The following is a 57,671-nucleotide window of genomic DNA, read 5'->3' on the forward strand; positions in this document are numbered from 1 at the left end:
CCCGTGTACCCGTGGCGGCGGCGCGTGTCGTCGCGCCACGCGGCGAGGCGCTCGCGCCAGGCCGGGCGGTCGGCGGGGTCGGCCGGGCCGACGAAGATCTTCGCCTCGTCGAGCGCGAGGGACTGCTCGGGCGTGAGCGGCCCGTCGAGCACGGGGACGGCGACCGGATCCGCACCGATCCGGTCGCCGACCCCGTGCTCGGCTGCGTCGTGGGCGTCTCGGTGGGCGGCTCGGTGGCTTGATCGAGGCTGGTTCACCGGTTACGCAGGTGTCCTCACGATTCCCGTAGGGTGGGCGGCGGCCGCGGCGTCGCGGCCCGCCGCCGACGAGGGGGGACCCCGTGACCGACCCGACGACCACCACCGCACCGACGACGTTCGTGGTGACCGAGCAGCAGTTCGACGCGATGTTCCCGGAGCGGAACCCGTTCTACACGTACGCCGGGCTCGTCGCGGCGACGGTCGCGTACCCCGCGTTCGCGACGTCGGGCGGCGACCGCGTGGCCCGGCGCGAGGCCGCGGCGTTCCTCGCGCAGGTGAGCCACGAGACGCACGGGCTGGAGCACGTCGTCGAGGTCAACACCGCGAACTACCCGCACTACTGCGACCCCGCGCGGCCGTACGGGTGCCCCGCCGGCCAGGACGCCTACTACGGCCGCGGCCCGCTCCAGCTCAGCTGGAACTTCAACTACCGGGCGGCCGGGGAGGCGCTGGGGATCGACCTCCTCGCCGACCCGTGGCTCGTCGAGCAGGACCCGACCGTCGCGTGGCAGACGGCCCTCTGGTACTGGAACACCCAGCCCGGCACGGCCTCGATGACGTGCCACGACGCGATCGTCGGCGAGCACGGCTTCGCCGAGACCATCCGGTCCATCAACGGCCCGCTCGAGTGCGAGGGCGGCAACCCCCGCCAGATGAACAACCGCGTTCGCCTCTTCCGCCACTACGTCGAGATCGTCGGAACGACGACGGGCGACCACCTCACCTGCTGACCCGACCCCTCCCCACCCCCACCACCGCCGCCGAGCACGGGGTCAGCGACCGAAATCCCGAGGAAACGGTCGCCGACCCCGTGCTCGACTGCGTTCGGGGGCGGCGGCAGGGTCAGGGTCAGGGGCAGGTGAGGGCGGCGTACGAGACGACGGCGGCGCGGCCGTCCACCGTCGCGGTCGCCTCGCCCGCGGGGACGGTCGTGGCGCGGACGGCGAACGACCGGTAGGCCGACGCGCCCGGGGCGACGTCCGCGACGACGTGCGTGCCGTACGGCGTCGCGAGCGCGACGTCGACGGGCGCGTCGCCGGTGCTCGTCGCGCGCACGGCGACGTAGGCCTTGCCCGCGAGGCACCGCGCCTCGGCGGTGACGTCGAGCGCCGGGCCGGCAGCCCCGCCGTCGGGCACGACGGCGTCCCACGGCGTCCGGGCCACGAACACGTCGGCGGCGCCCGCGTTCGTCGTGCCCGCGGGGGCGCCGTACGTGAGCCCGGTGAGCAGCGCCGCGCCGTCGCGGCCGTCGGCGGCGGGTGCCGGGGCCGCGAACAGGTTCGCGTCGTCCCACTCGTCGGCGCCGTCGCGCTCGCGCGACCCGGTCTGCGTCGCCTCGCCCGGGGTGCCGTCGGCCGCGACGGGGAACGTCACGACGTCGACCCCGCCGACGGCCGTGCCCAGCGCGCCGTACGTCGTGCCGACGACGAGCACCGCGTCGTCGGCACCGAGCACGCCCGTCACGCCGCGGTCGTCGGTCGACGTCCCGGCCTGCGTCGTCCACAGGACCTCGCCCGCGGTGTCGAGGGCGCGCACGACGACGTCGTTGTCCCCGAGGTTGCCGCCCTCGCCGAGCGCTCCGCGCGTGTGCCCGACGGCGACGACCGACCCGTCCGAGCGCGCCACGAGGCCGTTGACCTGGTCGTTCTCGCCCGTCGCGACGGCGCGCAGCCACTCCTGCTCGCCGTCCGCGCCGTAGCGCGCGACCCAGCCGTCGTTCGCGCCCGCACGCTCGGCCCCGGGCATCCCGCCGCCCGACACCCCGCCCACGTACACCGCGCCGTCGGGCGAGGCTGCGATCGCGAGCGCCTTGTCCTCGCCGGGCCCGCCCACCTGGCGCAGCCACAGCAGCTCGCCCGCCGCGGAGACCCGCCCGACCAGCGCGTCCTTGTCCCCGGCGCTCGGCGCGTCGCCCACGGCACCGCTCGTGTACCCGGCGACGTAGGCGCCGCCCGCGCCGTCGGGCGCGACGGCGTAGAAGCGGTCGGCCGCGGCGGGGTCGCCGGTCTGCAGCGTCCAGGCGCGCTCGCCGTCGGCGGTGACGGCCGCGACGAACCCGTCGTCGCGCGTCGTGCCCGCGTGGGCGCCGTCGAGGTCGCCCTTGGTGTACCCGGCGACGAGCACGCCGCCGTCGGCGCCCGGCACGACGCCGTACGCGCGGTCGTCCGCGGCCGTCGCAACCGGGTGCCGCCAGACCTCGGCACCGTCGGCGTCGCGCCGCACGACGACCGTGTCGAGCCCGCCCGCGGGCTCGTACCCGTCCCACGCGCCGGCGAGGTTGAGCGCGACGGCGGTGCCGCCGTCGGGCAGGGCCGCGACCCCGCCCGCGCGGTCGTCGCCCGCCGAGCCGAGGAGCTCGGCGTCCCACGACGCGGCGGGCGTGGTGCGCAGGCGCGCCGAGACGTCGACGACCCCCTCGCGGAACGCGGGCCGCCAGACGTCCCAGTCGTGGCCGCCGTCGAGCACGCGCAGCTCGGCCGTCACGCCCGGGACGCGGCGCGCCTGGTTGTAGAGGCGCGCGGACTCGAAGTCGATGTCGTGCGTGGCCTCGGCCGGGTCGGGGTTGGCCCACTCGTCGTCGCCGACGGCGACGAACAGGTGCACCGGGAGTGCCGGGTCGAGCGCCGCGAGCGCCGTCGGGTAGGACAGCTCCGTGTACCGGTCGGCGTCGAACGGCGCGGTCCCGACGCCGTAGCCGCCGTGGTCGCGGGCCGAGGAGTCCGCGGGCGGCTGCGGCACGTAGACGGCGGGGCTCAGCACGATGCCCGCGGAGAACGTGTCCTGGTGGGCGAGCGTGAACCGCAGCGCGCCCGCGCCGCCCATGGAGTAGCCGCCGACGGCGCGCGCCTCGCGGTCCTCGACCGTGCGGTACGTCGCGTCGACGTGCTCGACGAGGTCACGCGTGAACGCCGTCTCGACGGCGGTGCCGGCCCCGGCGCCCGTCGCGTCCCCGGTGTACAGCGAGTCCGTGTACCAGGAGCCGCGGTCGTTCCACGGCGCGTCGGGCATGACGACGACCATCGGCTGGATCTCGCCCGCCCCGATGAGCTCGTCGAGGTCGCCCGTGACCTGCTGCCACGCGGCCTGCGTGTCGCCGCGGCCGTGCAGCAGGTAGAGCGTCGGGTACTCCTGCGCGGCGTCGTCGTAGCCGGGCGGCAGGTAGACCGTGTAGTCGATCGGTCCGGCCGCGGAGTCCGCGACCCGCCCCGTCTCGACCGTGCCCTGCTCCGCGGCGGTCGCGGGCAGCGCGAGCGCCGACCCGCCGATCGTCGCGCTCACCGCCAGCGCGGCGAGCGCCGCCGTCCTCCCGGGCCGCCGGTGCGGCCGTCGTGCTGCGTCCATGGTCTCTCCTCGTCGAGATCCGGTGATGACTGCCCCCCTATCCCCCACCCCCCACCCGCCGACCACGGGGTTGGCGACCGTCCTCGGGGGAATCCGGTCGCAGATCCCGTGCTCGGCGGTCGTCAGTGGCGTGGGCGGCGGTCCGCCAGCGCGAGGACCGTGCGCGCGCGCTCGACCATCGCGACGTCGAGGAACGTGCCGTCGGCGAGCGCCACGACGCCCGTGCCCGACGCCGCCGCGTCGCCGACGCGCTCGACGACCTCGCGCGCGCGGTCCACCTCGTCCGGGGTCGGGAGGAACGCGGCGCGGATGGTGTCGAGCTGCGCGGGGTGGATCGCGGTGCGGCCGCAGAAGCCGAGCGCCCGCCCCGCGCGGCACGACGCCGCGAGCCCGTCGAGGTCGCGCACGTGCGTGAACGCGGACATCGCGGGCGACGGGAGCCCCGCCGCCCGGGCCGCGACGACGACCCGGCTGCGCGCCCACGCGAGCCCGGCCTCGTCGTCGACCCGCAGGTCGGAGCGGAGGTCGGCCTCGCCGAGCCCGAGGGACGCGACCTGCGGCGACGCCGTCGCGAGCTCGAACGCGCGCTCGACGCCGAGGGCCGACTCGACCAGCAGGTGCAGCGCCCGCCCGGGGAGCGCCGCCGCGAGCGCGCGCACCTCGTCGGCGGACTCGACCTTCGGCGCGCGCGCCCCGACGGCGAGCGGCATGCCCGCGAGGGCCGCGACGTCGGCGGCGTGCCACGGCGTCGCGGGGTGGTTGACCCGCACCTGGACCCCGCGCGCGGCGGCCGCGTCGTCGAGCAGCGCGACGGCGTGCGCCCGCGCCTCGTCCTTGCGCGCCGGCGCGACGGCGTCCTCGAGGTCCACGAGCACGACGTCGGCCGCGGACCCGAGCGCCTTGGCCACCCGGTCGGGCCGGTCCGCGGGCACGTACAGCAGCGTCAGCGGCGGCGCGGCGCCCGGCCGGTCGCCCCGGCCCGTCACACCGCCCCCTCGGCCCGGAGCTCCGCGACGCGCTCGGGCGAGAACCCGAGCTCGCCCAGCACGGCGTCGGTGTCGGCGCCGTGCGCCCGGCCGGTGAAGCGGATGACGCCGTCGTTCTCGGACATGCGGAACAGCGGGCCCTGCATGAGCATCGGCCCGAGCTCGGGGTCCTCGATCTCGTGGATCGTGCCGAGCGCGCGGAACTGCGGGTCGTCGACGATGTCCTGGGCGTCGTAGATCGGCGCGACGGCGGCCTGCGCCTCCTCGAACGCGGCGACGACCTCGTCGCGCGTGCGCTGCGCGATCCAGCCGCCGACGGCCTCGTCGAGCAGGTCGGCGTGCTGCGCGCGCTCGACGCCGCTAGCGAACCACGGCTCGACGACGATCTCGGGGCGACCCACGAGGCGCATGACGCGCTCGGCGATGGACTGCGCCGACGTCGACACCGCGACCCACTGCCCGTCGCGCGTGCGGTAGGTGTTGCGCGGCGCGTTGTTCGCGGACCGGTTGCCGGTGCGCGGCTGCACGGTGCGGAGCTGGTCCCAGCGCGTGATCTGCGGCCCGAGCATCGCGAGGATGGGCTCGATGATCGCCGTGTCGACGACCTGCCCGTGCCCGGTGCGCTCGCGCGTGGACAGCGCCACCATGACGGCGAACGCCGTCGCGAGCGACGCGACGCCGTCGGCGAGCCCGAACGGCGGGAGGGTCGGCGGGCCGTCGGGCTCGCCGGTCATCGCGGCGAACCCGCTCATCGCCTCGGCGAGCGTGCCGAACCCGGGGCGGGTGCGGTACGGCCCGACCTGCCCGAACCCGCTCACGCGCGCGAGCACGAGCCGCGGGTTGCGCGCGGACAGCTCGTCGTAGCCGAGGCCCCAGCGCTCGAGCGTGCCGGGCCGGAAGTTCTCGACGACGACGTCCGCCTCGGCGACGAGCGCGAGGAACACCTCGCGGCCACCGTCGCTCCCCAGGTTCGCGGTGACGGTGCGCTTGTTGCGCCCGAGCGTCTTCCACCACAGGTTCACGCCGTCCTTCGCGGCGCCGTGCGTGCGCGACGGGTCGGGCTTCGTGGGGTGCTCGACCTTGACGACGTCGGCGCCCAGGTCGCCGAGGTGCATCGCCGCCATGGGCCCGGCGAACAGCGTCGACGCGTCGACGACGCGCAGGCCCGCGAGCGCGCCGACGGCGGGGTCGCGCGAGACGCGCGGTGCGTCCGTCATGCCGTCACCCCCGTCGCGTCGTCGGCGAGGTCCCACGCGCAGCGGAACCCGACGGTCGCGCCGCGCGCGAGCCCCAGGCCGGGGACGAGGAGCTTGACCGCGTAGTCCGCCGCGTGGCGCCCGCCCTCGACGTACCAGTCGGAGCCCTCGGCGCGGTGGTCGCTGCCGCCCTTGAGCATGACGAACCGCGTGCGGCCGTCGGAGTGCTCGGAACCCGTCCAGCTCCACACGGCAGGCTCGCCGCGCGTCCAGCCGGGCTGCTCGGCCGCGAGCTGCCACTCGTCCTCGGTGGGCAGGCGCCCGCCGCGCCACGCGCAGAACGCGCGCGCGTCGTCGAGATCGACGAACGTCACGGGCTCGTCCTCCGTGCCGGGCACGGGACGGCCGTCGACCCAGTGCGCGAGGAAGCGGTGCGCGACGGCGGGCACGTAGCCCGTGGCCGCGAGGAACTCCGCGAACTCCGCGTTCGTCACGTCGCGGCCCACCGCCACCGGGGCGGCGAGCTCGCCGTCGCGCTGGAGGGTCCGCGCGTCGTGCAGGCGCGGCGGGAGCGGCTTCCACTCGTCCACGTACGGCGCGCCCTGGTACATCCCGGTCTCGCGCGCGCGGTACCGGACGGTCAGCACGTACGGTCCCGCGGGCACGACGACGGCGCCCGCCCCGGGCGCGCCCGTCGCCCGGGCGGCGTCCTGCCCGACGACGGCCCCCGGCCCGGCCGGGTCCGTCCCTCCGGTCGGAACGGACGTGGGGACGGAGGCGTCGAGGCGCCGCGCGAGCCGGTGCGGGAACCGCGCGTCGGGGTCGTGCGGCGCGGTCTCGTCGAGCGAGGCGACCACGTCGCGCAGGTGCGGCAGCCACGCGGGCAAGGCAGCGCCGTCGGCCACGTGCAGCACCGCGGCGATGCCGCGGCCGGGCACGCGCCCGGGCGTGCCGTCCGGGAGCAGCGGGCCGTCGTGGTCCGTCTCGCCGCGGTTGACGAGCGTCCACAGGGTCACGCCGTCGAGCTCCCAGCGCGACGCGTAGACCCCGGCGGCCTCGGCCTCGGGCGCGAGCTCGGCCAGCGGCGTCCACTCCCCGTCGAGCAGCAGCGGACGCGCCGCGCGCTGGACCGTGACCAGGCGCGTCACGGTCGCGGCGTCGCGCCGCGACCAGCCGACCCAGACGCCGAACACGACCTCCCACACCATGACGCCCACGCCGTTGAGCCACGCGGACTGGAGCTCCTCGGAGTGGTCGCGGTGCCAGCGGCGCACGTGGTGCTGCATGTGCCGGCGCTCGTACCAGTGCGCGCGCAGCACGCCGGGCACGGGCGAGTCTGCGAAGAACTGCGCCCACGAGGACGAGTGGTCCGCGATGCGCTCGACCGGGAGCTTGGACTCGCCCTCCAGGACGATGCCCGGGCGCGCGGCCTCGAGCCGCGCCACGAGCTCCGGCTCGGCCTTCTTCAGCGTGTCGAGGAAGACGCCGTCGGCGCCGAGGTCGCGCACGACGGCGGCGAGCTCGGTGAGGTCGTCGTCGCCGCGGCGCGTGCCGACGTCCCACGGGTTGTAGTCGACGAACACGTGCAGGCCCGCGTCGCGGAAGGTCCGCACGAGGTCGACGATCCCCGGGACGTCGCGGTAGAAGTCCCACTGGTTGCGGTCGTCGATCCCGATGACGGGGTACGCGTGCCACAGCACGACGGCGTCGAGGCCGCCGAACCGCTCGCGCGCGTCGGCGAGGAACCGCTCCGGCGTGAACCGGTGCTCCTCGAAGGAGTACAGCAGCTCGTCCCAGAGCCACACCTGCGCGACCGTCGAGCACCCCGCGGCCCACGCCGCGGCCGGGCGGTCGTACGCCGCGCCCGTGTACCCGTGGCGGCGGCGCGCGTCGTCGCGCCACGCGGCGAGGCGCTCGCGCCAGGCCGGGCGGTCGGCGGGGTCGGCCGGGCCGACGAAGATCTTCGCCTCGTCGAGCGCGAGGGACTGCTCGGGCGTGAGCGGCCCGTCGAGCGCGACCTCGGTCGGCAGGTCGATCGGGCGCGGGACCAGCGGGTCGAACGTGTAGGTCATGGTGCCTTTCCCTCGGCGGGCCGGGCCCGCGCTCGGACGTGCTGCGGACGGGCTCAGGTCGGTCGGTCGGGGTTCGCGGCGTGCTCGGCGAGCGCGACGACGTCCGCCGCGTCGGGCACGGCGTCCTGCGCGCCGGGCCGGGTCACGGCGAGCGCGCCCGCGGCGGCGGCGAGCCGCGCGGCGTCGGGCAGGTCCGCGCCGCGCGCGAGCGCCGCGGCGAGGACGCCGCAGAACGTGTCGCCCGCGCCGGTGGTGTCGACCGCCTCGACGGCGATCGCGGGGACGGTCGTGAGCAGGGGCCCGGCCGGGCGGCGCTCCGCGACGAGGCTGCCCTCTCCGCCCAGCGTCACGACGACGGCCGGCACGCGCTCCAGCAGCAGCCCCGCGAGCGCGCTCGGGTCGGCGTCGCCGGAGGCGCCCGCCAGGTCCGCCGCCTCGTGCTCATTGACGACGAGCACGTCGAGCGCGGCCCACACGTCGTCGGGCAGGTCGCGCGACGGCGCCGCGTTGAGGACCAGCAGCGCGCCCGGTCGGCGCGCCGCGGCGGCGGCACGGACGACGTCGAGCGGGATCTCGAGCTGCGCGAGCACGACGTCCGCGGCGGCGATCCGCTCGGCCTGCGCCGCGCCGACCGTCACGTACGAGTTCGCCCCGGGCGCCACGACGATCGCGTTCTCGCCGTCGGGCGAGACGGTGATGAGCGCGGTGCCCGTCGCGGCGTCCACGCGCTCGACGAGGTCGGTCCGCACCCCGCCGCGGTCGAGCGACGCGAGCAGCAGGTCCGCCGCGTCGTCGTGCCCGAGCGCGCCGACGAACGTCGTGCCGGCACCGCCCGCTCGCGCCGCGCCGACCGCCTGGTTCGCGCCCTTGCCGCCGGGGTTGCGCCGCAGCTCGCCGCCGAGGATGGTCTCGCCGCCGCCGGGGTGCCGCGGCACGTCGACGACGAGGTCGACGTTCGCCGACCCGACCACCACGACCCGTCCCGACCCGCCCGGGACCGTGGCGCCCTGCTCCCCGTCCGCCGTCGTGCTCATGCCTGTGCCTCCTCCGTGGGACCCTGCACGGCTCCCCCGGCCACCACGACCGGGACCGTCGCGAGCGCGACCGTCCGCGCCGCGAGGTCCACGATCCTCTGCTCGCCGCCGGGCAGCGAGGTCGCGATGTGGCCGTCGAGCGGGCGCGTCCACCGCTGGCCGATGCCCTCGACGCCCTGCAGCGCACCCACCACGCCGCCGACCGTCGCCCCCGCGGAGTCGGTGTCCCAGCCCGCGGTGACGGCGATCGCGACGCTCGCGCCGAAGTCGCCGCGGCCGTCCGCGCCGCGCCCCGCGGTGAGCGCGTAGGCGATCACCGCGGCGTTGTTGAGCACGTGCACCCAGTGCAGGTCGCCGTAGACGGCGTGGATCGTGTCGAGCCCGGCGCGCACGCCCGCCTCGGACGCGTCGCCGTCGCGGCCCGCGTCCCGCCCGAGCCGGATCGCCGCGGCCAGGCGGCTGCCCGGCGGCACGACGGCGTCCGCCGCGTCGAGCACCTCGTCCACCGTCTCGCAGACCATCGCCGCCGACGCGAGCGCGGCCGCCCACATCGCGCCGTACACGCCGTTGCGCGTGTGGCTCAGGCGCGCGTCCGTCCACGCGAGGCGCGCGGCCTCGCGCACGTCGCCGGGCGAGACCCAGCCGAGCACGTCCGTGCGGATGAGCGCGCCGATCCACTCCCGGAACGGGTTGTGGTGCGTCGCCGTCTCCGGCACCGGCCGCGCGTCGAGGATGTTGCGGTACGCGGCGCGCTCGGCCGTGAACACCCGGCCCGCGGGCAGCGCGTCGAGCCAGAGCTGCGCGACGTCGTCCGTCGTGAAGCCGCGACCGTGCCGCTCCAGCAGGGCGAGCGCGAGGATCGGGTAGTTGAGGTCGTCGTCCTCGGGCATCCCGTCGATGTTCTCCTCGAGCGACGTCGGGGCGCTGCGCCGGTTCCACGGCCAGCGCGCGGCGACGTCGTCGGGCAGCCCGACGGCGGTGAACCAGCGGTCCAACGGCCACCGGCCCGTGGCGCGCAGGATCTCCTCGATCCCGGCGCGCGGGATCTTCTCCACCGGCTTGCCGAGCAGGCAGCCCGCCGCGCGCCCGGTCCACGCGCCGAGCACGCGCTCCGCGTACGCGGCGTCGGCGGCGGCGGTTCCGCTCGGCGCACCGGCCGCGATGCCGGCGGAGGACCCGACGGCGCCCGGGCGGGTGGGCAGGCCGGGCGCCGCCGGGAGCGTGGCGAGGATCGCGTCCCAGTCGTCGGGCTCGTGCGGCGCGGGCGCCGCGGGCAGCGCGTCGAGCTCCACGAGCAGGTCGCGCGCGAGCGCGCGCAGCTCCGGGGTCGCGGGGACGGGACCGGCCCCGCTCACCGCGGGGACGGGGTCCCCGCCCGCGGCGGCCCAGCGCTCGCGCACGTCCGCGAGCGCCGCGGGGTCCTTGCCCTCCGCCGCGGCCTGGACGAGCTCGTGCGCGAGCAGGTCCTCGGGCTGGGCCCAGGTCAGCCTCACGCCGGGTCACCCGCCCGCGCGGCGAGGGCCGCGCCGTCGACGGGCGCGCTGCCGAGCTCGGCGAGCGCGCGCAGGCGGGCGGTCGCGCGCTCGCGGTCGGCCCGCAGGATGTCCTGCGCGGCGGACGCCATGAGCCGCCCGGTCTCCCGGACGTCCATGCGGCTCGCCTCCTCGATCGCGTCGAGCCACTCGTCCGGCACGACGGCGGTCCCGCCGAGGCCCGCGCACACCGCGCCGGCCATCACGGCGATCGAGTCGGCGTCGCGGCCGTAGTTCACGGCGCCGAGGACCGCGCCGCGGAAGTCGCCGCGGTGCCCGAGCACGAAGCCGAGCGCCGCGGGCAGCTCCTCGATGGACTTGGTGCGCGACGGGCGTCGCGCGTCCATCGACATCTGCCGGTACGCGGGCCCGACGGAGTCGAACGGCGCGACCGTGTCGCGGATCAGCCGCGCGAGGGCGCGCTCCTCCTCGTCGGTGGTGGGCGCCGTCGTCCAGCCGTCGAACGCCTCGACGACGGCCTGGAGCGCGGCGGCCGTGCCGTCGTGCGCGACGTCGAGCGCGGCGTGCACGACGTCGTCGACCGTGGCCCCCGGCGCGACGGACGCGGCGACCATGGCCGCGAACACGCCCGCGGCCTCGCGGCCGTAGCTCGACTGGTGCGCTCCGGTGAGGTCGATCGCCTCGGCGTACGCGCCGCGCGGGTCGCCCGCGTTCGCGAGCCCGACGGGCGCGACGTACATCGCGGCGCCGCAGTTGACGACGTTCCCGACCCCGGCCTCGCGCGGGTCGACGTGCCCGTAGTGCAGGCGCGCGACGATCCACTTCTCCGCGAGGAAAACGCGCTGGAGCAGCAGGGCCGTGGACTCGAGCTCGGGGATCCAGCGCGGCTCGCCGATCATGAGGGGCACGAGGTCCTCGGCCATCGCGTACGCGTCGAGGTGCTCGCGGCGCTTCGCGTACACCTCCACGAGCGCGCGCGTCATGAGGGTGTCGTCCGTGATGTGCCCGTCACCCTTGTGGTAGGGCGCGATCGGACGCGCGTCCTGCCAGTTCGGGTACCAGGGCTCCACGATCCCCGTCACGCGGCCGCCGTGGCGCTCCTCGATCTGCTCGGGCGTCCAGCCCTCCGTGGCGCCTCCCAGCGCGTCCCCCACCGCCGCTCCGGTGATCACTGCCACCGCTCGGTCGTCCAGCCAGGTCACGATCCACTCCCTGTCGATCCGTCTCGGCGCCTCGCGCCGGTGCGACCCGTGCGGGTCGCGGTTCCCGGCCGGGCGGTCGTGTGCGCGGCCGCCCGGCCGCTGCTGCTCGGTGCTCGCCGCGACCCGTGACGCGGTGCCGCGGCGAGCGACCGAGAGTGCTACTTGGTGATCTCGGCCCAGCCCGACTCGAGCTCGGTCGCGAGCTGGTCGGCGTCGATCTCCTGGGCGAGGAACTTCTGGTACGCGGGCGTCGCGACGGTGTCCTTCCACTGCGCGTACGCGTCGACGAACAGGTACGGCGCCGAGGTGAGGTACTGGCCGGAGGAGAGGATCGTCGACCAGCCGTTCTCGTCGCCGAGCGACTCCGCCATGGCCTCCTGGGCCGACGTCGTCGCGGGGATGAGCGCGTCCGCCTCGTTGAGCGCGGCGAGGTTCTCCGTCTGCGTGAAGAACTCGATGAACTCCGCGGACTCCTCGACGTGCTCGGAGTCGATGTTCACCGAGAGCGTCTGCGGGTTCGCGGCCTGCTCGGCGCCGTCGGGGCCCTCGAGCGGGGGCAGCACGACCCAGTCGAAGCCCTCGGGCGCGTCGTTCGCGATGTTCGCGGCCTGGAACGAACCCTGGATCGTCATCGCGACCTGCCCCGCGTAGAACGACGCGAGCGTCTCCGACCCGGACTGCGTGAGGGTCACCGGCAGCACCGTGCCGTCGGTGTGCGCCATCGTGTCGACGAGCTCCGGCAGGGCAATCTCGCCCTCGCCGATGGTGATGCTCGCGTCCGCGCCCGTGCCCTCGAAGTACTCGCCGCCGAAGCCGGGGGCCATCGCCATGAACGCGGCCGTCGGGCTCGCGAGCCCCCACCCGAGCCCGTACGCGCCGTCCTTCGTCGTGGCCTGCGCGATCTGCCGCAGCTCGTCCCAGGTCATCGTCTCGCCCGTGGGGATCTCGACGCCGGCCGCGTCGAGCATCGTCTTGTTGGCGAAGACCATGTAGGACTGCAGCTCGGTCGGGTACGCGATGACCTGGTCGTCGACCGTCACGGCGTCGAGGATGCCCTCGGGGATGTCGTCCCGGCGCTCGTCGGACATGTACTCCGAGAGGTCCGCGAGGTACCCGTCGACCGCGAACGGCACGATGCTCGCGGCCTCGTAGTGGATGATGTCCGGCGCGGCGCCGCCGTTGAACTGGGTGATGAGCTTGTCGTAGATGCCGTCCCAGCCGGCGGGCACGATCTCGACCTGGACGTCGGGGTTCGCCTCGTTCCAGTCGGCGACGATCTTCTCGGTCGCCTCGATCGCGGCGGGCTGGTCGGACAGCGACTGGAACTTCAGCGTCACCGTGCCGCCGTCGGCGCCGTCGTCCCCGCTGCCGCCCCCGCTGGAGCAGGACGCGACGAGCAGGGTCGTGATCGTGAGGCATGCGGCGATGGACGCACCACGAGTCTTCATGGTTCTACCTTTCGGGTGGGGGTGGGGTCGAGAGAGCCTGGGGGCGGGACCGGGCGTGGAGGGGGTCACGGTCAGCCCTTCACCGCGCCCGAGAGCAGGCCGCCGGTGAGCTTCTTCTGCATGATCGAGAAGAAGACGATGCTGGGGATGGCCGCGAGCACGGAGCCCGCGGCGAGGGGGCCGAGCGCCACCTTGCCCTCGCCGCCGATGAACATCTTCAGCGTGATGGGCAGCGTGTAGTTCTCGGGCGACTGGAGCAGCACGAGCGCGAAGAAGAACTCGTTCCACGAGGACACGAAGCTGAACATCGCGGTCGCGACGATCCCGGGCATGAGCAGCGGGAAGACGATGGTGCGCAGGACCGTGAGCCGGCTCGCGCCGTCCATGGAGCCCGCCTCCTCGAGGTCCACGGGGATCGCGCTGACGTAGCCCTGCATCATCCACAGCGCGAACGGCAGCGTGTACGTGGTGTGGACGAGCGTGAGGCCGACGAGCGAGTCCGTGAGCCCGATGGTCCGCAGGATGAGGAACAGCGGCAGGATGATGAGGATCACCGGGAACACCTGGCTCACGAGGATCCAGCCGACGCCCGCCGCGCGGATCTTGCCCCGCAGCCGGGCGAGCACGTACGACGCCGGCAGCGCGATGACGATGACGAGCAGCGTGGACACGACCGCGACGATCGCGCTGTTCCAGGCCGAGCGGACGAGGCCCTGCCGGGCCAGTGCCTGGGAGTAGTTCTCCCAGTGCCAGTCCTGCGGGATGAGGCTCACGGTGAGCGAGTTGAGCTCGCCCGAGGACTTGAGCGAGGCCGAGATCAGCCAGAGCAGCGGGAAGCCGAGGAACAGGATGTAGAACCCCAGGGCCGCGTACTGGGCGGGGCGGACGAGTGCGCGCACGGGTCAGCTCTCCTTCTCGGAGCGGAACTGCGACCGCAGGTAGATCGCGAGCAGGAGGACGACCACGACGACGAGCACGACGCCCATCGCGGCGGCGTAGCCGATGTTGCGGTTCTTGAACGCCTCGAGGTACGTGAAGAGCATCGGGAGCATGGTCCGGCCGCCCGGCCCGCCCTCGGTGAGCACGTAGACCAGCGAGAACGAGTTGAAGTTCCAGATGAAGTTCAGCGAGGTGATCGAGGTGATGATCGGGCGCAGGCTCGGGAGCGTCACCGCGGTGAAGCGGCGCCACGCGCCCGCGCCGTCCATGGCCGCGGCCTCGTGGAGCTCGTCCGGGATCTGCTGGAGCCCGGCGAGCAGCGTCACGGTGGTCTGCGGCATGCCGACCCACACCCCGACGACGATCACCGCGGGCAGGGCGGTCGAGAAGTCCGCGAGCCAGTTGATGTCGTCCGGCAGGCCCAGGGCGCCGAGGAACGCGTTGAGCGGCCCCGCGTTGGGCGAGTAGATCATCTGCCACATGATCGCCACGACGACCGGCGGCATGGCCCACGGGATGAGTGCGAGCACGCGCGTCAGGCCTTGGAGCCGAAGCCCCGAGTTGAGCAGGAGCGCGAGGCCCATCGCCGCGACGAGCTGGAGCAGCGTCACCGAGACGGCCCAGATCATGCCGATGCGGAACGAGTCCCAGAAGAACGAGTTGTCCGCGAGGCGCACGAAGTTGTCGACGCCGACGAACTGGTAGTCCGGCTGGCGCACGAGCCGCGCGTCGGTGAACGCGAGGGCGACGCCCATGACGAGCGGCGCGACGCTGAGCACGAGGATCGGCAGGAGCGACGGCATGACGAGCGCGATCGCCTCGCGCCTCTTGGCGCGGGCCATGCCGCCGGTCCGGCGCACCGGGCCGCGGTCGGGGCGCAGGGCGGCGCGACGGGGGTCGCCCGCGAGGGTCGGTGCGCTCACCGGGAACCACCCCCAGGGGCGGTCGACTCGCGCACCACGAGCCGCGGCCCGACGGCGGTGTGCCGCCCGGGCTCCGCGTCGCCGTCGACGAGGTCCACGACGAGCTGCGCGGCGACGCGTCCACGCTCCGTCGAGCCGAGCGAGACGCTCGTCAGGGAGGGCTGGAACACGCGGCCGATCTCCGTGTCGTCCATGCCGGTCACCGCGACGTCCTCGGGGACCGAGAGCCCCCGCTCGCGCACGGCCCGGATGGCGCCGATGGCGAGGAGGTCGTTGGCCGCGACGATCGCGTCCGGGCGGGCGTCGTCGTCCGTGGCGTCGAGCAGCGCGCGCGTCGTCGCGAGGCCCGCGGCGACGGTGAAGTCGAGGGCGGGCGCGACCTCGACCCGCTCGGCGTCGAAGTCGGCGGCGCGCGTCGCGGCGTCGAAGCCTCGCTGGCGCGCCTCACCGGGCGTCGTGTCGAGGGGACCGTTGAGGAACGCGATCCGGCGGCGGCCGAGGCCGAGCAGGTGCCGCACCGCCTCGCCGATCCCACCCGCCGAGTCCGTGGACACCGAGTCGATGCCGCGGTCCGCGAGCGTGCGGCCGATGACGACGACGGGCACCGGCGCCTCGCGGATCTCCTCGACGAGCTCGTCGTCGGTGCGCAGCGGGCTGAGGATCATGGCGTCGACGAAGCCGCTCGACAGGCTGCGCACGAGCTCGACGGTGGACCGCGTGGTGTCCCCCGTCGTCATGACGACGACGCGGTAGCCGTGCGGCGCGAGCACCTCGTGGATCGCCGTCATCATCTCGACGTAGACGGGGTTGCCGATGTCCGCGACGGCGAACGCCACCTGGAACGTCTTCTTGAGGCGCAGCGAGCGCCCGATGGCGTCCGGGCTGTACCCCAGCTCGGTGGCCGCGGCGCGCACGCGCTCGACCATCGCGGGGCTCGCGCCCGTCCCGTGCAGCGCACGGGAGGTCGAGGCCAGGGAGACCCCGGCCCGCTGTGCCACCTGGATCAGCGTGGCGCGTGATGACGTCACTGTCGTCCACCTCGTCGTCGAAGGACCGTCGTTCTGGAAACGTTTCCAGACTGACGACCTCGACAGCCCTGGAAACGTTTCCGGGTTGGCGGACACTCTCGCACCCGTCCCACCCGGACGTCAACCCCGCCGCCCTCGGGACGCTCGTCCCCCACCGCGAGGTAGAGCCCTGGTCCCGCGAGGTAGAGCCCCGGTCCGCCGAGGTAGAGCCGTGGTCCCGACTTCGGCTCTACCTCGGCAGACCAGGGCTCTACCTCGGGCTCCCACGGGTACGGGGTTCCGCGTAGGGGGGTTGTCCACGACGCCGCGCGGCGGTCAGGCTCGAAGCGACCCGACCACCGACGAAAGGTGCACCGATGCACACGCGAGCCCCGGCGTCGTCCTCCCCCGCGGCGCCCACGACGGCCGCCGCCCGGCCGATCTCCCGCCCCCTCGCCCTGCTCCTCGGCCTCGTCCTCGCGCTCGCGGGAGCGCTCTCGTGGTCCGTCGCGGGCCCGGCGCAGCAGGCGTACGCCGCGACGTGCGCCGCCCCCTGGAGCGCGAGCGCCGTGTACACGGGCGGCGCCGTCGTCTCCCACGGCGGCCAGAACTGGAAGGCCGGCTGGTGGACCCAGGGCGACACGCCCGGCACCACCGGCGAGTGGGGCGTCTGGCGCAGCCAGGGCGCCTGCGGCGGCAGCACGAACCCCGGCAACCCGGGGAACCCCGGCAACCCGACCGGGTTCGTCGTCTCCGAGGCGCAGTTCTACCAGATGTTCCCCAACCGGAACCCGTTCTACACGTACCAGGGCCTCGTCGACGCGCTGTCCGCCTACCCGGGCTTCGCGACGACGGGCGGCACCGAGGTCGCCAAGCGCGAGGCCGCGGCGTTCCTCGCCAACGTCAACCACGAGACCGGCGGCCTCGTGTACGTCAAGGAGATCAACACCGCGAACTACCCGCACTACTGCGACGCCTCGAAGCCGTACGGCTGCCCGGCGGGCCAGTCCGCCTACTACGGCAAGGGCCCGATCCAGCTGAGCTGGAACTACAACTACAAGGCCGCGGGCGACGCGCTCGGCATCGACCTGCTCAACAACCCGTACCTCGTCGAGCAGAACTCCGCGGTCGCGTGGAAGACCGGCCTGTGGTTCTGGAACACGCAGTCGGGCGCGGGCTCGATGTCCGGGCACCAGGCGATCGTGTCGGGCGCCGGCTTCGGCGAGTCCATCCGCTCGATCAACGGCACGATGGAGTGCAACGGCGGGAACCCTGCGCAGGTGCAGTCGCGCATCGCCGCGTTCCAGCGGTTCGCCCAGATCCTCGGCACGACGACGGGCAACAACCTCTCCTGCTGACCCGTCCCGCACGCACGACGGCGGCCCGCCCCACCCCGGGGCGGGCCGCCGTCGTGCGTGGTGCCCTGTGCCGGGACGGACGGGTCAGAGCTGCGCGAGGAGGTCCCGCATGCGGTCGATCTCGCCGCCCTGGCCGGCCGCCGTCTCGGCGGCCATCTCGTTCGCGAAGAGGTCCTCCCCCTCGACGAGCACGACGTCGACCATCGCGAGGGCGCCCTCGTGGTGCTGGATCATCCCCTCGAGGAAGAGGCGGTCGAACTCCGGGCCGCTCGCGGCCTCGAGCGCCGCGAGCTGCTCGTCGGAGAGCATCCCGGCGGCCCCGGCGCCGTGGTCGTGCCCCGCGCCGTCGGGCGCGCGCGGGCCCGTCCCGCCCGCGTCCTGCGCGCCCTCGGGCACGGCGAGGTCGCGCGCCTGGAGCCACGACGCGAGCGCGTGCACCTCGGGCCCCTGCGCGGCGGTGACGCGCTCTGCGAACGACCGGACGGCGTCGGACCCGGCGCGGTCGGGCGCGAGCGCGGCGATCTCGAGGGCCTGGAGGTGGTGCTCGATCATGCCGGTGACGAACGCGGCGTCGGCCTGGTTCCACGAGCCCTCGTCGGGCGCGCCCGCGTAGTCGTCGGGGGCGACGGTCGTCGCACCCTCCCCCGGTCGCCCGGGCTGCACGACGACGCTCGACGGCGTCGACGTCGGCTGCGGGTCGGGCGTGCACGCGGCCAGGCCGAGCGCGGCACCGAGCGCCAGGCCGGTCGCGGTGACGCCGCAGGTCAGGGCACGCGCGGCGGTGCGCCGCGCTGTGTTACGGCTGGGGAAAATCTGCACCCGCGCTGTTCCCTCCGTGTAAAAGATCGTCGCGAACCGCCCGGTTTGAGTGGTCCAGATCACATTTGCCCGCCAGAATTTGCAGCACCCTACCAAGGAGGTGTTTCCCTCGTGCATCGAAGAACGCACCGGCAGACGCACCGGCACCGGAGCCGGGTCCTGCTCGCCTCGTCCCTGGCGGCGACCCTCGCCGTCTCGACCCTCGCGGTCGCCACGACCGCCGCCGCGGAGCCGTCCGACGGCTCCCCCGAGGCGGTGGCGGCGCTCACCGACCAGGCCGCCGCCTCGCTCGCAGACCTCCCCGCACAGCGCCTCGCCCCCCTCGCCCAGGCCACCGACGTCCTGGCGCCCGGGGAGACGGCGGGCAGCCCCAACCTCACGCACGTCGCCAACATCCCGAAGAACGGCGGCTTCGCGCCCGAGGGGCAGTACAGCACCGACCTCGCGTTCCAGGGCCGGTACGCGTTCGCCGGGAACTACGGCGGCTTCACCGTGTACGACGTCGCGAACCCGACCGCCCCGCAGCAGGTCGCCCAGGTCGTCTGCCCCGGGTCCCAGAACGACATCTCCGTCTACGGCGACCTGCTCGTCCTCAGCACCGACTCCTCGCGCAGCAACGACTCGTGCGAGAACGTCGCCCAGAGCGCCGCGATCAAGGACTCGTGGGAGGGCATCAAGGTCTTCGACATCTCCGAGCCGACGGCGCCCGAGTACGTGGCGTCCGTCGAGACGCAGTGCGGCTCCCACACGCACTCCCTCGCGCCGTCGCAGGACGGCGAGGAGCTGTTCGTCTACGTCTCGTCGTACAGCCCGAACGCGGCGTTCCCCGACTGCCAGCCCCCGCACGACCTCATCTCGGTCGTGCAGATCCCGCTCGACGACCCCGCCGCGGCGGAGCTCGTCTCGACGCCCGTCCTCTTCCCCGACGGCGGCAACCCGGGCGGCAACGGCTCGAGCACGACGTCGGGCTGCCACGACATCACGACCTACCCGTCGAAGGACCTCGCGGCGGGCGCGTGCATGGGCGACGGCATCCTCCTCGACATCTCCGACCGCGCGCACCCGGTGGTGACCGAGGTCGTCCGGGACACGACGAACTTCGCGTTCTGGCACTCGGCGACGTTCAACAACGCCGGCACCAAGGTCGTCTTCACGGACGAGCTGGGCGGCGGCGGGGCGCCGACGTGCAACCCGACCGTCGGGCCGGAGAAGGGCGCGGACGCCATCTACGACATCGTGGGCGGCGAGCTCGTGTTCAAGAGCTACTACAAGATCGAGCGCGAGCAGGCCGCGACGGAGAACTGCGTCGCGCACAACGGCTCGCTCATCCCCGTCCCGGGCCGCGACATCATGGTCCAGGCCTGGTACCAGGGCGGCATCTCGGTGTGGGACTTCACGGACTCGGCGAACCCCGTCGAGATCGCGTGGTTCGACCGCGGCCCGCTGTCCGCGGAGCGGCTGATCCTCGGCGGCTCGTGGTCGGCCTACTGGTACAACGGCGCGATCATCTCGAACGACATCCAGCAGGGCCTCGACGTCCTGCTGCTCGACGACCCGGTGACGAACGCCGCGAAGTCGGTCGTGACGGACGAGTTCAACCCGCAGGCCCAGCCGACGTACGCCGAGCCGCCGGCCTGGTCGAAGGGCACCGCCTACGCGGGCGGCACCACGGTCACCTACGGGGGCGCCGTGTGGCGCGCGCAGTGGTGGACGAAGGGCCAGGTGCCCGGTGCCGACGCGTGGGGCCCGTGGGAGGAGATCGCCGGGGTCGACTCCGCCGGGGTCGGCGCGTGGAAGCCGAGCCGCGTCTACGTCAAGGGCGACAGCGTGACGTACGAGGGCACGACGTACACCGCGAAGTGGTGGACGCGGAACCAGGCGCCCGGCGACCGCTGGGGCCCCTGGGACCCGCAGGACTGACGCGCCCCGCCCGGGCGCCGCGCCCGAGCGTGGCGCCCGGGTGACGCACAGCCCGACGACGCCCGTCCACCCCGGTGGGCGGGCGCCGTCGTGCGGGGGGCCGTGCCCGCACACCCACCCGTAGGATGCGGCCGCATGACCGGGAACCCGCTCGACGACGGCGCGCGCTGCCCCTGCCTCTCCGGCGACACCTACGGGTCGTGCTGCGGCCGGTACCACGCGGGGCTGCGGCCCGGCCCGGACGGCACCGCCCCGGGCCCGCACGCACCGACGGCCGAGGCGCTCATGCGCTCGCGCTACAGCGCGTTCGCCGTCGGCGACGCCGACTACCTGCTCGCGACGTGGCACGCCGCCGCCCGGCCCGCCGACCTCGAGCTCGACGACGACGTCGAGTGGCGCCGCCTCGACGTCGTGCGCACGGAGGCGGGCGGCCCGTTCGACACGACCGGGGTCGTGGAGTTCGTCGCGCACCACCGCTCGCGCACCGACCCGGCCGACCGCGGGCGGCTCCACGAGGTGAGCCGGTTCGTCCGGGAGGGCGACCGCTGGTCCTACGTCGACGGCGCGGTGCAGGGCTAGGACCCGCCGCGTCGGCCCACCGGCGCCCGGTGGGCTCGGGCGACGCGTGACTCCGACGACGTGGTCGCTCAGGCGACGCGGTGGCGCAGCGTGCCGACGCCGCCGACCTCGAGCGCGACCTCCACCCCGCCCTCGACGGGCACGGCGGACCGGTGCGCGCCCGTGAGCACGACGTCGCCCGGGCCGAGCTCGAGGTGGCGCGTGAGGAACACGAGCTGGTCGACGACGTCGTACGAGAGCCCCGCGGTGGTCGACCGCGCCCGCTCCACCCCGTCCACCGCGACGACGAGCGCGGCGTCGTCGAGCGTGGCGGCGGTGTCGATCCACGGGCCGAGCGGCGTGAACCCGGTGCCGTTCTTCGCGCGCGTCATCATCGCGTCGAGCGGCACCTGGTCGTCGGCCGTGAGGTCGTCGGCGACGGTGCAGCCGAGGATCGCGCCGGGGACGTCGTCGGGCCGCAGGTCGCGGCACGGCCGCCCCACGACGACCGCCGCCTCCGCCTCCGCCACCAGACGTCCCAGCGCGCGGTCGTGCCGGACGACGGCCCCCGGCCCGACGACCGTGCGCGCCGACTTGAGGAACGCCTGCGGGGGCAGCGCCCGACCCTCGGGCCCGCTGTTGTGGGCCATGCCGACCACCACGCGCGGACGGCACGGCGCGAGCAGGGCGCCGTCGAGGCCGGGGTCGTCGGCGCGGACCCGCACGCCGCTCGACGCGGGCAGGGCCGGGCGGCCGTCGCGACCCGTCGCGGGCTCGGGGACGTCCGCGACGAGCACGTCCCAGGCGTCGCCGTCGAGCACGGCGGCCCGCGGGCCGTGCGCGGTGCGGATCCGCGCGATCCTCACGACGACCCGGTCCGGTCGGTCGCGCCGGTGACCGCGTCGGCGACCGGCCGGTCCACGAGCCGCAGCGGCACGCGCGCGAGGACGATGCCCCGGCGCTGCCAGGTATAGGCGACGAGCAGCGTCGCGCCGTCGGTCGTCGCCGACGGGTAGGAGTACTCGCCGCGTCCGTCCGTGACGATCCCCGTGTCGCCGGCGGCGAACCCGCTGGGCGGGCCGGCCTCCCGCAGCGCGGGCACGGGGACGCCCGGGAGCGTGGCGGGCACCCGGGTCCCGTCCTCGAGGTCCAGCACCCGGTGCCAGGTCAGCCCGTCGTCGTCCGAGACCGAGACGCTCAGCGGGCACCGCGCGCCCCACTCCTCGCCGACCGGGTTGTGCACGAGGGCGACGCGCCCGCTCGGCAGGCGGACGGCCGTGAGGCCCGAGTTGTTGTTGGGCAGCCGCGTGGGTGCGGCGGCCGTCCACGTGCGGCCGTCGTCGGCGGACGTCGTCCGGTAGACGAGGCCCTCGCTCGACCGGCAGACGGCGACGAGACCCGACCGCCCCGTCCAGAGCGCCGGCTGGATGATCCCCGCCCCGCGCAGCCGCGAACGGTCGAGCGGGACGTCCGCGAGCGTCCAGCTCGCCCCGGCGTCCTCCGAGCGGTCGAAGCGCGCGCCCCAGACGGGGTCCGCTCCCCCGCTCTCGACCGAGGACGGGGCGAGCCACGCGCCGTGCGGCGTGACGACAGGCGGGTTCTTCACCGGGCCCCGACCGCCGCTCGCGTCCCCGGGCACGAGCTCGCGCGGCGCCGTCCAGGTGCGGCCGTGGTCCGTGGACGTGCGGTACCAGGTCACCCAGCGCGAGATCCGCTCGCCCCGGTGGGCGAAGAGCCAGAGCCGGCCGTCGGGCGCGACGGCGAGCACGGGGTTCCACCACGCGACGCCGTCGTCCTCGCCGAGCACGACCTGGGGCTCCCCCCAGAGGCCGTCCTCCTCGGCGACGAGCCAGATCGCGTTGTCCGGCGTGCCCTCCCGGGTGCCGGCGAACCATGCCACGAGCGTGCGCCCGCCCGTGCGGGCGACGGTGGACGCGTGGCACTGGGCCCACGCCTCGCCGTCGCCCGACACGAGCAGGCGCTCCACGGGCGTCGTCACCGGACGGTCTCGCCGACGACGTTGAGGTCGCGCCGGAAGGTCTCCGGCGTCTTCCACACGGTGAGCATCGTGATGAGCGCGCCGACCATGACGTACAGCGCGACGAGCTGCCAGCGCGACCCGTCCTCGCCCGCGAGAGCCGTCGCGATGAACGGCGTGAGGCCGCCCGCGACGATCGACGCGATCTCGCGCCCGGTGGCCGCGCCGGAGTAGCGGCGGTCCGCCGGGAAGAGCTCGGCGAAGAACGCCGGCTGGATCGAGTTGATGGCGTTGTGCCCGAGGTTCAGCATGAGCACGTACCCGAGCACGATGAGCACGAAGCTGCCCGTGTTGAGCAGCCCGAAGAACGGGAAGGCCATGACGAACACGACGAGGGCCCCGAAGAAGTAGACCGGCCGGCGACCGATCTTGTCGGAGATCCAGGAGAAGATCCCGTGGGCCGGGAACGCGAGGACCGCCATGATGAGGATCGCGGTGTTGAGGCTCTCCTTCTCGATGCCGAGGTGCTGCGGGCCGTAGCTGAGCACGAAGACCGTGAGCAGGAAGTACGGCAGGGCCTCGGCGAAGCGCAGCCCGACGATGCGCAGCAGGTTGCGCCAGTCCTCGAGGAAGACGCTCGCGAGCGGCCCGCGGGTGGGCGTCTGCGGCGCGGGCTCGGCGGCCGCGGCGGCGTCGCGCTCCTGGCGCTCGCGGATGGCGGCCTGGCTGGCCTCCAGGTTCTCGACGGTGAGCGAGCGGTTGCGACCCTCCTTCTCGAGCCCGGCGACGGCGTCGGTGAAGACCGGCGTCTCCTCGAGCGAGCGGCGCATCCACAGGCCGACGACGAGCACGACGGCGGAGAGCCAGAACGGCACGCGCCAGCCCCACGACTGGAGCTGCGCGTCGTCGAGCGTGTACACCCAGGCGAACACGAGGGTGATGAGGATCTGCGCGGAGAAGCCGCCGGTGTTCGGCCACGACGTGTAGAAGCCGCGGTGCCGCGGGTTCGTGGACTCGAGCACGATGATCATCGACCCGCCCCACTCGCCGCCGACGGCGAAGCCCTGGACGAGCCGGAGCACGACGAGCAGGGCCGGCGCAAGGATACCGATCGAGTCGTAGGACGGGAGGAAGCCGATGAGCAGGGTCCCGGTCCCCATGATCGCGAGAGTGAGGACGAGCGTGGACTTGCGCCCCTGCTTGTCGCCGCGGCGGCCGAAGAACATGCCGCCCAGCGGGCGGGCCAGGAACCCGACGGCGAACGTGCCGAGGGACGACAGCGTGGCGACGAACGAGCTCTCGGACGGGAAGAAGACGGCGGGGAAGACGATCGCGGCGGCGGTGCCGTAGACGAGGAAGTCGTAGTACTCGAGCGTGTTGCCGACGAAGCTCGAGAGCGTGACCTTCCAGGCGTACCGCCTGCTCGTGAGCGGGGCCGCGGGTGCGGTGACGGACATCGTTGTTCCTTCGGTGCGGGGTTCCGCTGATCTCAGTGTGGGGGCTCCGGGTCTCAGCGGCGAGGGCCCGGGCCCCTCCCGCGGCACCCGTCCGGGGTGCCACGGGTCGAGCGGTTCGGAGCGGGGGTCAGGCGGCCGCGAGGTCGTGCCCGGCGGCGGCGAGGGCCGCGCGGATCTCCGCCTTCACGGCGTCGGACGGCGGGTCGACCGGCATGCGCGTCGTCCCGCCGGGCAGCCCCTGGACGTCGAGGCCGTACTTGAGGCGGGCGATGCTGGGCCCGAGCGCGGCGACGAGCCGCTGGACGACCGCCTGCGCCCGCACGACGGCGGCCGCGTCGTCCGCGGCGAGCGCCGCCCGCAGGTCCGCGAACGCGCGCGGCGCGACCCCGGAGACGCCGGACACGGTCCCGCGCCCACCGGCCGCGACGACGTGCGGGAGGTCGGCGTCGTTCCCCGACCAGAGCGCGAGCCGCGGGGCCGCGGACCGGTACGCGTCGACCCGGGCCGAGGCGGAGCCCGACGTCTTGACGCCGTCGAGACCGAGCTCGGCGAGCACGGCGAGCAGCTCGGGCGAGACGTCGGAGCACGCGACGTCCGGGAAGACGTAGGCGTAGAGCTCGCCGTCCGTCGCGGCCCGCAGGCTGGCGTAGTAGCGCACGACGCCCTCGTCGCTCGCCGTGAGGTAGTAGGGCGTGATGGCGGCGAAGCGCCGGACGCCGGCGTCCTCGGCCGCGCGCAGGTGGTCGAGCGCCTCGTGCACGGAGGCGGCACCGACGTGCGCGATCGTCCGGTCCGGGCCGAACACGTCGGCCGCGGTCCGCACGAGCGCGGCGCGCTCGGCGGCGTCGAGGGCCGGGAACTCGCCCGTCGTGCCCACGGCGAACACCCCGTCGACCTCCGGCTCCACGTGGGCGAGCAGCACGCGCAGCGCCCCGAGGTCGAGCGCGCCCGACGCGTCGTAGGTGGTGACGGGCGGGGTGATGATCTCCGGTGCCGTGGTCATGGCACGTCTCCTTCGGTCTCTCGCGTCGCTGCGCGGGCGCTGCTTCGCGCCGCCGTCAGGATGGCACCGTTTACTGTTAACAGTCAACTGTCAACGGGAAGACGTTCCTGCGCCACGACGACGCCCCGGCCTGCCGAGGCAGACCGGGGCGTGCGGGAGGGGGCTCAGCGGCGCGGCTGCTGCAGCGCGTCCTTCATGCGACGGCGTGAGCCGGCGAGGTGCTCGTCGAGGTAGGCCAGCGCCTCGTCGAGGCGCGGCGTCCGGATCGCGTCGAGCAGCCGCTCGTGGTCCGCGCACGACGGGTGCAGGTCGACGTCCTGCTTGTTCGTCTCCTGGAGCATGACCGCGAACGTGGGCTCGATCTGCTCCCACAGCGTGCGCAGGCGGCGGTTCGGCACGGCGGCGTACAGCGTGGAGTGGAACGCGAGGTCGTGGGCGGCGTACGTGTACCAGTCGCCGGCGTCCGCCGCCTCCCGCATGCCGGCGAGAGCCGCCTCGCTCGCGGACCAGTCGACCTCGTCGGCGTGCTCCGCCGCCGCGCGCACGGCGACCGCCTCCAGGGCGCTGCGCACGTCGTACAGCTCGTCGACGTCGGCGGCGCCCACGCCGCGCACGACGTACCCACGGCGCTCGGACTCGACGAGGTGCTCGGCCGCGAGGACCCGCAGCGCGTCGCGGACGGGCCCGCGCGACACGTCGTACTGCCGCGCCACGCCCTCCTCGACGAGCCGCTCCCCCGGCGCCAGCTCCCCCCGGACGATCGCGACCCTCAGGACGTGGGCGAGACGATCCCCCAGCGACCCCGCACGCACCGTGTCGACCGACACCCTCGCCCCTTCGTCCCCACGCCCGACGGGGCCGGCCACCGGCCCCATGACCGGACCATTGTGCCGCAGGCGCGCGGGTGGGACCCGGGCGCCCGGCTACGCTCGCGGGCATGACCCGCATCGTCGACGTCGCCCGGCACGCCGGCGTGTCCACGGCCACCGTCTCCAGGGTCCTCAACGGCAAGACCGTCCGGCCGGAGCTCGCAGCCGCCGTCCGCGCGGCGGTCGAGGACCTCGGCTATGCCCCGGACCGCACGGCACGGTCCCTGCGCCGCCGGTCGAGCGACGTCGTCGCGCTCGTCCTGCCCGACGTCGAGAACCCCTTCTTCACGGCGGTCGCGCGCGGCGTCGAGGACGTCGCGCAGCAGGCGGGCTACTCCGTCGTCCTGTGCAACACCGACGACGACCCGGCGAAGGAGGAGCGCTACCTCGCCGTCGCCGAGCGCGAGAACATGGCGGGGGTCGTCCTGGCCCCGGCCACCGACGCGCCCGAGACCGCCGCCCTGCGCGCCCGCCGTCGGGCCGTCGTCGTGATCGACCGCCGGGTGCGCCAGGACGTGGACCAGGTCGTGTTCGACAACGTCGCGCTCGGGCGCCGCGCCGCCGCGGAGCTCGTCGAGCGCGGGTTCCGCCGGGTCGCGTGCATCACCGGGCCGCGCGGCACGAGCACGGCGGTCGAGCGCGCGGACGGGTGGCGCGAGGCGCTCGCCGAGGCCGGGCTCTCCCCCGCCGGGCTGCTCGTGCACGCGAACTTCCGCGTCGACGGCGGCCACGGGGCGGCCGTCGACCTGCTCGCCCGGCCCGACCCGCCCGACGCGATCCTCGCCACCAACAACCTGGTCGGCGTCGGCGTGCTCCGGGCGCTCGCCGAGGCGAACGGCCGACCCGCGGCGTCGGCCGCCGACGCACGGGCCCGCGGCGCCGGCGACGGGCCCGCCGTCGGGGTCGGCATCGTGGGCGACCTGCCCTTCGCGACGTCGCGCACGTCCGACGTCGCGCTCGTCCCGCTCGACCCCCGGGCGCTCGGCACGACGGCCGCGCGGATCCTGCTCGACCGGCTGGCCGGCGCCGACGACCCGGCGCGCCGCGTCGTCCAGGGCACGCCCGCCGGGCCGTGAGCCGGCCTCAGCCCGCCGCCGGGGTGCCCGCGGCGGCGGGCAGCACGTCGGACGCGCGGCCGGCCTGGCCGAACAGCACCATGCGCTCCTCGACGAGCCGCTGCGCCCACTCCCGGCCGAGCGCGAGGTAGCCCGCGGGGTCCACGTCGCCGGGCGACGCGGCGAGCGCGACGCGGACGCCCGCCGTGAACGCCATGTAGTGGTCCATGCCCTGGTTGATCTTGCGCACGCCGAGGCTCGCCGCCCGGGCCTTCTCGGCGTCGGGGACGCCCCACGACTCCGGCAGGTCGCCGCCGTGCGCGTTGATGGTCGCCCGGAGGTCGGCCGGGAGCCCCGACGAGCCGTGCATGACGAGGTGCGTCCCCGGCACGCGCCGCGCGATGCGCTCGACGAGGTCCATGTGGAGCACGGAGCCGTCCGGCGGGCTCGTGAACTTGTAGGCGCCGTGCGAGGTCCCGATCGCCACGGCGAGCGCGTCCACCCCGGTGCGGCGCACGAACTCCTCGGCCTGCTCCGGGTCCGCGAGGACGATCTCCGCGTGGCTGCGCCCGTCCTTCGAGCCGCCGATCGTCCCCAGCTCGCCCTCCACGGACACGCCGTGCGCGTGCGCGTGCTCGACGACGCGCCGCGTCACCGCGACGTTGTCCTCGAAGGCGGCGGGGCGGCCGTCGGGCCCGAGGGAGCCGTCGATCATGACGCTCGTGAACCCCGCCGCGACGGCGCGCGCGCACGTCGCCTCGTCGGGGCCGTGGTCGAGGTGCAGCGCGACCGGGACGTCGGGGTACGCCGCGATCGCCGTGCGCAGGGCGGACCACCACAGCGCGTCCGAGGCGTACGGGTGGGACCCGGCCAGGGTCTCGACGATGACGGGGCTCTCCGTGGCGCGCGCGGCGTCGAGCACCGCCGTCGCCATCGCGAGGTCCGCGACGTTGAAGGCGCCGACGCCGTAGCCACCCCGGGCGGCGGCGTCGAGCAGGGTACGGTTCGTGACGAGGGTCATGGCTGACCTTCCTGTCGTGTCGTCGGGAGCGTGCCGCCCGGGCGGACGGCGGCGGGTGCGGGCGAGCGACGGGCGGAGGCGACGTGACGCAGGACGACGACCGGACCGCGGGAGCGGGTGGCCGGTCCGTGCGGCTCGCCGACATCGCGGCGCGCGCGGGGGTGTCCATCAAGACGGTGTCGCGCGTCGTCAACGACGAGCCGCACGTCGCGGCCGCGACGCGGCGCCTCGTGGAGGACGCGATCGCCGAGCTCGGGCTGGAGGGCGAGTCCCGCCCGCGCGGCCGCAAGCGGCGCACGGGCGTGGTCGGGCTGGTTTTCCCGGACGTGCGCAACGACTACTTCGCGGCCGTCAGCCGCGCGCTCCAGGAGCGGCTCGCCAACGTGAGCCCCACGCTGCTGTCGGCGGACTCGGACGACGACCTGCACACCGAGGAGGCGATCCTCACCGCGTTCCGTCGGCTCGACGTCGACGGCATGGTCATCTTCCCGACCGGCGCCCCGGGCCTCGTGGAGTTCGCTCAGTCGGTGCCGACCGTCGTCGTCGACCGCACGGTGCCGTCCGTGCGCGGCCTCGTCGACCACGTGCTGCCCGACGCGCGGCACGCGGCCGAGCAGCTCACGCTGCACATGATCGAGCAGCACCGCGTGCAGCGCGTGTGCCTGGTCGCGGGCGACCTCGCGGTCTCGACGCTGCGCAACCGGCACACCGCGTTCCAGCGCGTCGTCAGCCGGACGGGGACGGAGAACCACGTCCTCGCCGGCCTCACGACGTCGGAGGAGGCGGCGACCGCGGCGTACTCGCTCTTCCGGACGCTCGAGCCGCCGTTCGGCGTGCTGGCGACCAACAGCCTCATGTTCTGGGGCGTGCTCACCGCGGCGCAGCGCCTCGGCCTCAAGGTGCCGTCCGACGTCGTGCTGACGACGTTCGACAACGTGCCCGGCGTCGGGACGACGGGCCTCGTGCCCACGAACGCCGTCGCGCCGGCGGCGACGCTCGCCGCCCGGACGGTCCAGCTCCTCACGGAGCGCATGAACAACCCGTCGCTGCCGCCGCGCCTGCTCGACATGGACTACGACATCGCCTACGGCACGACCTGCGGGTGCGTGCCGATCGACCCGGCGCGCAACGTCCTCGGCTAGGTGGTCCGGCCGGGCGGTGCGCCCGACCGGACCGGGTCGCTGCGCGCCGGGCCCGGTCACAGCGTGTGCGTGATGCCCAGCGACGCGTAGTCGAGGACGATCGGGTCGTCCGTCACGGCGCGCGCCGCGGAGAGCACCTTCGCCGCACTCTCGACCGCGACGCTCGTCTTGAACGCGTCGCGCAGGTTCGGCCCGACCGTGAGCAGGCCGTGGTTGGCCCAGACGACGGCGTTGCGGTCCTCGAGGTACCGCGCCATGTCCCGGCCGAACTCGGTCGAGTTGCTCAGCGCGAACGGCATGACCGGCACGTCGCCCTTGGTGTAGATCACCATGTTGACGAGCGCGCCGCGGATCGGCTCGCCCAGCACGCCGAACACGTTCGCGTACGTGGGCTCGGTGTGGACGATCGCCTGGACGTCGGGGCGCGCGGCGTAGACGGCGAGGTGCACCGTCACCTCCGACGACGGCTGGAGCCGCCCCTCGACGACGTTCGCGTCCTCGTCCACGACCACGAGGTCGTCCGGCGTCATGCGGTCGTACTCGAGGTCGGTCGGGGTGATGAGGAACGTCGACGTGCCCGGGATGCGGAGGCTGATGTTGCCCTGCGTGTTGAAGTTGAGCCCGAGCTTCACGGACTCCAGGCAGTACGCGAGGACGTCCTCGCGCGCGGCCTGCAGGTCGAACGTGTCCAGCGTGGTCATGCGATCTCCTTGAGTGCGGTGCCGTCGACGGTCTCGACGGCGAGGGACGTGCTGACGGGGGTGAGGAGCTGGTGCAGCGAGTCGAACGTCGCGCGCTGCCGCGCGTACCACGCGGCGTGCCGCGGGTCGGGGCTCGCCTCGTGCACGACGGCGGGGGCGGGCAGGTCGAGCACGCTCGCGAAGGTGCCGGCACCGAGCGCGGCGAGGAGCGCGGCGCCGCGCCCCGCTGCCTCGCGCACGACGGCGCGCAGCGGGACCCCGGCCGCGTCGGACCGGGCCTGGAGGGCGCCGAGGTTGGCCGAGCCGCCGCCGACGGCGTGCACGTCCACCGGCTCCACCCCGCGCTCCGCGAGCGCCGCCCGGATCTTCGCGAGCTCGAACCCCGAGGCCTCGACGAACGCGCGCGCGATCTGCGCCGTCGTCGTCTCGAGCGTCAGGCCGAGGAGCGCGCCCCGCGCGGCGGGGTCGTTGTCGAGCGTGCCCGACCCGGCGAGGTAGGGCGCGACCAGGAGCGGGGGCGGGTCGACGGCGCCGACCTCGTAGAGCGACGCCCACGGGTCGATCCGGTCGTGGTGGACGATCGACGAGAACCAGTCGAGCGCGAAGCCGCCCGCCGCCGTGCCCGCGAGGGTGACCCACAGGTCCGCCCCCACGGGGTAGGTCGCGAGCCCGGTCCCGCCGAGCCGCTCCGGCCGGGCGCGCGTGCCCACGGTGAGGCAGTCGCTCGACCCGAACGAGAACACGGCGCGCAGGCCGGGGCGTCCGCCCCCGCCGAGGAAGGCCGCGGCCTGGTCGTGCACGCCCGCGACGACCGGCGTCCCGGCACGCAGACCCGTCCGGGCGGCGGCGTCCGCCGAGACCGCGCCGATCACGTCGCCCGCGGCGACCACCGGGGACAGGAGCGCGCCGGGCACGTCGAGCGCGTCGAGCACCGCGTCGGACCAGGCGCGGGTCCGGACGTCGAACGCTCCCGTGCGGGACGCCATCGTCAGGTCCACGGCCGGCGCCGCGCCGAGCCGCGTCGCGACGAAGTCGTCCAGGGTCCGCACCGCGGCGGGCAGCGCGCCGTCGGGCAGGAGCCCGCGCACCTTGTGCACGGAGAACATCGGGTGCAGCGGCTGGCCCGTGATCTCCTGGACGGTCTCGCCGCCGAGCAGCTCGCGGAGCCGGTCCGCCGAGCCCGCGCCGCGCCCGTCCATGCTCAGGGGGGCGGGACCGAGCGCGCGGCCCGCGCGGTCGACGGGCACGACGGCCTCGCCGAGCGTCGAGAAGGACAGGGCCTCCACCGGGTCCGCGGCCACCGCGGGCTCGGCGACGACGTCGCGCACGAGCGCCTCGACGCCGTCGAGCACGGCCTCCGCGTCGACGTGCGCGCGTCCCGGCGCGGGGCGCACGACCGTCGTGCGGCGCGAGCGCGCCACGAGCTCGTTGCCCCCCTCGTCGTACACGCCGACGCGCGTCCCCGTGGTCCCGAGGTCGATGCCGAGGTAGCTCACTTGACCGACCCCGCGAGACCGTTCACCAGGTACCGCTGGATGAACAGGTAGACGACGACGATGGGCACGGAGATGAGCACGAGCACCGCGAACAGCGCGCCGGGCTGGCTCAGGTAGATCCCGCGGTACGCGAGGGGGACGAGCGTCAGGGGCTTGAGGTCGTTGTCGCTGATCGCGACGAGCGGCAGGAGGAAGTCGTTCCACGTCATCATGAGCTGCCAGATCACGACGACCGCGGCGGCCGCCTTGCCGAGCGGGAAGTAGATGCGCCAGAAGATCGTCCACGCGGACGCCCCGTCGACGAGCGCGGCCTCGTACGTCTCGTCGGGGATCGCGAGGTACGTGGTGCGGATCATGATCACGGCGAACGGCAGGCCGAGCGCCGTGTAGGCGAGGACGAGCCCGAGCAGCGAGTCGTAGAGGCCGATCGCCTGGAGGATCTTGAAGACCGCCACGACGATGCTCGCCATGGGCAGCACGAGCGCGAGCAGCAGCCCGACGAACACGACGCCCCGGAACGGCACGCGCAGGCGGGCGAGGGCGAACGCCGTCATGGAGCCGAGGAGGACGACGAGGAGGATCGACGGGACCGACACGAGCAGGCTGTTGAGCAGGTGCTGCAGGATCGGGTTGGTCTCGAAGATCGTCACGTAGTTGCGCAGCGTCGGCTCCTCGGGGAGCAGGCCGAGCGCCGTCGTCGAGGGGTTCGACGTGGGCAGCAGCGAGATGCCGACCACCATCACCACGGGGACCATCCACAGCGCCGCGAGCGGTCCGAGCACCCAGTGCGACCACCGCGGCGGGGCCTCGACGTCCTTGCTGCGGCCGTGGCCGCGTCGCCGGGGGACGGGGGCGGCGGGCGGTGTGGTGGTGCCGTCGGCCGCGCGCCGCGCGCGGTCGGTGCCGGAGCTGAGCGCCGTCATGACTTCTCCCCCGTGATGAACCCGGCCCCGAACGTGCGCAGCATCGCGACGGACGAGCCGATCGCGAGGACGAGCAGGACGACGGAGATCGTCGCGCCGTAGCCGAACGACTGGAGCTGGAAGGCTTCCTTGAACATGTACGTGGGCATGAGCTCCGACGCGTGGTTGGGCCCACCCTCGGTGAGGACCCACACGAGCTCGAAGGTCTTGAGCGAGCCGATGATCCCGAGCAGGACGAGCGAGAGGTGGGTCGGCTTGAGGAGCGGCAGGACGATGCGCCGCACGAGCGCCCACCCGCTCGCCCCGTCGATGCGCGCCGCCTCGAGGACGGAGTGGTCGAGGAGCTGGAGGCCGGCGAGGTAGAACAGCATCGAGAAGCCCGACCACATCCACACGTTGACGACGATCACCGTGACGATCGCCGTCGACGGGTCGGACAGGTAGGGGCGCGTGAGGACCTCGAGACCGGTCGCCCGCCCGAGCTGCGCGAGCACGCCGTTGAACGGGTCGAGCAGGCGCTGCCAGACGATGCCCACGACGACGGGCGACAGGACGGCCGGCAGGAAGAAGATCGCGCGGTACACCGTGCGTCCCCGCAGCCGGGTGTTGAGCAGCCAGGCGAGCGTGAAGCCGATGACCGCCTGCGGGACGATCGTCAGGAGGATCCACAGCAGCGAGTTGCGCAGCGTGATGTGGAAGACCGGGTCCTGGGCGAGGTCCGCGTAGTTCTGGACGCCGACCGGCGTCCCGGCGTTGACGCCGTCCCAGTCGAGCGTGCTCGCCTGGACGTTGAACACGATCGGGTACACGACGAACACCGCGAAGAGCAGGAGCGCGGGCGCGATGAAGCCGAGCGCGACGAGCTGCTGGCGGCGACGCGTGCCGCGTCCCGTCGACGTCGTCGCGCGCGGCCCGGCGACCCGCGGCGTCGCCGCCGCGGGTCGCCCGGAGACGAGGGCTGCCATCGTCAGCCCAGCCCGTCCTGGACCGCCTGGACCTTCGCCGCCGCCTCCTCGGGGGTCGACTGCCCGGCGGCGACCGCGGACAGCGCGTCCGCGACGGCCGTGTCGATGTCCGGCGACTCGAAGTAGCGCGAGTACTGCACCTCGGGCATCCAGTCCTCGGTGAACGTCGTCCACATCTCGCGCTGCTTGTCGCTCGTGAACTCCTCGGGGTCGAGGCCCTGCACGGCGGGCAGGTCGTTGAACGTGTTGATGAGCACCTGGGCGCCGTCCCCGGCGATCCAGTCGGTGAGGACCTGGCACGCCAGCTCGGGGTTCTTCGCGTCCTTCGAGATGCCGAGCGCGACGTCGATGCCGCCGACGAGCTGCGGCTCGGGCGCGCCTCCCGGGATCGTCGGGAACAGGAACGGCTCGTAGCCCTCCATGCCCTGCGAGAGCGGCGGGATGTCGGCGCGCGAGGGGTCGGACTGCTGGATCCACCAGGCCCCGAGGGGGATCATCGCGGCGTTGCCCGCCTCGAACTGGTTGACGCCGTTCGGGTAGGCGTCCAGCGCGAGGGCGCCCTGCTGGGCGATCCCGTCGGTGAAGAGCTTCTGCCAGTACGTGAACGCCTCGACGATCCCGGGGTCGGTCCACGACGCCTCGCCCGACTCCGCCTGCTGGACGAGGCCCGGCTCGACGTTGTTGGCGATCTGGAGGAAGACGACGTTGCGCAGCCACGAGTCCTTGGCGGGCAGCAGGAACGGCGCGGCCGAGCCGCCGCCGAGCGCGTCGACGGCGCTCTCGAGCTCGGCCCACGTGGCCGGGGGCTCGACGCCCGCCTCGTCGAGGAGGTCGGAGTTGGCCCAGAGGTTCACGGTCTGCACGAGGAGCGGCAGCGCGTAGTAGCTGTCGTCCCCCTCCGGGTTGCCCATCCGCGCCTGCTCGAGGCCGATCGGGAAGAACTTCGACTCCCAGTCGTCACCCCACGTGTCGGCCGCGCACTCCTCGAGCGGCATGAGGTTCTCCCGGTACTGCTGGGTCAGCGCGCCGGGCTGCAGGCCGACGATGTCGGGCATGGTGCCCGAGCTCGCGCGGGTCTGCAGGTCCACCACGTACTCGGGGTAGTTGAAGATCGTCGAGTCGATCGTGACGTCGGGGTTCGCGGTGGTGAACGCGTCGATCATCTGGCGCGTGGTCTGCTCGATCGGGCTCCAGGAGCGGAACGTCACCGTCGTCCCGCCCTCGCCCCCCTGGCCCGACTGCTCGGGGTCGGCGCTGCCGGCGCACGCCGCGAGCGACGTGACGATCGTGAGCGCGACGCCGGCCTGGATGCCGCGCCGCGCAGTTCGGGGAAGCTTCATCGCGTCCGTCCTCTCTCCGTCGTTGGATGCGAGGGCCTCATCGAACGTCTCCCCGCGGGGGCCGTCAACGGGTCGCGCCGGGGTGCGGGGGCCCGCGGCGCGCCGTGTCGTCCGTGTCCTGTCCGGTCGCCGCGACCCGGTCCGGCGGACGCCGACAGCGCGCCACGGCGTCGAGCCGACAGCGGGATGTCCGTTGTCCGACACGGGTCCCGGGCCCGGCCCCGCGGTCCCGCGGCTGGAGGCCGCGCCGCGGACCGGTGGCCCCGCGCTGACAACGGGCCACGGGCCGGTTGTCCGGGACGCGGGCGCGCCGCCGAGCCGCTCCGCGCCGCCCGGCCAGGCCCGAGGTCACAGTTCCGTGACGCCCAAATTCGTCTCACCTGTTGAGACCTCCGAGGGCAACGTCGCAGGTCGCGACACCCGTTGTGTCTGTAATCGATTTCTGCCATGCTGGTCGGCATGCCCTCCCCCACGACCCCCGGCCTCGTCGGCGTCGACGTCGGGACGTCGAGCACCAAGGGCGTGCTCGTCGGTCCGGACGGCGCGATCCTGCGCTCGACCACGCGCGCGCACGTCGTCGACCGGCCGCAGCCCGGCCACGTCGAGATGGACGCCCAGGTCTGGTGGGACGAGCTCGTCGACGTCGTCACCGAGCTCACGGCCGACCTCGCCCCCGGTGCCGTCCGCGGCCCCGACGTCCCGGCCGACCTCGAGGTCGCCGCCGTCGGGCTCTCCGGCATGGGCCCGTGCGTGCTGCTGACCGACGAGCAGGGGACCCCGGTGCGCCCGGCGATCCTCTACGGCGTCGACACCCGGGCGACGGAGCAGATCGCCGAGCTCGACGAGGCCCTCGGGCGCGCGACGGTCCTCGACCGGTGCGGCTCGGCGCTGTCGTCGCAGGCCGCCGGGCCCAAGATCGCCTGGGTGCGGAGGCACGAGCCCGAGGCCTGGGCGCGCGCCCGCCGCCTGTTCATGCCGGCGTCGTACCTCGCCTTCCGCCTCACCGGCGCGTACGTGCTCGACCACCACTCGGCGTCGCAGTCGACGCCCCTGTACGACCCGCGCGACCACGACTGGATCGGCGACTGGGCCGCGCTCGTCGCGCCCGGCCTCGAGCTGCCCGCGCTGCGGTGGCCCGGCGAGGCGGCGGGAGTCACCCGCGAGCGCCTCGCCGGGGTGGCCGCCGGCACGCCCGTCGTCACCGGCACCATCGACGCCTGGTCGGAGGCCGTGAGCGTCGACGCGACGCACGTCGGCGACCTCATGCTCATGTACGGCACGACGATGTTCCTCGTCGCCACGGTCGCCGAGCCGCTGCGAAGCGAGACGATGTGGGGCACCGTCGGCGCCTACCCCGGGACCCACAGCCTCGCCGGCGGCATGGCGACGTCGGGCGCCGTCACGTCGTGGCTGAAGGACCTGACCGGCGCGGACTACCCCGAGCTGCTCGCCGAGGCCGCGGCCAGCGGGCCCGGCGCCCGCGGGCTCCTCCTGCTCCCCTACCTCGCGGGCGAGCGCACCCCCGTCCAGGACCCCGACGCACGCGGCGTCGTCGCCGGCCTCACGCTCTCGCACACGCGCGGCGACCTCTACCGCGCGGCGCTCGAGGCGACCGCGTTCGGCGTGCGGCACAACGTCGAGACCCTGCGCGCGGCGGGCGCCGACGTCTCCCGCGTGGTCGCCGTGGGCGGCGGCACCCAGGGCGACCTCTGGACGCAGGTCGTCTCCGACGTGACCGGGCTGCCCCAGGTCGTCCCCACGAGCACCATCGGCGCGAGCTACGGCGCCGCGATGCTCGCCGCCGGGCTCGTGCACGAGCAGGGGCACCTCCTGGACGTCGCGGCGTGGAACCCGCCCGCGCGGGTCGTGCGACCGGACCCCGCGGTGCGCGGCGTCTACGACGAGCTCTACGGCCTGTACCGCGACCTCTACCCGGCGACGCGCGACGTCGTGCACGCGCTCGCCCGCCGGGCCGCGCCCCCCGCCCCCGACCGCACCGCCCTCGAAGGAGCACCCGCATGACCAGCAGCACCTACGCCGTCCCCACGCTCGCGCCGGAGCCCCAGGCCCCCGAGCACACGGTCTACCTCGTCGCGTCGGGCGACCTGCGCGAGTCCGCGAACGTCGCGGGCTGGCCCACGCAGGTGGAGCTCGAGCGCGTCCTCACCGACGCGTTCGCCGCGAACGGCTGGAAGGTCGTGCGGGCCAACGACGTGGACCCCGAGACCGGGCACGGGTTCATCAGCTCCCAGCGCATGGGGCTCGAGGTGTTCGCGACGATCCCGCCCGACGCGCCGCTCGTCGTCGCGGAGGCCGTGTGGCAGTACAGCCACCACGTGCTGGCCGGGCTGCGCACGCACCGCGGCCCGGTGCTCACCGCCGCCAACTTCGCGGGCGACTGGCCGGGGCTCGTCGGGCTGCTCGGCCTCAACGCGGGCCTGACGAAGATGGGCCGCCCCTACTCGACCGTGTGGACGGTCGACGGGAGCGACGCCTGGTTCCAGGACGCGATCCGGTCGTGGGTCACGACGGGCACGATCGAGCACGACGACTCGCACGTCCACGCGCTCCCGGAGCTCCCGGACAGCGCCGAGAAGCAGCTCGGCGAGGCGCTCGCCGCCCAGCTCCTGCGCGAGAAGGCGATCATCGGCGTCTTCGACGAGGGCTGCATGGGCATGTACAACGCGATCTTCGACGACGAGCTGCTCAACGGCCTGGGCATCTACAAGGAGCGGCTGTCGCAGTCGGCGCTCTGGGCCGAGATGCAGCGGGTCGGCGACGACGAGGCGGACGCGGTCCAGCGCTGGCTCGAGGACGCGGGCATGACGTTCCGGCTCGGCACCGACGAGGCGACGGAGCTCACCCCCGCCCAGCTGCGCTGGCAGCACAAGATGTACATCGCCGCGCTGCGGATCGCCGACGACTTCGGGCTCGACGCCGTCGGCATCCAGTACCAGCAGGGACTCAAGGACATCTGCCCGGCGTCCGACCTCGCGGAGGGCCTGCTCAACAACGTCCAGCGGCCGCCGGTCCGCTCGCGCGACGGCCGTCGGGTGCTGTGGGACGGCCAGGCGTTCCCGCACTTCAACGAGGCGGACGAGGGCGTCGCCGTCGACGCGCTCGTGACGAACCGGGTGTGGACCGCGATGGGCCTCGACCCGGCGACGACCCTGCACGACGTGCGCTGGGGCGAGGAGCACGACGGCCGCTTCGTGTGGGTCTTCGAGATCTCGGGCTCCGTGCCCGCCTCGCACCTGGAGGGCGGGTACGCGGGTGCCGAGGGCTGGCGCCAGGACCCGGTGTTCTTCCCGGCCGGCGGGTCGACGATCAACGGCGTGTCCAAGGCGGGCGAGATCGTCTGGTCGCGCGTCTACATCGCCGACGGCGTGCTGCAGGTCGACCTCGGCAGGGCCTCGGCCGTCTCCCTGCCCGCGGAGGAGACCCGCCGCCGCAAGGAGGCGACGAACCCCGAGTGGCCGATCATGCACGCCGTGCTGCACGGCGTGAGCCGCGACCAGTTCATGGCCCGCCACAAGGCGAACCACCTCAACGTCGCGTACGCGCCCGACGCCGCGACGGCCGACCGCGCGCTCGAGGCGAAGGCGGCGTTCTTCGCCGCGCTCGGCATGCCCGTCCACCTGTGCGGGGACACGGCGCTCACGCGCTGACCCCCGCTCCCGCGACCCCGGGCGGGTCGCTCCGCCGCGCTCGTCCCCCGGCCGCGGCGGGGCGGCCCGTCCGGTCTCTTGCCTGGTCTCTTGCCCGGTCCCGTACCGTCAGCGGGCCGGCCTCGGGGCACGGGCGGGCCGCCGGCGCGCGAGCCCGCCCACGACGAGGGCGACGAGCACGGCGCCCAGGAGCGCGCCGGCCGTGTTGAGGACGACGTCCTGGACCGTCGGGACGCGGCCGGGCAGGAGGTTCTGGGTGAGCTCGATCGCGACCGAGAGGGCGCAGCCCGCGAGCGTCACGAGCCCGACGGCGCGCCACGCCCCCGGGACGGCACGGCCCCGGCGGGCTGCCGCGCCCCGCAGGAGGGGCACGCCGAGCACGCCGAACGGCCCGAACATCACGACGTTGGCGAGAGCCTCGAGCACCGGCAGCGTGATCGGGATCCCGAGGCCCTGGAGGAAGCCGAGCGTGGACGTCGCCCAGCCGGGCGCGTCGGTGGACTGCGGCGACGGCCAGAGCGTCACGACCAGGACGGCGGCGAGATAGACGGCGAACGTCCAGGTCAGCAGGCGCATCCCGTCAGCGTACGGGCGCGCGTCCCGGGCGCGCCGGGCCCCGCGGCGCGGCCACGGAGCCTCCACCGTTCCCCCTCCTCGCCGCGCGTGGGACGGCGAGGGTCGGTTCACTGGGCGCCATGGTCACCGTCGGCTTCCACGCCTCCCACGAGCAGATCCCGCCCGGCCCCCTCCTCGCCGCGGCCCGCCGCGCCGAGCAGATCGGCTTCGACGCCGCCATGTGCTCCGACCACCTGGCCCCCTGGAGCGAGCGCCAGGGCGAGTCCGGGTTCGCGTGGTCGTGGCTCGGCGCCGCGCTCGCGACGACCGCGCTGCCGTTCGGCGTCGTCACCGCCCCCGGCCAGCGCTACCACCCGGCGATCGTCGCGCAGGCGATCGCGACGCTCGGCGCGATGTTCCCGGGCCGCTTCTGGGCCGCGCTCGGCTCGGGCGAGGCGATGAACGAGCACGTCACGGGCGACCGCTGGCCCACGAAGGCCGAGCGCGACGCCCGCCTGCGCGAGTGCGTCGACGTCATCCGGGCCCTCCTCGCGGGCGAGGAGGTCACGCACCACGGGCACGTCACGGTGGACCGGGCGCGCGTGTGGTCGCTGCCCGACGTCGCGCCGCGGCTCGTCGGGCCGGCCGTCACCCCCGCCACGGCGCGCCGCCACGCCGACTGGGCCGACGGCCTCGTCACCGTGAACCAGCCCGTCGAGTCGCTGCGCCAGGTCGTCGGCGAGTACCGCGACGCGGGGGGCCGCGGGCCGCTCGCGCTCCAGGTGCACGTCTCGTGGGGCACGGACGACGAGGCCGCGTTCGCCGTCGCGCACGACCAGTGGCGCTCCAACCTCCTGCCGCCGAGCGTGAACTGGCACCTCGAGACCCCGGAGCAGTACGACGCGGTCGCGGAGCTCGTGCGCCCGGAGGAGGTGCGCGGCACGGTGCTCGTCGAGCACGACCCCCAGCGGCTCGCGGACCGCGTCGCCGAGCTGGTCGCGTGCGGGTTCGACGAGGTGTACCTGCACCACGTGGGGCAGCAGCAGGACGCGTTCCTCGACGCGGCGGGCGAGGCCCTCCTGCCCCGGCTGCGCGAGGCGTGCGCCGCCACCACCGACGGGGGTGCGGCGTGAGGATCCGCGACACCGGCGACCTGTGGTGGAAGAACGCGGTCGTCTACTGCCTCGACGTCGAGACCTTCATGGACTGGGACGACGACGGGATCGGCGACTTCCCCGGCCTGGTCCAGCGGATCGACCACCTGGCCGACCTCGGGGTGACGTGCCTGTGGCTCATGCCGTTCTACCCGACGGCCGACCGCGACGACGGCTACGACATCACCGACTTCCTCGGCGTCGACCCGCGCCTGGGCGACCTGGGCGACGTCGTCGAGCTCGTGCGGACCGCGCGCGACCGGGGCATCCGCGTGATCGTCGACCTCGTCGTCAACCACACGTCCGACCGCCACCCGTGGTTCCGCTCGGCGCGGCGGTCGACGTCGTCCCCGTTCCGGGACTACTACGTGTGGCGGTCCGACGAGCCGCCGTCGACCAAGGACCAGGTCGTGTTCCCCGACCAGGAGGAGGGCATCTGGACCCTCGACGAGGCGTCGGGCGAGTGGTACCGGCACCGGTTCTACCGGCACCAGCCCGACCTCAACACCGCGAACCCGCAGGTGCGGGACGCGATCGCGAAGACGATCGGCTTCTGGCTGGAGCTCGGCCTCTCCGGCTTCCGGGTCGACGCCGTCCCCTACGCGCTGACCGACGCGGCCGCGAACCCGGGCGACGAGATCGACGACCCCCACGACCTGCTGCGCGTGCTGCGCGCGTTCGTCGGGCGGCGGTCGGGCGACGCGATCCTCATGGGCGAGGTCAACCTGCCGTACGAGGAGCAGGCGCGCTACTTCGGGGACGGCGACCCCACCGACGGCGACCCGGGCGGGGTGACGAGCAACGAGCTGACGCTCCAGTTCGACTTCAACGCGATGCAGGCGCTGTACCTGGCGCTCGCGAGGCACGACGCGACCCCGCTCGCCGGGTCGCTCGCCGCGCGTCCGCCCATCCCCCGCGACACCCAGTGGGCGACGTTCGTGCGCAACCACGACGAGCTCACGCTCGACAAGCTCACGGACGACGAGCGCGCCGAGGTCTTCGCCGCGTTCGGGCCCGAGGAGGACATGCAGCTCTACGGGCGAGGGCTGCGACGGCGGCTGCCCCCGATGCTGGGCGGCGACCCGCGCCGGCTGCGGATGGTGTACTCGCTGCTCTTCTCGCTGCCGGGCACGCCCGTGCTGTTCTACGGCGAGGAGATCGGCATGGGCGAGAACCTGGACGTGCCGGGGCGCCTCGCCGTGCGGACGCCCATGCAGTGGACGTCGGGGCCGAACGGCGGGTTCTCCCGCGCCCCCGCGCGCCGGCTCGCGGCGCCGCTGCCGGGCGACGGGTACGCGCCCGAGCACGTCAACGTCGCCGACCAGCGCCGCGACCCGGAGTCGCTGCTCACGTTCGTGCGGATGCTCGCGCACCGCTACCGCGAGTGCCCCGAGCTGGGCTGGGGCGACGCGCAGGTGCTCGACTCGCCCGAGCCGTCCGTGCTGGCGCTGCGCACCACCTGGCAGGACGCCTCGATGGTGACGCTGCACAACCTCTCGCCCGACCCGGTCGTCGTGCGGGTGCCCCTGGGCGACCTGCCGGAGGACGCGCGGCTCGTCGACGTCCTCGACGCGGACGACGTCGAGCCCGCGCCCGACGGGACCGCCGAGGTGCGGCTCGACGGCTACGGGTTCCGCTGGCTGCGCGTCACACCGCCCGGGTCGCGCCGGCTCCTCTGAGCCGGCGCGGCCGGGGCGTGGGCAGGGTCGGCCGGCCGGGTCCCGACCGAGTGTCAGTCAGGGCGTGAGCCCGGGGAGTGAGCCCGGGGCGTCAGCCGTGGGTCGGCTCGTCGGGGCCGACGGGCCGGCCCGGCGACGACGGCCGGTCGGGGACGTCGGGCGACGGGTCGGCCGGCCCGCCGGGGACCGGGTCGGCGTGGCTCGGGTCGTGCGGCGGCGTCGACGGGTCCGGGGGCGGCCCCGGCGACTTCGGCGGCTCCACCGTCGGCTCCGCCGGGGAGCCCGGGCCCGTACCGGGCCGGTCGGGGTTCGTGGTCATGGCTGCACCTCCGTGCTTCCCGCGCTGCGCGCGGTCCTCGGGACGCGCACCGCGTCCCTCCTCGACGCTAGGCGCGCCCCGGCCCGCTCGCGCGCGGCGGGGCCCGTCGACCGACCTACGCTGAGCACGTGACCTCGTTCGCCTCGGACAACTACTCCCCCGCCCACCCCGACGTCCTCGCCGCGCTCGCCGCCGCGAGCGCCGGGCACGAGATCTCGTACGGCGAGGACCCGTGGACCGCGCGCCTCCAGGACGCCGTGCGCGCGCGGTTCGGGCCCGACGCCACCGCGTACCCCGTGCTCACGGGGACGGGCGCGAACGTCGTCGCGCTCATGGCGACGCTCCCCCGCTGGGGCGCCGTCGTGGCGTCCGAGCACGCGCACCTCAACACGGACGAGAACGGCGCCCCCGAGCGGGTGGGCGGCGTCAAGGTGCTCACGGTGCCGGCGCCCGACGGGAAGCTCACCCCCGACGCCGTCGAGCGCTTCGCGGGCGACCTCGGCGACCCGCACCGCGCGCAGCCGCTCGTCGTGTCGCTCACGCAGTCCACCGAGCTCGGCACGCTCTACACGGCCGACGAGATCCGGGCGGTGGCCGACGCCGCGCACGCCCGCGGCATGCGGGTGCACCTCGACGGGTCGCGCCTCGCGAACGCCGCCGCGGCGCTCGGCGTCCCGCTGCGCGCTCTGACGACCGACGCGAGCGTGGACGTGCTGTCGTTCGGCGGTACCAAGAACGGGCTCGCGCTCGGCGAGGCGGTCGTCGTGCTCGACCCGTCCGCGGTCGACGGCGTGGAGTTCGTGCGCAAGTCGACGATGCAGCTCGCGTCGAAGATGCGCTACGTCTCCGCGCAGCTCCTCGCGCTCTTCGAGCCGGTCGGCGACGTCGTCGCCGAGGTGGACGAGGTCGCCGACGCCGACGAGCTCTGGCTCCGCAACGCCCGCCACGCGAACGCGATGGCCGCGCGGCTGCGCGCGGGGCTCGCGGACGCCGTCGTGCCGGCCACCGTCGGGCCCGACGACGCCGCCCCGGGCCCGGCGGCGGGCCTCGCCTTCACCCAGCCCACGCTCGTCAACGCGGTCTTCGCGACGCTCCCGCGCGCGGCGGTCGCGCGCCTGCGCGAGCGGCACCGGTTCTACGACTGGGGGCCGGGCGAGACGCCCGACCGCGTCGAGGTGCGGTGGATGTGCGCGTGGGACACGACCCCGGGCGACGTGGACGGGTTCGTCGCGGACGTGCGGGCCGCCCTCGCGGTCGCGCCGTGAGCGGGCGAGGATGACGCCATGAGCGACCAGAGCATGCCCCTGCCGACCGCCGACGACCTCGTGCACCTGCGCCGCTGCGTCGAGCTGGCGCGCGAGGCGCTCGACGACGGCGACGAGCCGTTCGGCTCGCTCCTCGTCGACCGCGACGGGGTCGTGCGGTTCGAGGACCGCAACCGCGTCAAGGACGGCGACGCGACCCGGCACCCCGAGCTCGAGATCGCCCGCTGGGCCGCCGCGCACCTCACGCCCGAGGAGCGGCGCGACGCGACCGTCTACACGTCCGGCGAGCACTGCGCGATGTGCAGCGCGGCGCACGCGTGGGTCGGCCTCGGCCCGGTCGTCTACGCCGCGAGCACGACGCAGCTCGTGGGGTGGCTGGAGGAGTGGGGCGTCGCGCCGGGACCGGTGCGCCCGCTCGCGATCGGCGACGTCGCGCCCGGCGTCGCCGTGCGTGGCCCCGCGTACGAGCTCGAGGTGGAGGTCCGCGCGCTGCACGCGCGTCTGCACGGCGTCTCCTGACCGGCGTCGCCTGGCGGGGCCTGCCCGGCGTCGGGCACCTGGGCCGTCCGCGCTCCCGCCGGAGCGCCGCCCTCAGGCGCCGAGCGCGTCCGCGACGGTGCGCGCGACCTCCGGGACGGCGAGGTAGCCGGCGGGCCGGCCGCCGTCGAGCACGACGGCCGCCGCGTGGTGGCCCGGCGCGGCGTTCGCGACGACGAGCTCCTCGATCCCCGGCGACGCCGGGTCGAGCGGGAACGCCGCCGGCCCGAGGCCGTGCAGCGCGAGCGCGTCCCGGGGGTCGCGCGCCGCGACCCACCGCCGCACGGGGGCCGGCACGCGTAGCGGGGCGCGCGCGGCCAGGACGTCCCGGATCGCGCGGACGGCGAGCGGGGACCCGAGCGTGAGCAGGAGCGGCACGTCCCAGCGCGCGGCGTCGGGGTGCTCGCGCAGCACGGCGTAGGCGACGACCGACCCGAGCGAGTGCGCGACGACGACGGCGGGCCCGTCCGTGGGGATCGCGGCGGCGAGCGCGTCGTCGATCGTCGTGCGGACGGCGTCGTCGTGCAGGTACGCCCAGACGTCGCGCGCGAGCAGCGCGACGACGGCGCCGCTCAGGCCCGGCACGGACCGGTCGAGCGCGGACAGCAGCAGGTTGAGCCACGCGCCGACGTCTCCCTCCACGCCACCGGGCCCGGCACCCTCCGGGCGCACCGGCACCGTCGCGCCCGCGGCGCGCAGCACCTCCTCGGCGACGGCCGCCACGAAGGCGGCCTCCTCCGCGGCCTCGGCCGTGGACCACGCGGCGTCCCCGTCGCGCGCCGCGCCGACCGCGTGCACGGTGACCGGCGGCGGCGTCGTGGCGCCCCCGACGAGCGCGGCGAGCGTGTCGCCGTAGTAGATGAACGCCGTGTCCGCGTCGCGCACGACGACGCCGGAGCCGGCCGCAGCGAGACCCGCGTCCAGGACCTCGGTCCACGTGCGGTCGAGCTGCTCGGCGTCGAGCCCCTGGTTGTCGCGGCCGTGGACGAGCACGAGTCGGGTCACGCGCCGAACCTACCGGCTGCCGGTGCCGCCGGGAGGGTCTACCGTCGGGCCCAGGAGCCAGCCCCCACCCCCCGGAGTCCCCCGTGAACGACCGCACCCTGACCGAGCACAGCACGACCGTCGAGACCCACGTCGCCCGCCCCCCGCAGGTCGTCTGGGCCGAGCTCATGCACCCGAGCGCCCGCTGGATGCTGGGCATGAACATCGAGACCGACTTCCGCCCCGGGAGCCCCGTGACGTTCGAGGGACACTACATGGGCCGCGAGTTCGCCGACTGGGGCACCGTCGTCGCCGTCGAGCGCCCGCGCCTGCTGCACTTCACGCACTTCTCGCCCACCATGGGCCTGCCCGACGTGCCGGAGAGCTACCACGACATCGCGATCACGCTCGAGCCCGACGACTCCGGGACGCTCGTGCGCGTCGTCGAGCGCAACATCGAGACGGCGGAGCGCGCCGAGCGCGCGCACGCCCTGTGGACGAAGGCGCTCGCGACGCTCGCGGGCCACGACTGACGCGTCCCGCCCCGCACGACGACGGGCCGGTCACCCCCGCGAGGAGGTGACCGGCCCGTCGGCCGTCCGGCACCGGCCCGACGACGCCCCGCGCGTCAGGCGGTGCGGCGGCGGCGCGCGCGGACCACGAGGAGCGCGGCGCCCGTCCCGACGAGCAGCAGCGCGAGCGTCGTCACGACGACGGCGTCCGCACCCGTGATCGCGAGGCCGCCGGCCGACGACGCGGTGTTCGTCACCGTCACGACGACCGGCGCGCCCGCGCCGACCGTCACCCCGGTCACCCGCTCGTCACCGACGGTGAGCACCGGCGTGCCCCAGTCGACGCCGCGGACCGTCGGCAGGTCGGTCTCGGTGAGGCGCACGACGGTCCCCACGGGAAGGTCCTGCGGCCCGTCGACGACCTGCCCGTCGGCCCGCACCGTGAGCGTGCCGGTGACGGGCTCGCCGTCGCGGTCGAACGCGTAGCGGACGGTGAACTCGGTGCTCGCCGGCACGGAGCCCGCCGCGGCCCCCACGACCTCCTTCACGACGGAGAACCCGCCCACGGCCTGCTCGGCCGTGTTCGTCACCGTGACCAGCGGGTCCGTCCCCTCGCCGACGACGAGCGTCGGCGGGCTGAACACGGGCGTGCCCCACACGACGCCGTCGACCGCGGGCAGGTCCGTCTCGCCGAACGTCACGACCGTCCCGGCCGGCAGGTTCTGCGGCCCGGCGACGACCGTGCCGTCGGCCGGGACCTCGACGGAACCGCCCACGGGCGTGCCCTCGAGCTCGTACGCGTACGTGACCGTGAACGTCGTCCCCGCGGGGACGAGGTCCGCGCGGTCGCCCACGACCTCCTTCGCGACGGAGAACCCGCCGACCGCGGCCACGTCCTGGGTCGTGTTGGTCAGCGTGACGAGCGTGTCCTCGCCGTCACCGACCGTGACGGACGCGGGCGAGAACACCGGCGCGCCCCAGACGACGTCGCCCACCTCGGGCAGGTCGGTCTCCGTGAGCGTCACGACCGTCCCGACCGGGAGGTCCTGCGGGCCGTCGACGGCCGTGCCGTCGGCGCGCACCGTGAGCGTCCCGGCGACCGGGCCGTCGTGGGTGAACCCGGCGGGCAGCGCCGCGGACCACGCGACCGAGAACTCCGTGCCCGGGGGCACGCTCCCGGCGAGGTCGCCGGTGACGGTCTTCGCGACGGAGAAGCCCCCGACGAGCGCGTCGGCCTGGTTGGTCAGCGCGACGCCCGCGACGGCGTCGCCGTCGCCGATGGTCACCGTCGCGGGCGAGAACACCGGATCGCCCCACGCGACCCCGGGGACCGTCGGCAGCGGCTGCCGCTCGGCGAAGCGCACGACGGTGCCCGCCGGGAGGTCCTGCGGCCCCGCGTCGACCGTGCCGTCGGCGCGGACGGTGAGCGTGCCCTGCGTGTCCCCCGCGTACTCGGCGCCCTCGGGGAGCTCCGCCGTCCAGTCGACGAGGAACTCCGTGCCGCCGGGGACGGCGCCGGCCGCGCCGCCCGCGACGGTCTTCTGGACGGCGAACCCGCCGACCTCCTGCACCGCCTCCGCGGCGTTCGTCAGCGTGACCTCGACGGCCGCACCCTCGGTCACCGTCACCGACGGCCCCGGGTCGAACGACGGGACGCCCCACACGACGCCCTCGATCGCGGGCAGCGGCTGCTGCTCCGCGAGCGTCACGACCGTGCCGACCGGCAGGTCCGCGGGGCCGCTCGCGAGCGTGCCGTCGGCGCGCACGGTGAGCGTGCCGGAGGTCGGGCCGTCGTAGGCGACGCCCGCGGGGACCGTCGCGCGCCAGTCGACGAGGAACGCGGTGCTCGCCGGGACGTCGCCCGCGGCGGAGCCCGCGACGGCCTTGCGGACCGTGAACCCGCCGACGACGGGGTCCGCGACGTTGGTGACCGTCACCGCGACGCCCGTCGCGCCCTCGACGACCGTCACCGGCCCGGCCGGGCTCACGGCCGGGTCGCCCCACACGACGCCGTCGACCACCGGGAGCGGCAGCCGCTCGGTGAACGTCACCGTCGTGCCGACCGGGAGGTCGGCGGGCCCGGCCACCACGGCGCCGTCCGCGCGCACGGTCAGGGTGCCGGTGAGCGCGCCGTCGTACGTCGTGCCCTGCGGCAGCGTGGCCGCCCAGTCGACGAGGAACGCGGTGTCCGCCGGGACGAGGCCGAGGGCGTCCCCGGCGAGGACCTTCGCGACCGTGAAGCCGCCCACGGCGGTGGTCCCGCCGCCGGCGTTCGCGGTGTTCACCACGGTGACCGTGACCGTGCGGCCCGCGGCGACGGGGAACTGCGCCGGGTCACCGAGTGGCTCGTCGTCCACGCGGACCACCGGCGTGCCCCACTCGACGCCCGCCACCGGCGGCAGGTTCGTCTCGCGGACCGTGACGACCGTGCCCTCCGGCAGGGTCGGGCCGTTCACCAGGGCCCCGCTGATCGGGACCGTGAGCGTGTCGCCGCCGGTGACGCCGTCGGGCTGCTCGTAGGTGTACTCGACCTGGAACGTCGTGCCCGCGGGCACGTCCGCGGCCGCTTCTCCCGTGACGGTCTTCTGCACGGCGAAGCTCGCGCCCCCGGTGCAGTCGAACGGGCCGGGCCCGATCCACGGGTAGCTGTGCATCTCGAGCCCGCCGGTCACGCTCGGGTCGCCGAACGTGAGGTTCCCGCCCACGAGGACGCGGCCGTTCGTGCTCGTCGTGATCGTCGCGTCCGCGACCGGCGCGACGATCGTGCCGAGGAACTGGTCGGCCCGGCCGAGCGCGAGCTCCGGCGTGGACGCGAAGTTCCACAGGGTGCGCGCGGCCCAGCTGCCGAAGCCCGGGTTGGAGTTGAAGTCGTTGATGAACGGCGAGCCGTTGCCCTCCCAGTAGTTGGGGCTCATGCTCACCGGCGCGTCACCGGTCACGTTGATCGCGATCGCGACGTCGTCCGGCACGTTCGCGAACACGACCTCGCGGACGCCCGTGAGCTGCGCGGCGTCGACGGTGAACACCTGCGGGTCGGCGGTGCCGGAGCCGGTGAAGGTCACCCGGGTCCCCGACACGACGCCCGCCGCGGTCGCGGGCCACCCGGCGATGGTCGCCGACGCGTCCGCGACGACGGCGCCGTAGCCGGCCCACTCGCCGAGGGCCGCTGCGCCCATGCCCTGCGTGACCGGGGCGTCCGCGCCCGGCGTCGTCCCCGCCGTCGAGAGCGAGCCGCCGCCCGTGACCGCGGCGCCGACGTCCACCGCGCCCCCGGTCGGCAGCGTCGAGCCGACGGTGACGCTCGTCTCCGGCCCGATGTCCAGGCCGCCCCCGACGGCGAGCATCACCGCGCCGTCCGGCGGCGTGATCTGCGACCCCGCGCCGACCGCGCCGATGCTGAAGTTCCCGGGCCCGTCGATCGTCGCCTCCCCCGCGACGACGAGCAGCCCCTCCGACTCCGCGGCGCTCGCCGTGGCGTGGTAGTCGCCCCCGGTCCACACCGTGACGTTCGTGTCCGTGAACAGCGGGGGCGTCTGCCCGACGTTCGGCATGTCACCCGGCGCAGGGCAGAACCCGACCGCGGCGGACGCCGGGCGGGCCTGTGGCCCCGAGACGAGGACGACCGCGCCCGCCAGCGCCAGCACCGCGGCGACGAGCGCCGCGACCGCTCTGCGGAGGCGTCCGGGGGCGGCGCGAGGGACGGGTGGACGAGGGGTCATGCCGGGCTCCAGGTTCGGAAGACGGCGTCGCACGGGCCGTGCGGCCAGGACGCCATGACACCCAGGAGACGCGCCGGGACCCGTCTCATGACGTGAGACCGGCGGTGACGTCGGTCATATCCCTCCGGGCGGCGTCGGAGCGCCCGGGACGACGCCCCCTCCGCGGCCGTCGGACTACCGTGGCGTCGGAGGTGTCGCCTGTGACCGCTCGAGCCCGGACCACCTGGATCGTCGTCGCCGTCGTGACCGCGCTCGCCGCCGTGGCCGCCGTCGCCTGGTACCTCACGCGGCCCGCCCCCGCGCCGCAGACCGCGCCGTCGGGCCCGCCGTCCGCCCCGGCCGACCCGACGCCGTCGGGCACGTCGCCGGCGCCGTCCATCCCGCCCGAGGACCCCCTGGCCGGGTGGACGCTCGAGCAGAAGGTGGGGCAGCTCTTCATGGTCGGGGTCGACGTGCGGGACCCGCAGCAGGTGAGCTACGACGCCGTCTCGCGCCTGCACGTGGGCAACGTGTTCCTCGCGGGCCGCTCGCAGGCCGGGACCGGCCCGACGGCGGACCTCGTCGCGGGCTTCACGGCGCTCGTCTCCCCGGAGACGACGAACGGCACCCCGCTGTTCGTCGCGACCGACCAGGAGGGCGGGAAGGTCCAGGTGCTGCGCGGGCCCGGGTTCTCGCAGATCCCGACGGCGACCGACCAGGCCCGGCTCGACCCGGCGACGCTCCAGGCCGACGCGACCACGTGGGGCGCCGAGCTCGCCGCGGCAGGCGTGAACCTCAACCTCGCGCCCGTGATGGACCTCGTGCCCGAGGGGACGGCCGCGCAGAACCCGCCGATCGGGGCCTTCCAGCGCAGCTACGGGTTCACCCCGGACTCGGTCACGTCGCACGCGAACGCGTTCAGCGCGGGCATGGAGGCGTCGGGCGTGGACGTGACGATCAAGCACTTCCCCGGGCTCGGCCGCGTCACCGAGAACACCGACACCGACACGGGCGTCACCGACGACGTGACGACGCGCGACGACCCGTCGGTCGCCGTCTTCGCGTCGGGCATCGAGGCCGGCGCGGCGTTCGTCATGACCTCCACGGCCGTCTACCCGCAGATCGACGGGACGCTCCCCGCGGCCTTCTCGCCCGTCGTCGTGGACGGGATGCTGCGGGGCGACCTGGGGTTCGACGGCGTCGTCCTCACCGACGACGTGTCCGCCGCGCAGCAGGTGCAGGCCTGGTCGCCCGCGGACCGTGCCGTCCTGACGATCGCCGCGGGCGGCGACATGGTGCTGGCGTCCGCGGACCCGAGCGTGGTCGAGCCCATGGTGGCGGCCGTCGTCGAGCGGGCGTCGAGCGACGACGCGTTCGCCGCGCAGGTCGACGCGGCCGTGCTGCGCGTGCTCGCGGCGAAGGAGCGGCTGCGCTGAGCGCGCGGCCCGGCGGTATAACTGACCGCATGGCTGCCCGTCGCCCCGCTCCCCGCCCGACGCTCGAGGCCGTCGCGGCCGTCGCGGGCGTCTCCCGCGCCACGGTGTCCCGCGTGATCAACGGCGTGCCGACGGTGGACCCGGCGATCGTGGCGGTCGTCGAGCAGGCGATCGACGAGACGGGCTACGTCCCCAACCTCGCCGCCCGGACGCTCGTGACCCGGCGCACGGGGTCGGTCGCGCTCGTCGTGTCCGAGCCGTCGGAGCAACGCTCCCCGAGCCCGTTCCTCGAGCGGTTGTTCACCGACCCGTACATCGGGCGCGTGACGGCGGGCGCGCAGCAGGTGCTGCGCCCGCGCGACATCCACCTCGCGATCCTGCCCGCGGACCCGCCCGCGCACGACCAGGTCGTGCGCTACGTGCGGCAGGGGCACGTCGACGGCGTCCTGCTCGTCACGTCGAGCGCGAGCGACCCGCTGTCGGCGCGGATCGCGGCGCTCACGGTCCCGGTCGTGCTGTCGACGCACCTCGACGGGGTCGACGAGGCGGCCGGGGTGAGCTGGGTGGACCTCGACCAGGCCGCCGGCGGCCGGATCGCAGCCGAGCGTCTGGTCGCGGACGGCCGCACGCGGCTCGCGACCGTCGCCGGCCCGTCGGACGTGCCGTTCGCGCGGGGGCGCCGCGACGGCTTCCTCGAGGCGGTGCGGGCCGCCGGGCTCGCGGAGCCCGTCGTCGTGGAGGGCGACTTCACGCGCGCGGGCGGGGAGGCCGCGGCGCGCGCGCTGCTCGCCGCGCGACCGGACGTCGACGGTGTGTTCGGCGCGAGCGACCTCATGGCCGACGGCGCGTCGCTCGTCCTGCAGGAGGCGGGCCGCCGCGTCCCGCAGGACGTGGCGGTCGTCGGGTTCGACGACTCGACGGTCGCGCGCCAGGCGCACCCGCCGCTCACGACGGTCCGGCAGCCGGTCGAGGAGATGGCGGCCGAGATGGCGCGCCTCCTGCTCGCCGCGATCGACGACCCGGACGCCGACGCGCGCTCGGTCCTGTTCGAGCCGCACCTCGTGGTCCGCGACTCCGCCTGACCCCCACCCGCTGAGTGCATGAAAAAGTCGCGGTCGGGACGTCTGACCGCGACTCTTTCATGCACTCAGCGGGAGCGTGCCGTCCCGGGTCAGTGGCCCCCGCCCGCGACGAACGCGATGCCGGCCGCGATCGCGACGACCACGACGGCGAAGCACACGATCGCGCCGACCTGACGGGGGCGGGTCGCGCGCTCGACGCGCACGGTGCGGCCGTCGGACGTGAAGCGGCCGTCCGGGGTGCCGACCTCGACCGGCACGGCGCGCCCTGCGGCGAGCCGGACTCCCAGGGCGAAGAGGGCGGGCAGGCCCGCGCCGACCACGAGGCCTGCGACGACGACCTTGAGCAGCGAGTCGATCTCGACGAACACGGTTCTCTCCTCCTGGCTGCCGGTCAGACGCCCGCGCGCTGGCGCGAGGCGGGCGTGGTCGGGGTGGTCGGCGCCGGGGCGGGCGCGGCGTCGGTGAACGGGTCGGCGACGTCGAGGCGACGCTCGAGCGCGGCCTCGCGCGCCTCGACGACCTCGGACTCGAGCCCGGCGTCCACCGCGCCCTCCTCCCAGGCGTCGTTGACGTTCGTGTGGTCGACGGGCTTGCGGCGCGAGGCGATCCAGATGGCCAGCGAGGAGCCGACGAGGATCGCGAACACGACGACCGTCCCGGCGGCGCCCCCGATGCCGTGCTGGATGCCGTAGCAGGCCGCGCCGACGAGGCCGGCGGCCGGGAGCGTGAGGCCCCACGCGGCGAGCATGCGGCCCGCGACGCCCCAGCGGACCTTCGCGCCGGGCATCCCGACGCCGGAGCCCAGGATCGAGCCGGTCGCGACGTGCGTCGTCGAGAGCGAGTAGCCGAACAGGCCCGACATGAGGATGACCGCGGCAGACGACGTCTCGGCCGCCATGCCCTGGCGGGTGTCGATCTCGACGAGGCCCTTGCCGAGCGTGCGGATGATCCGCCAGCCGCCCAGGTAGGTGCCGAGGGCCATGAAGAACGCGCAGGACAGGATGACCCAGAACGGCACGCTCGAGTCGGCCGGGACGGCGCCCGCCGCGATGAGCGCGAGCAGGATGATGCCCATCGACTTCTGCGCGTCGTTGGTGCCGTGCGCGAGCGAGACGAGCGACGCGGAGCCGACCTGGCCCCAGCGGAACGCCCGCGTGGAGACGTCCTCGGGGACGTCGCGCGTGAGGCGGGCCACGGCCCACGTGCCGACGCTCGCGACGCCGACCGCGATGAGCGGGGCGAGCAGCGCGGGGATGAGCACCTTGGCGGCGACGCCGCTCCAGATGACGCCCTGCGTGCCGACGGCCGCGAGCACGGAGCCCACGACGCCGCCGATGAGGGCGTGCGACGAGCTCGACGGGATGCCGAGCAACCAGGTCAGGAGGTTCCAGGTGATGCCGCCCACGAGTCCCGCGAGGACGACCTCGAGGGTGATGACGTCGGCGTCGACCAGACCCTTCGCGATGGTCGCCGCGACGGCCAGGGAGAGGAACGCCCCGACCATGTTGAGGACGGCGGAGAGGGCGACGGCGGTCTTGGGCTTGAGGGCCTTGGTGGCGATGGACGTGGCCATCGCGTTGCCCGTGTCGTGGAAGCCGTTGGTGAAGTCGAAGGCCAGTGCGGTCACGACGACGAGCACCAGCAGGAGCGTCTCGGTCACGTCGTCCATGGTGCGGTCACGACCGCCGCGCGCTCGACCATCCTGTGGATTCTTCCGCCACTGTTCACCGACAGTTCATCCGGCGTTCGAAGCCCTCGTTCGAACGCCGGAGAAGCCCGTCGGCGTCCGGGGCGGACGGCCCGGGAGCGGGGGCGGACGGCCCCTGGCGCGGCCGCGTCGGACGTGCCCGGCGCGACCGCCCGCCCGCGTCAGGCCGGGGTGCGGGCGGCGAGCTCGGCGAGGGTGTCGTCGAGGTCGGCGACGACGGTCGCGACGGCCTCGCGCTGCGTCCGCGCGCGCTCCGCGGACGCGGCCACGACGGTGCGCGCCCCGGCGAGGTCGGCGTCGAACCGGTCCGCGCGGGCCTGCGCGTCGGCGCGCTGGTCGCGTGCCCGCCGCTCCCCCGCGAACCACTGCCACGCGGCGAGGCCGGCCGCGACGACGGCCACCGTGAACCACGCCGGCGAGGCGGCGAGGCCGAGCACGAGGCCGAGCGCCGCGACCGCGGCGGTCCCGCCGACGGCGCCCCACGACACGCCGTCCACAGGCTGCGCGAGGAGCTCCGCGCGGGCCGTCGCAGCCGGTGAGGCGCCGTCCTCGGTCGGGGTGACCGTCACGGTGCGGCCCCCGAGGCGCAGCTCGCGCGACGGCGCGGGCGCCCCCGCGAGCTCCGCCGCCCGCGCGTGGGTCGCGGCCCGCAGCTCCTCGGCGACGAGCGGGCCCGCGAGCGCCGCACGCCCGGGGTCGGTCCCGCGGGCGTCCTCGACGAGCAGGTCGACGAGCGTCCCCGCCGGGGCGTCCCACCCGGGCGCGTCCTCGCGGGGCGCGCGCCCGACGCGCTCGTCGAGCAGCGCCGCCCGGTCCAGGAGCCCGCGCTCCACGGGCGCCCCCTCGTCCACGAGCGACGCGACGACGCGGAGCAGCGCCGCGCCGGGCGCCTCGGGGGTCCCGGCCGGGTCGTCGGCGCCCCCGGCGGCCTGCGAGTCCGCCGCACCGGCGGCGGACGCACCGGGGGCGACGGCGGCGGGTGCGACGGCGGGCGTCGGCGCGCCGGTCGGGAGGGGTCCGGGGTCCGGCGCGGGCACCGCGACCTCCCCCGCCACGAGCGCGCGCGACCACGCCGTCCACGACCGCAGGAGCGGGAGCGCGTCGGGGGCGGCGGCCCGACGACGCGCCCCGGCCGCGTCCCCCGCGGCCTCGGGGCTGCCCCAGGCCGCGCCGTCGGCGGGCGCCGCAGGCAGCGACGGCGCTGCCTCCAGGAGCCGGGCCCGCCAGCGGGCACGCGCGTCGTCGTCGAGCAGCGCGACCCGCTCCGCGAGCGCGCGGCGCACGACCTCCACCCCGTCGCCGCCGAGGTGACCGGCCGCGGCCGCGACCCACAGCGCGCGCTCGGCCCCGGTCACGCCCACCTCGTCCGGCCCCTCGCCCGCGCCCGGCGACGGCTCGGGGGCGCCGTCGGCGCTGCCCCAGCCCGCGGCGGGCAGGACCGGCGCGTCGAGCACCCCCGGCACCCACTCGCGCGCGAGGCCGGGCTGCCCGACGAGCGCGCACACCGCGACGAGGTACGTCGCGGCACGACGGCGGTCGCGCAGCAAGGCCTCCTCGGCCGCCTCCCGGTCGAGCCGCCCGGCGGGGAGCTCGGCGACCGCGAGCGCGGCGGGCACGAGCCAGTAGCCGGGCACGTCCACGAGGTCCGGGGAGCGCCGCAGGTGCGACACGTCGCCCTCCCCCGTGACGACGGCGCTCGTGAGGGCGCGCGCCGCGTCGCGGGCGCGGCGCGCGGGCGTGAAGAGCGCGAGCTCCTCGCGGACCTCGCCGAGCTCGATGAGCGCGTTGACGAGGCGGGTCAGCACCTCGACGCGGCTCGACAGGTCGCCCTCGAGCGACCGCAGGCGGCGGTGGAGCGACGCCTCGCGGGACCGCGCCATCGCGGCCTGGGCGGCGAGCTCGTCGGACAGGGCCCGCATGTTGCCCTGGTCGCTGCGCCAGGAGCTGTACGTCGACATGCGCGCGAGCGTACTCAGCGGGGCTGCGCTGTCGAGGGGGAGAACTCCCCCGGCGTGGGCCGTCGGCGCGGGACACCGATGCCGGGCCGGGCCGCGCGGTCAGCGGCGCGGGCGCATGAGGGGCGGGTCGAGCACCGCGGGCACGCTCGCCGGGGCGTCGTCGGGGTCGGGCGCGGCGGCGTCGGTCGTGGCGGTGTCGGTCGCGGCAGTGTCGGCCACGGCGGCGTCGGGACCGGGGCCCGGCTGCGGGCCCGGCGCCGGGCGCGCGGCCCGGTAGAGCGCCGCCGGCCGCCCGGTCCCGCCCGACGTCGTGCGGCCCGTGTCCTCGAGGAAGCCCGCGGTCGTCGTGGCCTTGCGGGAGAAGTTCCGTGGGTCCAGCCGCACGCCCCAGACGGCCTCGTAGACGCGCCGCAGGTCGGCGACGGTGAACTCGGGCGGGCAGAACGCCGTCGCGAGCGCGGAGTACTCGAGCTTGGCGCGGGCCCGCTCGACGCCGTCGGCGAGGATCCGTGCGTGGTCGAACGCGAGGCCGCCCGGCCCGTCCCCGAGCAGGGGCTCGACGGTGTGCCAGGCCGCTCCCCCGGCGTCGGACCCGGCGTGCACGACGCCGAACTCGGGCGCGAGCAGGAGGTACGCGACCGAGAGGACCGGGCCGCGCGGGTCGCGGTCGAGCGGGCCGTAGGTACGGAGCTGCTCCAGGTGCCCGGGCGGCCGGACGCCCGTCTCCTCGGCGAGCTCGCGGCGCGCCGCGCGGGCGAGCCGCTCGCCCGGCAGCACGAACCCGCCGGGGAGCGCGAGCGCGCCGCGGTACGGCTCGACGCCGCGCTCGACGAGGAGCACGTGCAGCGCGTCGTCGCGCACGGTGAGCGCGACGACGTCGACCGTGACGGGCAGCAGGGCCGCGCCGGGCGGGACGTCCGGTACTTGGGCAGCGGGAGGAGCCATGGGCCCATCGTCGCATATTCGCGTCAGGTTGACGAGAACCCGCACGCGCGCCTACGCTCGTTTTCGTCAGATTGACGAAAACAGATCGGAGACGACCATGGCCACCATCCGCACCTACCCGTGGACGCGGCACTTCCTCGGCAGCCCCACCGGGCACGTCGTGCACCTGCGCCACGGGCGCGTCGCCCACGAGGGCGTCGGTCAGGCGTTCTGGTTCCGGCCCACGACGTCGGTCCTCTCCGAGGTCCCCGTCGACGACCAGGAGCTCCCCGTCTTCTTCCACGCCGTGACCGCCGACCACCAGGACGTGACCGTGCAGGCCGGCGTGACGTACCGGTTCGCCGACCCGGTGACCGTCTCGCAGCGCCTCGACTTCGCGGTCGACCCGGGCAGCGGCGAGACGAGCACCGCGGGGCGCGACCAGGTGACGAGCATCGTCGGGCGCCTCGCGCAGAGCCGGGCCACCGACGCGCTCGCCGCGATGCCCCTCGCCGACGCCCTGACGACCGGCGTGCCGCGCGTGCGCGACGTCCTCACCGAGGCGCTGACCACCGACCCGCGCCTCACCACGACGGGGATCGTCGTCATCGGCGTCCAGGTGCTCGCCGTCCGGCCGGAGAAGGACGTCGAGCGCGCGCTCCAGACGCCCGCGCGCGAGCACGTGCAGGCCGAGGCCGACCGCGCGACCTACGAGCGCCGGGCCCTCGCCGTCGAGCGCGAGCGGGCGATCGCGGAGAACGAGCTCGCGAGCAGGATCGAGCTCGCGACCCGGCGCGAGCGCCTCGTCGCCCAGGAGGGCGCGAACGCGCGGCGCGAGGCCGAGGAGAAGGCGGCCGCCGCCCTCGTCGACGCCCGCGCGACCGCCGAGCGCGCCCAGCTCGCGACCGACGCGAAGGCGGAGCAGGTGCGGGTCGTCGGCGCGGCCGAGGCCGCCGCCGAGCAGGCCCGCATGGACGTGTACGCGAGCGCCGGGCAGGGCACGCTCCTCGCGCTCGCGCTGCGCGAGGCCGCCGGGTCGCTGCCGGACGTGCAGAACCTCACCATCACGCCCGACCTGCTCACCGGGGTGCTGTCGACCCTGGTGCGCGGGCTCGGCCCCGACGGCGGCTCGCCCGCCGCGGCGCCCGGGAAGGCGGCCTGACGATGCTCCGGCGACGCGCCGTCGTCGTGCACCGGCGGACCGAGCTCGACGACCTGCTGGACCGGCACGGGACGCGCGGCCAGGCGGAGTTCTTCCTCCGGTCGCGGGGCCGGTCGCTGGCCGAGGTGCAGGCGCGGCACGACGCCCTCGCGGCCGCGCGCGACGCCGTCGTGGCCGCCCTGCCCCCGGGCTGGGCGCGCGCCGACGTCGAGCGCGCGGACCTGTCGCGGTTCCTCGTCGCGCCCGAGGACGTGGTGGTGGTCGTAGGGCAGGACGGCCTCGTCGCGAACGTCGCGAAGTACCTGCACGGCCAGCCGGTCCTCGGCGTCGACCCGGAGCCCGGCGTGAACGCGGGCGTGCTCGTGCGGCACCCGGTCGCGGCGGCGACGGCCCTCCTGCGCGGGCTCGGGGCCGACGCCGAGGCGCCGGGCGGCGCGCCCGACCGGGTGGCGCTCCTGCCCGTCGACGCGCTCACCATGGTCCGCGCCGACCTCGACGACGGCCAGCACCTCACCGCGCTCAA

The 57,671-nt window shown here is 75.2% G+C and carries 48 protein-coding genes (1 of these 48 running past the window's edge); 17 read left to right on the forward strand and 31 right to left on the reverse strand.

What is annotated here, in order from left to right; all coding sequences use genetic code 11:
- The first annotated feature begins 340 nt into the window (after positions 1-340).
- Positions 341-991, forward strand: coding sequence for a chitinase (locus GWJ10_RS02670; RefSeq protein ID WP_163184905.1), 651 nt, complete (start codon positions 341-343; stop codon positions 989-991).
- Positions 992-1,109: 118 nt separating this feature from the next.
- Here GWJ10_RS02670 and GWJ10_RS02675 read toward each other — a convergent pair whose 3' ends face one another.
- From GWJ10_RS02675 to GWJ10_RS02725, 11 genes are all read right to left on the reverse strand, one after another.
- Positions 1,110-3,602 (reverse strand): alpha/beta hydrolase-fold protein, encoded by a 2,493-nt coding sequence (locus GWJ10_RS02675; protein WP_163184908.1) that lies wholly within the window; start codon positions 3,600-3,602, stop codon positions 1,110-1,112.
- A 122-nt stretch (positions 3,603-3,724) separates the two neighbouring features.
- Positions 3,725-4,588 (reverse strand): CoA ester lyase, encoded by an 864-nt coding sequence (locus GWJ10_RS02680; protein ID WP_163184911.1) that lies wholly within the window; start codon positions 4,586-4,588, stop codon positions 3,725-3,727.
- Positions 4,585-5,805 (reverse strand): CoA transferase, encoded by a 1,221-nt coding sequence (locus GWJ10_RS02685; RefSeq protein WP_163184914.1) that lies wholly within the window; start codon positions 5,803-5,805, stop codon positions 4,585-4,587. Before GWJ10_RS02685 ends, GWJ10_RS02680 begins: the two co-directional genes overlap by 4 nt.
- Entirely contained in the window at positions 5,802-7,856 is a 2,055-nt protein-coding gene (locus GWJ10_RS02690; protein ID WP_163184917.1) for an SUMF1/EgtB/PvdO family nonheme iron enzyme, read from the reverse strand. Before GWJ10_RS02690 ends, GWJ10_RS02685 begins: the two co-directional genes overlap by 4 nt.
- Positions 7,857-7,909: 53 nt before the next feature.
- Complete coding sequence (locus tag GWJ10_RS02695; protein ID WP_163184920.1) at positions 7,910-8,890, reverse strand: ribokinase; 981 nt, start codon at positions 8,888-8,890, stop codon at positions 7,910-7,912.
- The gene (locus GWJ10_RS02700; RefSeq protein ID WP_163184923.1) at positions 8,887-10,383 is read right to left on the reverse strand and encodes an ADP-ribosylglycohydrolase family protein; all 1,497 of its coding nucleotides are present in this window, start codon (positions 10,381-10,383) and stop codon (positions 8,887-8,889) included. Before GWJ10_RS02700 ends, GWJ10_RS02695 begins: the two co-directional genes overlap by 4 nt.
- Entirely contained in the window at positions 10,380-11,585 is a 1,206-nt protein-coding gene (locus tag GWJ10_RS02705) for an ADP-ribosylglycohydrolase family protein (RefSeq protein ID WP_163184927.1), read from the reverse strand. Before GWJ10_RS02705 ends, GWJ10_RS02700 begins: the two co-directional genes overlap by 4 nt.
- 158 nt (positions 11,586-11,743) lie before the next feature.
- Entirely contained in the window at positions 11,744-13,033 is a 1,290-nt protein-coding gene (locus GWJ10_RS02710) for a sugar ABC transporter substrate-binding protein (protein ID WP_163184930.1), read from the reverse strand.
- Positions 13,034-13,104: 71 nt separating this feature from the next.
- On the reverse strand, positions 13,105-13,932 hold the full coding sequence (locus GWJ10_RS02715) for a carbohydrate ABC transporter permease (protein ID WP_021481799.1): 828 nt from the start codon (positions 13,930-13,932) through the stop codon (positions 13,105-13,107).
- A 3-nt stretch (positions 13,933-13,935) separates the two neighbouring features.
- Entirely contained in the window at positions 13,936-14,895 is a 960-nt protein-coding gene (locus GWJ10_RS02720; RefSeq protein ID WP_206158315.1) for a sugar ABC transporter permease, read from the reverse strand.
- Positions 14,892-15,923, reverse strand: coding sequence for a LacI family DNA-binding transcriptional regulator (locus tag GWJ10_RS02725; protein WP_021481797.1), 1,032 nt, complete (start codon positions 15,921-15,923; stop codon positions 14,892-14,894). Before GWJ10_RS02725 ends, GWJ10_RS02720 begins: the two co-directional genes overlap by 4 nt.
- A 356-nt stretch (positions 15,924-16,279) precedes the next feature.
- Here GWJ10_RS02725 and GWJ10_RS19975 point away from each other — a divergent pair, with 356 nt between their 5' ends.
- Positions 16,280-17,260, forward strand: a complete 981-nt coding sequence (locus GWJ10_RS19975; protein ID WP_163184932.1) for a glycoside hydrolase family 19 protein — start codon at positions 16,280-16,282, stop codon at positions 17,258-17,260.
- 84 nt (positions 17,261-17,344) lie between these two features.
- On the opposite strand, the gene GWJ10_RS02735 is transcribed toward GWJ10_RS19975, so the two are convergent.
- Complete coding sequence (locus GWJ10_RS02735) at positions 17,345-18,079, reverse strand: DUF305 domain-containing protein (protein WP_163184935.1); 735 nt, start codon at positions 18,077-18,079, stop codon at positions 17,345-17,347.
- A 111-nt stretch (positions 18,080-18,190) separates the two neighbouring features.
- Here GWJ10_RS02735 and GWJ10_RS02740 point away from each other — a divergent pair, with 111 nt between their 5' ends.
- Positions 18,191-19,999 carry a carbohydrate-binding protein gene (locus GWJ10_RS02740; RefSeq protein WP_241005642.1) on the forward strand — a complete coding sequence of 603 codons (1,809 nt, stop codon included), beginning with the start codon at positions 18,191-18,193 and terminating at the stop codon, positions 19,997-19,999.
- Between the two features lie 135 nt (positions 20,000-20,134).
- Entirely contained in the window at positions 20,135-20,578 is a 444-nt protein-coding gene (locus GWJ10_RS02745) for a YchJ family metal-binding protein (protein ID WP_076404341.1), read from the forward strand.
- A gap of 68 nt (positions 20,579-20,646) precedes the next feature.
- Here GWJ10_RS02745 and GWJ10_RS02750 read toward each other — a convergent pair whose 3' ends face one another.
- From GWJ10_RS02750 to GWJ10_RS02770, 5 genes are all read right to left on the reverse strand, one after another.
- Positions 20,647-21,423 (reverse strand): fumarylacetoacetate hydrolase family protein, encoded by a 777-nt coding sequence (locus GWJ10_RS02750; protein ID WP_163184938.1) that lies wholly within the window; start codon positions 21,421-21,423, stop codon positions 20,647-20,649.
- Positions 21,420-22,556 (reverse strand): sialidase family protein, encoded by a 1,137-nt coding sequence (locus tag GWJ10_RS02755; protein ID WP_163184941.1) that lies wholly within the window; start codon positions 22,554-22,556, stop codon positions 21,420-21,422. Before GWJ10_RS02755 ends, GWJ10_RS02750 begins: the two co-directional genes overlap by 4 nt.
- Complete coding sequence (locus tag GWJ10_RS02760) at positions 22,553-23,992, reverse strand: MFS transporter (RefSeq protein WP_163184944.1); 1,440 nt, start codon at positions 23,990-23,992, stop codon at positions 22,553-22,555. Before GWJ10_RS02760 ends, GWJ10_RS02755 begins: the two co-directional genes overlap by 4 nt.
- Positions 23,993-24,119: 127 nt before the next feature.
- The gene (locus GWJ10_RS02765; protein ID WP_163184947.1) at positions 24,120-24,995 is read right to left on the reverse strand and encodes a dihydrodipicolinate synthase family protein; all 876 of its coding nucleotides are present in this window, start codon (positions 24,993-24,995) and stop codon (positions 24,120-24,122) included.
- Between the two features lie 164 nt (positions 24,996-25,159).
- On the reverse strand, positions 25,160-25,822 hold the full coding sequence (locus tag GWJ10_RS02770) for a GntR family transcriptional regulator (protein ID WP_021483304.1): 663 nt from the start codon (positions 25,820-25,822) through the stop codon (positions 25,160-25,162).
- Positions 25,823-25,932: 110 nt separating this feature from the next.
- Between GWJ10_RS02770 and GWJ10_RS02775 the strand changes: the two genes are divergently transcribed.
- Complete coding sequence (locus GWJ10_RS02775; protein WP_163184950.1) at positions 25,933-26,940, forward strand: LacI family DNA-binding transcriptional regulator; 1,008 nt, start codon at positions 25,933-25,935, stop codon at positions 26,938-26,940.
- A 7-nt stretch (positions 26,941-26,947) separates the two neighbouring features.
- Here the strand turns inward: GWJ10_RS02775 and GWJ10_RS02780 are convergent, their stop codons facing one another.
- Positions 26,948-27,940 carry a ketose-bisphosphate aldolase gene (locus GWJ10_RS02780; protein ID WP_163184953.1) on the reverse strand — a complete coding sequence of 331 codons (993 nt, stop codon included), beginning with the start codon at positions 27,938-27,940 and terminating at the stop codon, positions 26,948-26,950.
- Positions 27,941-28,023: 83 nt separating this feature from the next.
- Here GWJ10_RS02780 and GWJ10_RS02785 point away from each other — a divergent pair, with 83 nt between their 5' ends.
- Complete coding sequence (locus GWJ10_RS02785; protein WP_076404334.1) at positions 28,024-29,082, forward strand: LacI family DNA-binding transcriptional regulator; 1,059 nt, start codon at positions 28,024-28,026, stop codon at positions 29,080-29,082.
- A 56-nt stretch (positions 29,083-29,138) separates the two neighbouring features.
- Here GWJ10_RS02785 and GWJ10_RS02790 read toward each other — a convergent pair whose 3' ends face one another.
- From GWJ10_RS02790 to GWJ10_RS02810, 5 genes are read right to left on the reverse strand one after another with little or no spacing between them, the layout of a single operon-like run.
- On the reverse strand, positions 29,139-29,783 hold the full coding sequence (locus tag GWJ10_RS02790; RefSeq protein WP_021483183.1) for a class II aldolase/adducin family protein: 645 nt from the start codon (positions 29,781-29,783) through the stop codon (positions 29,139-29,141).
- The gene (locus tag GWJ10_RS02795; RefSeq protein WP_163184956.1) at positions 29,780-31,279 is read right to left on the reverse strand and encodes an FGGY-family carbohydrate kinase; all 1,500 of its coding nucleotides are present in this window, start codon (positions 31,277-31,279) and stop codon (positions 29,780-29,782) included. The genes GWJ10_RS02790 and GWJ10_RS02795 overlap by 4 nt, the downstream gene beginning before the upstream one ends.
- A complete protein-coding gene (locus tag GWJ10_RS02800) occupies positions 31,276-32,202 on the reverse strand; it encodes a carbohydrate ABC transporter permease (RefSeq protein ID WP_076404332.1) in 927 nt (308 codons plus the stop codon). The genes GWJ10_RS02795 and GWJ10_RS02800 overlap by 4 nt, the downstream gene beginning before the upstream one ends.
- Positions 32,199-33,167 (reverse strand): sugar ABC transporter permease, encoded by a 969-nt coding sequence (locus tag GWJ10_RS02805; protein ID WP_083711552.1) that lies wholly within the window; start codon positions 33,165-33,167, stop codon positions 32,199-32,201. Before GWJ10_RS02805 ends, GWJ10_RS02800 begins: the two co-directional genes overlap by 4 nt.
- A 2-nt stretch (positions 33,168-33,169) precedes the next feature.
- Positions 33,170-34,507, reverse strand: a complete 1,338-nt coding sequence (locus GWJ10_RS02810; protein WP_031316944.1) for an extracellular solute-binding protein — start codon at positions 34,505-34,507, stop codon at positions 33,170-33,172.
- A 459-nt stretch (positions 34,508-34,966) separates the two neighbouring features.
- Here GWJ10_RS02810 and GWJ10_RS02815 point away from each other — a divergent pair, with 459 nt between their 5' ends.
- Together GWJ10_RS02815 and GWJ10_RS02820 are read left to right on the forward strand one after the other, a co-directional pair.
- Complete coding sequence (locus GWJ10_RS02815; protein WP_163184959.1) at positions 34,967-36,529, forward strand: FGGY-family carbohydrate kinase; 1,563 nt, start codon at positions 34,967-34,969, stop codon at positions 36,527-36,529.
- Positions 36,526-38,175: a fucose isomerase gene (locus GWJ10_RS02820; protein ID WP_163184962.1), complete on the forward strand. Its 1,650-nt coding sequence runs from the start codon at positions 36,526-36,528 to the stop codon at positions 38,173-38,175. Before GWJ10_RS02815 ends, GWJ10_RS02820 begins: the two co-directional genes overlap by 4 nt.
- A 108-nt stretch (positions 38,176-38,283) precedes the next feature.
- Here the strand turns inward: GWJ10_RS02820 and GWJ10_RS02825 are convergent, their stop codons facing one another.
- Positions 38,284-38,751 (reverse strand): VanZ family protein, encoded by a 468-nt coding sequence (locus tag GWJ10_RS02825; protein WP_076404618.1) that lies wholly within the window; start codon positions 38,749-38,751, stop codon positions 38,284-38,286.
- Between the two features lie 119 nt (positions 38,752-38,870).
- Here GWJ10_RS02825 and GWJ10_RS02830 point away from each other — a divergent pair, with 119 nt between their 5' ends.
- Positions 38,871-39,863 carry a TIGR03885 family FMN-dependent LLM class oxidoreductase gene (locus GWJ10_RS02830; protein ID WP_163184965.1) on the forward strand — a complete coding sequence of 331 codons (993 nt, stop codon included), beginning with the start codon at positions 38,871-38,873 and terminating at the stop codon, positions 39,861-39,863.
- Complete coding sequence (locus GWJ10_RS02835; protein ID WP_163184968.1) at positions 39,860-41,563, forward strand: alpha-amylase family protein; 1,704 nt, start codon at positions 39,860-39,862, stop codon at positions 41,561-41,563. Before GWJ10_RS02830 ends, GWJ10_RS02835 begins: the two co-directional genes overlap by 4 nt.
- 91 nt (positions 41,564-41,654) lie before the next feature.
- Here the strand turns inward: GWJ10_RS02835 and GWJ10_RS02840 are convergent, their stop codons facing one another.
- A complete protein-coding gene (locus GWJ10_RS02840) occupies positions 41,655-41,882 on the reverse strand; it encodes a hypothetical protein (protein WP_163184971.1) in 228 nt (75 codons plus the stop codon).
- A gap of 128 nt (positions 41,883-42,010) precedes the next feature.
- On the opposite strand from GWJ10_RS02840, the gene GWJ10_RS02845 reads away from it, so the two are divergent.
- The gene (locus GWJ10_RS02845; RefSeq protein WP_163184974.1) at positions 42,011-43,147 is read left to right on the forward strand and encodes a beta-eliminating lyase-related protein; all 1,137 of its coding nucleotides are present in this window, start codon (positions 42,011-42,013) and stop codon (positions 43,145-43,147) included.
- 18 nt (positions 43,148-43,165) lie between these two features.
- Complete coding sequence (locus tag GWJ10_RS02850; protein ID WP_043659420.1) at positions 43,166-43,666, forward strand: nucleoside deaminase; 501 nt, start codon at positions 43,166-43,168, stop codon at positions 43,664-43,666.
- A gap of 72 nt (positions 43,667-43,738) precedes the next feature.
- On the opposite strand, the gene GWJ10_RS02855 is transcribed toward GWJ10_RS02850, so the two are convergent.
- Entirely contained in the window at positions 43,739-44,689 is a 951-nt protein-coding gene (locus GWJ10_RS02855; RefSeq protein ID WP_163184977.1) for a hypothetical protein, read from the reverse strand.
- 83 nt (positions 44,690-44,772) lie between these two features.
- On the opposite strand from GWJ10_RS02855, the gene GWJ10_RS02860 reads away from it, so the two are divergent.
- On the forward strand, positions 44,773-45,201 hold the full coding sequence (locus GWJ10_RS02860) for an SRPBCC family protein (RefSeq protein WP_228485119.1): 429 nt from the start codon (positions 44,773-44,775) through the stop codon (positions 45,199-45,201).
- Positions 45,202-45,296: 95 nt separating this feature from the next.
- Here GWJ10_RS02860 and GWJ10_RS02865 read toward each other — a convergent pair whose 3' ends face one another.
- Positions 45,297-48,899 carry a DUF5979 domain-containing protein gene (locus GWJ10_RS02865; RefSeq protein WP_163184980.1) on the reverse strand — a complete coding sequence of 1,201 codons (3,603 nt, stop codon included), beginning with the start codon at positions 48,897-48,899 and terminating at the stop codon, positions 45,297-45,299.
- Positions 48,900-49,099: 200 nt separating this feature from the next.
- On the opposite strand from GWJ10_RS02865, the gene GWJ10_RS02870 reads away from it, so the two are divergent.
- Both GWJ10_RS02870 and GWJ10_RS02875 read left to right on the forward strand, forming a co-directional pair.
- Positions 49,100-50,314 (forward strand): glycoside hydrolase family 3 N-terminal domain-containing protein, encoded by a 1,215-nt coding sequence (locus GWJ10_RS02870; RefSeq protein ID WP_346773816.1) that lies wholly within the window; start codon positions 49,100-49,102, stop codon positions 50,312-50,314.
- A 29-nt stretch (positions 50,315-50,343) separates the two neighbouring features.
- Positions 50,344-51,396, forward strand: a complete 1,053-nt coding sequence (locus GWJ10_RS02875) for a LacI family DNA-binding transcriptional regulator (protein ID WP_009863417.1) — start codon at positions 50,344-50,346, stop codon at positions 51,394-51,396.
- 89 nt (positions 51,397-51,485) lie between these two features.
- On the opposite strand, the gene GWJ10_RS02880 is transcribed toward GWJ10_RS02875, so the two are convergent.
- The 4 genes from GWJ10_RS02880 to GWJ10_RS02895 all read right to left on the reverse strand — a co-directional run bounded on the left by GWJ10_RS02880 (position 51,486) and on the right by GWJ10_RS02895 (position 56,007).
- Positions 51,486-51,764 (reverse strand): hypothetical protein, encoded by a 279-nt coding sequence (locus tag GWJ10_RS02880; protein WP_061267893.1) that lies wholly within the window; start codon positions 51,762-51,764, stop codon positions 51,486-51,488.
- Positions 51,765-51,787: 23 nt separating this feature from the next.
- Positions 51,788-53,056: an inorganic phosphate transporter gene (locus tag GWJ10_RS02885; protein ID WP_228485120.1), complete on the reverse strand. Its 1,269-nt coding sequence runs from the start codon at positions 53,054-53,056 to the stop codon at positions 51,788-51,790.
- Between the two features lie 209 nt (positions 53,057-53,265).
- Positions 53,266-55,062 (reverse strand): hypothetical protein, encoded by a 1,797-nt coding sequence (locus GWJ10_RS02890; RefSeq protein ID WP_163184983.1) that lies wholly within the window; start codon positions 55,060-55,062, stop codon positions 53,266-53,268.
- A gap of 99 nt (positions 55,063-55,161) precedes the next feature.
- The gene (locus GWJ10_RS02895; protein WP_163184986.1) at positions 55,162-56,007 is read right to left on the reverse strand and encodes an NUDIX domain-containing protein; all 846 of its coding nucleotides are present in this window, start codon (positions 56,005-56,007) and stop codon (positions 55,162-55,164) included.
- 97 nt (positions 56,008-56,104) lie between these two features.
- On the opposite strand from GWJ10_RS02895, the gene GWJ10_RS02900 reads away from it, so the two are divergent.
- Together GWJ10_RS02900 and GWJ10_RS02905 are read left to right on the forward strand one after the other, a co-directional pair.
- Positions 56,105-57,148: an SPFH domain-containing protein gene (locus tag GWJ10_RS02900; RefSeq protein ID WP_163184989.1), complete on the forward strand. Its 1,044-nt coding sequence runs from the start codon at positions 56,105-56,107 to the stop codon at positions 57,146-57,148.
- Between the two features lie 2 nt (positions 57,149-57,150).
- Positions 57,151-57,671, forward strand: partial view of a hypothetical protein gene (locus GWJ10_RS02905; RefSeq protein ID WP_061267896.1) — the 5' portion only. It continues 403 nt past the right edge of the window; 521 of the gene's 924 nt are visible here — the first part of the coding sequence; the start codon lies at positions 57,151-57,153; its stop codon lies off the right edge, out of view.

Origin of the sequence: Cellulosimicrobium sp. SL-1 (genome assembly GCF_011033075.1) — a bacterium.
GTDB classification, from domain to species: domain Bacteria; phylum Actinomycetota; class Actinomycetes; order Actinomycetales; family Cellulomonadaceae; genus Cellulosimicrobium; species Cellulosimicrobium funkei.

Bases quoted from the DNA above. Each gene is read 5' to 3' on its own strand.
- GWJ10_RS02850 (WP_043659420.1), top strand. From the start codon at position 43,166: ATGAGCGACCAGAGCATGCCCCTGCCGACCGCCGACGACCTCGTGCAC.
- GWJ10_RS02895 (WP_163184986.1), bottom strand. From the start codon at position 56,007: ATGGCTCCTCCCGCTGCCCAAGTACCGGACGTCCCGCCCGGCGCGGCC.
- GWJ10_RS02745 (WP_076404341.1), top strand. From the start codon at position 20,135: ATGACCGGGAACCCGCTCGACGACGGCGCGCGCTGCCCCTGCCTCTCC.
- GWJ10_RS02875 (WP_009863417.1), top strand. From the start codon at position 50,344: ATGGCTGCCCGTCGCCCCGCTCCCCGCCCGACGCTCGAGGCCGTCGCG.
- GWJ10_RS02685 (WP_163184914.1), bottom strand. From the start codon at position 5,805: ATGACGGACGCACCGCGCGTCTCGCGCGACCCCGCCGTCGGCGCGCTC.
- GWJ10_RS02805 (WP_083711552.1), bottom strand. From the start codon at position 33,167: ATGGCAGCCCTCGTCTCCGGGCGACCCGCGGCGGCGACGCCGCGGGTC.
- GWJ10_RS19975 (WP_163184932.1), top strand. From the start codon at position 16,280: ATGCACACGCGAGCCCCGGCGTCGTCCTCCCCCGCGGCGCCCACGACG.
- GWJ10_RS02820 (WP_163184962.1), top strand. From the start codon at position 36,526: ATGACCAGCAGCACCTACGCCGTCCCCACGCTCGCGCCGGAGCCCCAG.
- GWJ10_RS02765 (WP_163184947.1), bottom strand. From the start codon at position 24,995: ATGACCACGGCACCGGAGATCATCACCCCGCCCGTCACCACCTACGAC.
- GWJ10_RS02815 (WP_163184959.1), top strand. From the start codon at position 34,967: ATGCCCTCCCCCACGACCCCCGGCCTCGTCGGCGTCGACGTCGGGACG.
- GWJ10_RS02900 (WP_163184989.1), top strand. From the start codon at position 56,105: ATGGCCACCATCCGCACCTACCCGTGGACGCGGCACTTCCTCGGCAGC.
- GWJ10_RS02695 (WP_163184920.1), bottom strand. From the start codon at position 8,890: ATGAGCACGACGGCGGACGGGGAGCAGGGCGCCACGGTCCCGGGCGGG.
- GWJ10_RS02690 (WP_163184917.1), bottom strand. From the start codon at position 7,856: ATGACCTACACGTTCGACCCGCTGGTCCCGCGCCCGATCGACCTGCCG.
- GWJ10_RS02890 (WP_163184983.1), bottom strand. From the start codon at position 55,062: ATGTCGACGTACAGCTCCTGGCGCAGCGACCAGGGCAACATGCGGGCC.
- GWJ10_RS02800 (WP_076404332.1), bottom strand. From the start codon at position 32,202: ATGACGGCGCTCAGCTCCGGCACCGACCGCGCGCGGCGCGCGGCCGAC.
- GWJ10_RS02760 (WP_163184944.1), bottom strand. From the start codon at position 23,992: ATGTCCGTCACCGCACCCGCGGCCCCGCTCACGAGCAGGCGGTACGCC.
- GWJ10_RS02710 (WP_163184930.1), bottom strand. From the start codon at position 13,033: ATGAAGACTCGTGGTGCGTCCATCGCCGCATGCCTCACGATCACGACC.
- GWJ10_RS02775 (WP_163184950.1), top strand. From the start codon at position 25,933: ATGACCCGCATCGTCGACGTCGCCCGGCACGCCGGCGTGTCCACGGCC.
- GWJ10_RS02780 (WP_163184953.1), bottom strand. From the start codon at position 27,940: ATGACCCTCGTCACGAACCGTACCCTGCTCGACGCCGCCGCCCGGGGT.
- GWJ10_RS02675 (WP_163184908.1), bottom strand. From the start codon at position 3,602: ATGGACGCAGCACGACGGCCGCACCGGCGGCCCGGGAGGACGGCGGCG.
- GWJ10_RS02810 (WP_031316944.1), bottom strand. From the start codon at position 34,507: ATGAAGCTTCCCCGAACTGCGCGGCGCGGCATCCAGGCCGGCGTCGCG.
- GWJ10_RS02865 (WP_163184980.1), bottom strand. From the start codon at position 48,899: ATGACCCCTCGTCCACCCGTCCCTCGCGCCGCCCCCGGACGCCTCCGC.
- GWJ10_RS02840 (WP_163184971.1), bottom strand. From the start codon at position 41,882: ATGACCACGAACCCCGACCGGCCCGGTACGGGCCCGGGCTCCCCGGCG.
- GWJ10_RS02825 (WP_076404618.1), bottom strand. From the start codon at position 38,751: ATGCGCCTGCTGACCTGGACGTTCGCCGTCTATCTCGCCGCCGTCCTG.
- GWJ10_RS02830 (WP_163184965.1), top strand. From the start codon at position 38,871: ATGGTCACCGTCGGCTTCCACGCCTCCCACGAGCAGATCCCGCCCGGC.
- GWJ10_RS02790 (WP_021483183.1), bottom strand. From the start codon at position 29,783: ATGACCACGCTGGACACGTTCGACCTGCAGGCCGCGCGCGAGGACGTC.